Origin of the sequence: Shewanella sp. MBTL60-112-B2 (assembly GCF_019655055.1) — a bacterium.
Taxonomy (GTDB): domain Bacteria; phylum Pseudomonadota; class Gammaproteobacteria; order Enterobacterales; family Shewanellaceae; genus Shewanella.
The window spans coordinates 57672-112894 of record NZ_BPFA01000014.1; the positions used below are offsets into that span (position 1 = coordinate 57672).

The 55223-nt window shown below is 42.9% G+C and carries 47 protein-coding genes, 4 tRNA genes and 1 riboswitch (1 of these 52 only partly in view); of the genes, 20 read left to right on the forward strand and 31 right to left on the reverse strand.

Annotated elements, in window-relative coordinates; all coding sequences use genetic code 11:
• A protein-coding gene (locus tag K5Q73_RS10845) for a diguanylate cyclase domain-containing protein (protein ID WP_259650794.1) crosses the window boundary here: on the reverse strand, positions 1–2462 show its 5' portion. The gene continues 349 nt to the left of window position 1, outside the view; only the first 2462 of its 2811 coding nucleotides appear in the window; its start codon is at positions 2460–2462; the stop codon falls past the left edge of the window.
• Between the two features lie 149 nt (positions 2463–2611).
• On the opposite strand from K5Q73_RS10845, the gene cmoA reads away from it, so the two are divergent.
• From cmoA to K5Q73_RS10880, 7 genes are read left to right on the forward strand one after another with little or no spacing between them, the layout of a single operon-like run.
• Complete coding sequence (cmoA, locus tag K5Q73_RS10850; RefSeq protein ID WP_220763337.1) at positions 2612–3343, forward strand: carboxy-S-adenosyl-L-methionine synthase CmoA; 732 nt, start codon at positions 2612–2614, stop codon at positions 3341–3343.
• Positions 3340–4332: a tRNA 5-methoxyuridine(34)/uridine 5-oxyacetic acid(34) synthase CmoB gene (cmoB, locus tag K5Q73_RS10855; RefSeq protein ID WP_220763335.1), complete on the forward strand. Its 993-nt coding sequence runs from the start codon at positions 3340–3342 to the stop codon at positions 4330–4332. The genes cmoA and cmoB overlap by 4 nt, the downstream gene beginning before the upstream one ends.
• Before the next feature lie 24 nt (positions 4333–4356).
• The gene (locus K5Q73_RS10860) at positions 4357–5112 is read left to right on the forward strand and encodes an ATP-dependent zinc protease (protein ID WP_220763333.1); all 756 of its coding nucleotides are present in this window, start codon (positions 4357–4359) and stop codon (positions 5110–5112) included.
• Positions 5113–5123: 11 nt separating this feature from the next.
• Positions 5124–6632: a UUP1 family membrane protein gene (locus K5Q73_RS10865; RefSeq protein WP_220763331.1), complete on the forward strand. Its 1509-nt coding sequence runs from the start codon at positions 5124–5126 to the stop codon at positions 6630–6632.
• Entirely contained in the window at positions 6632–7582 is a 951-nt protein-coding gene (locus K5Q73_RS10870; protein ID WP_220763329.1) for an alpha-L-glutamate ligase-like protein, read from the forward strand. Before K5Q73_RS10865 ends, K5Q73_RS10870 begins: the two co-directional genes overlap by 1 nt.
• Entirely contained in the window at positions 7551–9293 is a 1743-nt protein-coding gene (locus K5Q73_RS10875) for a M3 family metallopeptidase (protein ID WP_220763327.1), read from the forward strand. The genes K5Q73_RS10870 and K5Q73_RS10875 overlap by 32 nt, the downstream gene beginning before the upstream one ends.
• On the forward strand, positions 9238–10323 hold the full coding sequence (locus K5Q73_RS10880) for a DUF3541 domain-containing protein (protein ID WP_220763325.1): 1086 nt from the start codon (positions 9238–9240) through the stop codon (positions 10321–10323). The genes K5Q73_RS10875 and K5Q73_RS10880 overlap by 56 nt, the downstream gene beginning before the upstream one ends.
• A gap of 919 nt (positions 10324–11242) precedes the next feature.
• Here the strand turns inward: K5Q73_RS10880 and K5Q73_RS10885 are convergent.
• Both K5Q73_RS10885 and K5Q73_RS10890 read right to left on the reverse strand, forming a co-directional pair.
• Complete coding sequence (locus tag K5Q73_RS10885; RefSeq protein ID WP_220763323.1) at positions 11243–12583, reverse strand: diguanylate cyclase; 1341 nt, start codon at positions 12581–12583, stop codon at positions 11243–11245.
• A 246-nt stretch (positions 12584–12829) separates the two neighbouring features.
• Positions 12830–13078 (reverse strand): chemotaxis protein, encoded by a 249-nt coding sequence (locus K5Q73_RS10890; protein WP_220763321.1) that lies wholly within the window; start codon positions 13076–13078, stop codon positions 12830–12832.
• Between the two features lie 222 nt (positions 13079–13300).
• On the opposite strand from K5Q73_RS10890, the gene K5Q73_RS10895 reads away from it, so the two are divergent.
• Positions 13301–13663, forward strand: a complete 363-nt coding sequence (locus K5Q73_RS10895; RefSeq protein WP_220763319.1) for a two-component system response regulator — start codon at positions 13301–13303, stop codon at positions 13661–13663.
• 344 nt (positions 13664–14007) lie between these two features.
• On the opposite strand, the gene K5Q73_RS10900 is transcribed toward K5Q73_RS10895, so the two are convergent.
• The 7 genes from K5Q73_RS10900 to thiC form a co-directional block, all read right to left on the reverse strand.
• Positions 14008–14340, reverse strand: a complete 333-nt coding sequence (locus K5Q73_RS10900) for a hypothetical protein (RefSeq protein ID WP_220763318.1) — start codon at positions 14338–14340, stop codon at positions 14008–14010.
• Between the two features lie 110 nt (positions 14341–14450).
• Positions 14451–15557: a 2-iminoacetate synthase ThiH gene (thiH, locus tag K5Q73_RS10905; protein ID WP_220763316.1), complete on the reverse strand. Its 1107-nt coding sequence runs from the start codon at positions 15555–15557 to the stop codon at positions 14451–14453.
• A gap of 27 nt (positions 15558–15584) precedes the next feature.
• A complete protein-coding gene (locus K5Q73_RS10910) occupies positions 15585–16349 on the reverse strand; it encodes a thiazole synthase (protein WP_220763314.1) in 765 nt (254 codons plus the stop codon).
• A gap of 1 nt (position 16350) precedes the next feature.
• Positions 16351–16584: a sulfur carrier protein ThiS gene (gene thiS / locus K5Q73_RS10915; RefSeq protein ID WP_220763312.1), complete on the reverse strand. Its 234-nt coding sequence runs from the start codon at positions 16582–16584 to the stop codon at positions 16351–16353.
• Positions 16577–17413 carry a HesA/MoeB/ThiF family protein gene (locus tag K5Q73_RS10920; RefSeq protein ID WP_220763311.1) on the reverse strand — a complete coding sequence of 279 codons (837 nt, stop codon included), beginning with the start codon at positions 17411–17413 and terminating at the stop codon, positions 16577–16579. Before K5Q73_RS10920 ends, thiS begins: the two co-directional genes overlap by 8 nt.
• Complete coding sequence (thiE, locus tag K5Q73_RS10925; RefSeq protein ID WP_220763309.1) at positions 17403–18995, reverse strand: thiamine phosphate synthase; 1593 nt, start codon at positions 18993–18995, stop codon at positions 17403–17405. The genes K5Q73_RS10920 and thiE overlap by 11 nt, the downstream gene beginning before the upstream one ends.
• Before the next feature lie 2 nt (positions 18996–18997).
• A complete protein-coding gene (gene thiC, locus K5Q73_RS10930; protein ID WP_259650793.1) occupies positions 18998–21001 on the reverse strand; it encodes a phosphomethylpyrimidine synthase ThiC in 2004 nt (667 codons plus the stop codon).
• Between the two features lie 145 nt (positions 21002–21146).
• Positions 21147–21245, reverse strand: a riboswitch (TPP riboswitch).
• Between the two features lie 806 nt (positions 21246–22051).
• On the opposite strand from thiC, the gene K5Q73_RS10935 reads away from it, so the two are divergent.
• Positions 22052–22747, forward strand: coding sequence for a hemolysin III family protein (locus K5Q73_RS10935; RefSeq protein ID WP_220763307.1), 696 nt, complete (start codon positions 22052–22054; stop codon positions 22745–22747).
• A gap of 116 nt (positions 22748–22863) precedes the next feature.
• Here the strand turns inward: K5Q73_RS10935 and K5Q73_RS10940 are convergent, their stop codons facing one another.
• Together K5Q73_RS10940 and def are read right to left on the reverse strand one after the other, a co-directional pair.
• Complete coding sequence (locus K5Q73_RS10940) at positions 22864–23379, reverse strand: DTW domain-containing protein (RefSeq protein ID WP_220763297.1); 516 nt, start codon at positions 23377–23379, stop codon at positions 22864–22866.
• A 164-nt stretch (positions 23380–23543) separates the two neighbouring features.
• Positions 23544–24035 carry a peptide deformylase gene (def, locus tag K5Q73_RS10945; RefSeq protein WP_220763295.1) on the reverse strand — a complete coding sequence of 164 codons (492 nt, stop codon included), beginning with the start codon at positions 24033–24035 and terminating at the stop codon, positions 23544–23546.
• Between the two features lie 265 nt (positions 24036–24300).
• Between def and K5Q73_RS10950 the strand changes: the two genes are divergently transcribed.
• Positions 24301–26022, forward strand: a complete 1722-nt coding sequence (locus K5Q73_RS10950) for an MFS transporter (protein WP_220763293.1) — start codon at positions 24301–24303, stop codon at positions 26020–26022.
• 229 nt (positions 26023–26251) lie between these two features.
• On the opposite strand, the gene K5Q73_RS10955 is transcribed toward K5Q73_RS10950, so the two are convergent.
• Positions 26252–26923: a hypothetical protein gene (locus K5Q73_RS10955; protein WP_220763291.1), complete on the reverse strand. Its 672-nt coding sequence runs from the start codon at positions 26921–26923 to the stop codon at positions 26252–26254.
• 210 nt (positions 26924–27133) lie between these two features.
• On the opposite strand from K5Q73_RS10955, the gene K5Q73_RS10960 reads away from it, so the two are divergent.
• On the forward strand, positions 27134–27487 hold the full coding sequence (locus K5Q73_RS10960; RefSeq protein ID WP_220763289.1) for an MGMT family protein: 354 nt from the start codon (positions 27134–27136) through the stop codon (positions 27485–27487).
• A gap of 21 nt (positions 27488–27508) precedes the next feature.
• Complete coding sequence (locus K5Q73_RS10965) at positions 27509–28294, forward strand: DUF3108 domain-containing protein (protein WP_220763281.1); 786 nt, start codon at positions 27509–27511, stop codon at positions 28292–28294.
• A gap of 70 nt (positions 28295–28364) precedes the next feature.
• Here the strand turns inward: K5Q73_RS10965 and K5Q73_RS10970 are convergent, their stop codons facing one another.
• Positions 28365–29150, reverse strand: coding sequence for a class II glutamine amidotransferase (locus tag K5Q73_RS10970; RefSeq protein WP_220763279.1), 786 nt, complete (start codon positions 29148–29150; stop codon positions 28365–28367).
• Between the two features lie 244 nt (positions 29151–29394).
• Between K5Q73_RS10970 and fadE the strand changes: the two genes are divergently transcribed.
• Entirely contained in the window at positions 29395–31842 is a 2448-nt protein-coding gene (fadE, locus tag K5Q73_RS10975; RefSeq protein ID WP_220763271.1) for an acyl-CoA dehydrogenase FadE, read from the forward strand.
• A 125-nt stretch (positions 31843–31967) separates the two neighbouring features.
• Here fadE and K5Q73_RS10980 read toward each other — a convergent pair whose 3' ends face one another.
• The 5 genes from K5Q73_RS10980 to K5Q73_RS11000 form a co-directional block, all read right to left on the reverse strand.
• Positions 31968–33254 carry a coproporphyrinogen III oxidase family protein gene (locus tag K5Q73_RS10980; protein ID WP_220763268.1) on the reverse strand — a complete coding sequence of 429 codons (1287 nt, stop codon included), beginning with the start codon at positions 33252–33254 and terminating at the stop codon, positions 31968–31970.
• Positions 33255–33587: 333 nt separating this feature from the next.
• Positions 33588–35744, reverse strand: coding sequence for a catalase/peroxidase HPI (gene katG / locus K5Q73_RS10985; protein WP_220763260.1), 2157 nt, complete (start codon positions 35742–35744; stop codon positions 33588–33590).
• Positions 35745–35972: 228 nt separating this feature from the next.
• Positions 35973–36344, reverse strand: coding sequence for a hypothetical protein (locus K5Q73_RS10990; RefSeq protein ID WP_220763258.1), 372 nt, complete (start codon positions 36342–36344; stop codon positions 35973–35975).
• Entirely contained in the window at positions 36341–36715 is a 375-nt protein-coding gene (locus K5Q73_RS10995) for a hypothetical protein (protein ID WP_220763256.1), read from the reverse strand. The genes K5Q73_RS10990 and K5Q73_RS10995 overlap by 4 nt, the downstream gene beginning before the upstream one ends.
• 740 nt (positions 36716–37455) lie before the next feature.
• Entirely contained in the window at positions 37456–38748 is a 1293-nt protein-coding gene (locus K5Q73_RS11000) for a serine/threonine transporter (RefSeq protein ID WP_220763255.1), read from the reverse strand.
• 605 nt (positions 38749–39353) lie between these two features.
• On the opposite strand from K5Q73_RS11000, the gene K5Q73_RS11005 reads away from it, so the two are divergent.
• Genes K5Q73_RS11005 through K5Q73_RS11015 form a run of 3 tightly spaced genes read left to right on the forward strand, consistent with a single transcriptional unit; the run spans position 39354 to position 41309 of the window.
• A complete protein-coding gene (locus K5Q73_RS11005; RefSeq protein ID WP_220763253.1) occupies positions 39354–39833 on the forward strand; it encodes a CHASE3 domain-containing protein in 480 nt (159 codons plus the stop codon).
• Positions 39821–41113, forward strand: coding sequence for a methyl-accepting chemotaxis protein (locus tag K5Q73_RS11010; protein WP_220763251.1), 1293 nt, complete (start codon positions 39821–39823; stop codon positions 41111–41113). The genes K5Q73_RS11005 and K5Q73_RS11010 overlap by 13 nt, the downstream gene beginning before the upstream one ends.
• A 4-nt stretch (positions 41114–41117) precedes the next feature.
• Complete coding sequence (locus K5Q73_RS11015; protein ID WP_220763249.1) at positions 41118–41309, forward strand: hypothetical protein; 192 nt, start codon at positions 41118–41120, stop codon at positions 41307–41309.
• Positions 41310–41586: 277 nt separating this feature from the next.
• On the opposite strand, the gene K5Q73_RS11020 is transcribed toward K5Q73_RS11015, so the two are convergent.
• From K5Q73_RS11020 to dnaQ, 7 genes are all read right to left on the reverse strand, one after another.
• Positions 41587–43452 (reverse strand): sodium:proton antiporter, encoded by a 1866-nt coding sequence (locus K5Q73_RS11020; RefSeq protein WP_220763247.1) that lies wholly within the window; start codon positions 43450–43452, stop codon positions 41587–41589.
• Positions 43453–43954: 502 nt separating this feature from the next.
• Positions 43955–44031, reverse strand: a tRNA-Asp gene (locus K5Q73_RS11025).
• Between the two features lie 80 nt (positions 44032–44111).
• A tRNA-Asp gene (locus K5Q73_RS11030) sits at positions 44112–44188 on the reverse strand.
• Between the two features lie 79 nt (positions 44189–44267).
• Positions 44268–44344 (reverse strand) — tRNA-Asp (locus K5Q73_RS11035).
• An 83-nt stretch (positions 44345–44427) separates the two neighbouring features.
• Positions 44428–44504, reverse strand: a tRNA-Asp gene (locus tag K5Q73_RS11040).
• 124 nt (positions 44505–44628) lie between these two features.
• Positions 44629–45963 carry a TIGR03503 family protein gene (locus K5Q73_RS11045; protein ID WP_220763245.1) on the reverse strand — a complete coding sequence of 445 codons (1335 nt, stop codon included), beginning with the start codon at positions 45961–45963 and terminating at the stop codon, positions 44629–44631.
• 10 nt (positions 45964–45973) lie between these two features.
• Positions 45974–46702, reverse strand: a complete 729-nt coding sequence (gene dnaQ, locus K5Q73_RS11050) for a DNA polymerase III subunit epsilon (RefSeq protein ID WP_220763244.1) — start codon at positions 46700–46702, stop codon at positions 45974–45976.
• A gap of 72 nt (positions 46703–46774) precedes the next feature.
• On the opposite strand from dnaQ, the gene rnhA reads away from it, so the two are divergent.
• The gene (gene rnhA, locus K5Q73_RS11055) at positions 46775–47260 is read left to right on the forward strand and encodes a ribonuclease HI (RefSeq protein ID WP_220763242.1); all 486 of its coding nucleotides are present in this window, start codon (positions 46775–46777) and stop codon (positions 47258–47260) included.
• A 168-nt stretch (positions 47261–47428) separates the two neighbouring features.
• Here the strand turns inward: rnhA and K5Q73_RS11060 are convergent, their stop codons facing one another.
• Together K5Q73_RS11060 and K5Q73_RS11065 are read right to left on the reverse strand one after the other, a co-directional pair.
• Positions 47429–48325, reverse strand: a complete 897-nt coding sequence (locus tag K5Q73_RS11060) for a LysR substrate-binding domain-containing protein (RefSeq protein WP_220763241.1) — start codon at positions 48323–48325, stop codon at positions 47429–47431.
• 43 nt (positions 48326–48368) lie between these two features.
• A complete protein-coding gene (locus tag K5Q73_RS11065) occupies positions 48369–49100 on the reverse strand; it encodes a class I SAM-dependent methyltransferase (RefSeq protein ID WP_220763239.1) in 732 nt (243 codons plus the stop codon).
• A 139-nt stretch (positions 49101–49239) separates the two neighbouring features.
• On the opposite strand from K5Q73_RS11065, the gene gloB reads away from it, so the two are divergent.
• Together gloB and K5Q73_RS11075 are read left to right on the forward strand one after the other, a co-directional pair.
• Complete coding sequence (gene gloB / locus K5Q73_RS11070; protein ID WP_220763237.1) at positions 49240–50031, forward strand: hydroxyacylglutathione hydrolase; 792 nt, start codon at positions 49240–49242, stop codon at positions 50029–50031.
• 90 nt (positions 50032–50121) lie between these two features.
• Positions 50122–51681: a LysM peptidoglycan-binding domain-containing protein gene (locus K5Q73_RS11075; protein WP_220763235.1), complete on the forward strand. Its 1560-nt coding sequence runs from the start codon at positions 50122–50124 to the stop codon at positions 51679–51681.
• Positions 51682–51741: 60 nt separating this feature from the next.
• Here K5Q73_RS11075 and K5Q73_RS11080 read toward each other — a convergent pair whose 3' ends face one another.
• From K5Q73_RS11080 to K5Q73_RS11090, 3 genes are all read right to left on the reverse strand, one after another.
• Complete coding sequence (locus K5Q73_RS11080; RefSeq protein ID WP_220763233.1) at positions 51742–52302, reverse strand: BsuPI-related putative proteinase inhibitor; 561 nt, start codon at positions 52300–52302, stop codon at positions 51742–51744.
• Positions 52302–54128, reverse strand: coding sequence for an AsmA family protein (locus tag K5Q73_RS11085; RefSeq protein WP_220763232.1), 1827 nt, complete (start codon positions 54126–54128; stop codon positions 52302–52304). The genes K5Q73_RS11080 and K5Q73_RS11085 overlap by 1 nt, the downstream gene beginning before the upstream one ends.
• 74 nt (positions 54129–54202) lie before the next feature.
• A complete protein-coding gene (locus tag K5Q73_RS11090) occupies positions 54203–54700 on the reverse strand; it encodes a putative 4-hydroxy-4-methyl-2-oxoglutarate aldolase (RefSeq protein WP_220763230.1) in 498 nt (165 codons plus the stop codon).
• A gap of 186 nt (positions 54701–54886) precedes the next feature.
• On the opposite strand from K5Q73_RS11090, the gene K5Q73_RS11095 reads away from it, so the two are divergent.
• On the forward strand, positions 54887–55204 hold the full coding sequence (locus K5Q73_RS11095) for a hypothetical protein (protein WP_220766146.1): 318 nt from the start codon (positions 54887–54889) through the stop codon (positions 55202–55204).
• Positions 55205–55223: the final 19 nt, after the last annotated feature.

Here is a 55223-nt window from a genome sequence, read left to right on the forward strand (position 1 = left end):
TTGACCTGTTTAAAGTGGTCTAAGTCAATGAACACTACAGCAAACTGCGCCGTGTCCCTCGCATGTGACAATATAGCTTGTTCAAGACGGTCTTCAATTAGCGCACGATTCGGCAATTGAGTAAGGCTATCGTGTTTAGCTGAGTGTGCCATTTTAGTTTCAGCTTCAATACGCAAAGCGATCTCTTTTCGTAAACGACGATTCGCTATTAATGCAATAATCGCCACCATGCTTAGCGTCGTAAACACCAGAATACCAATCTTCACTTTGTTTTCATATTCCTCACGACCAAGTTCAATGGTCTGAGATCCCCACTTTTGATGGATCTGCTGCTGTAGAGTGGGATCAATATTTGCCAAGACCGCGTTAATTAGCGGTATCAGGGCCCTCTTACTATGGTGTACACCAAAGTGACTGCGCTGCTCAGCAAAGTCTACTAGCATCGACATTTTTAAGTTAGAGTACTGCTCGCTTCGAATACCGCTGTTTAGATTAACGACCTTATCGATGAAAACATCTGCTTGACCTTGACTCACCGCACGTAAGCCTGCATCACTGTCTGGCACCAATATTAATTTCAGATTTGGATACTTTTGCATCAGGTCACCCACAATATGGTAACCCTCAATAACGGCAATTCGCTGCCCACTCAGATCGTCTAAACTATAGGTATTCACGCTATTTAATGTGGTGACTATTCCCCAAGGAGAGGGCCAATATGAATCAGAAAAACTTAATTGAAATTCACGTTCAGTGGTTTTTGCCACACTGCCTGCGATATCAACTTCACCACTGACTAGAGCGTCAAGTAAGTTACTCCATTCATCAAAAACTTGCGTTTCAATATCGAGCCCCAGTTCATTACCTATAATATTGACGATTTCACTATTAATCCCCGCATACTGACCCGCCTTTTGATACTCCATCGGACGCCAATTACGAAGGTAACCTACCTTTACAGTGCCAACCTCATCAATTATTCGCTGCTGAACAGGCGTTAAGTTGATTAGACCTTGCTGGCTCTTATAAATTCTATCTTCAGGATTCAACATCCATTTCCGTTCAATTTGCGCTAATTCACTTTGAGAGATCAGCGTAAAACCTGCAGCTATTCTTTGAGAAAACCCTTGTTGGCTACCACGATTAAGCACGTATAAATCGGTTTTAAATTCAAGCCCCATATACTGATGAAATTGCTCCCAATTGTGATTTAACAGCAAATAATGCTGAGTCCAGGCCGCGGCAGCAACAAATGCACTCACCTCTCCTTTTTTTGCCGCCTCTATCATGCTATCGACAGAATGGTAATAACGGATCTCTGACTCGGGAAGAGCATCAATGAGCTCTGATAGGTAGGGAGATGTAGCCGAAACAGCAATGACTTTCCCCTTTAACTCAGCAACATTTTGTAAGCTTTGCTCAAACGAGAATAACCGACTGGTCACCCGATAAATGGTATGAGCGCGATTCAGCCCCGTCTGCATCGACGCACTCTCAGGGTAGCCTAAATGCACGTCGGCAATTCCCCTCTTTACATTGTCGATGCTCTGTTTCATGCTGCCAGCCACAAAACGGATCGGCAGCCCTGTTTTCTCAGACCATAGCTTCCAAATATCAATTAACAAACCGTGAGGAAAACCATCTGCGCCAATATCAGCAAATGGTTCAACTCCCACTTGCATCGCAATCACGATATCATTTTGATATCTAAGATTGCCCAACCACTTGTGCTGATGCTCTTCAATGATCTCTGGACTGATAGCCTCAAATCCGGATGTTATTTTTAATCTTAATGCTTTATTTTCGACCTTTAATGCAGGATAGAGGTAAAATGAAGAGATGAGTTTACGCTTATCGAGTGGGTATTTAACCGAAATGGTGTTGTTAATCTGGCTTTCTCTTAAAAAGCCTTCAAGCCCCACAAATACAAACACCTCCTCATCCATCACAGCCTTCAGCAATTCGCTACGATTATCAAAATAAGCGAATGTCAGTTTTGGCTCTAAACCCTTTAAAATTTCTATCTGTGCAGCACCTTTAACGACTCCAATTCTGTAAGGAATTATGTCGGAAAACGTTTTTGGAATGGGAAGCTGGTAATTGAGATAAAGAAAACTATTTACACTGGCAACTTTTGATGAAAAAGCATACAACGCATCTCTTGCGTTTGTTTTTGCCATACCGATATGAACATCAGCCCGACCTCTGTCTAAGTCACTAAGGGAAGTAAGCCAATCTACAGGTTTAAAAATGACTGGAGTTTGAGTCTGTTTCGACCACTCTAACCAGATATCAACCAAGAGCCCACTGGGTTGATTGTTTTCATCTACAAACTGGAATGGGTAAGTATCATTACTCATGGTTATGATAAGCGGCGACTTATCAACTGCCGTTGCTGAGATAGCCGGAAATGTGACGAACATTGCTGCTATTGTAAGCAACAAACAAGTGATAGTTTTCAATTACATTTCCCAAGAAGTTAAAAATATGCGTACCTTTTGTTTCAATATTGCTATTAGACAAAATTTTATAAGGAAATTCTAGTGCTAGTCTTGCCGCTTATAGCCATGTTTAGCTAGAATGAGCTGTTGAACTCCCACAATTTGATCACATGAACTCTTCTCAAGACAATCTCTTTGCTAAGCCATACGAACATGTCAGCGATTTTCAATTCGACGACAAGGTAGCAGGTGTATTTAACGATATGATCAGGCGCTCTGTTCCTGGTTATGGTCAAATCATTAATACCATAGGTGATTTAGCACAAAAATATGCGACTCCAAACAGTAAAATTTATGATTTGGGTTGCTCATTAGGTGCTGCGACTCTGAGTATTCGCCGCCGTGTCGAAGGCCGTAATTGCCAAATTATCGCTATCGATAATAGCGAGTCTATGATTGAGCGCTGTAACGAAAACTTATCTGCTTATGTGAGTGAAACGCCTGTCGAGCTAGTGTGTGGTGATATTCGTGATATCAAAATTGAGAATGCTTCATTAGTCGTGCTTAATTTCACGATGCAGTTCCTTGCTCCTAGCGATCGTGAAAACCTGCTTAACACTATCTATCAAGGTCTTTTGCCTGGTGGTTTGCTGGTACTTTCTGAAAAGCTGTACTTTAAAGAAGAAAAAATCCAATCGACATTAGATGATTTACACCTCGATTTCAAAAGAGCAAATGGTTACAGTGAGTTAGAGATCAGTCAAAAACGCAGTTCATTAGAGAATGTGATGAAGCCAGATACGCTCATCGAACACGAAAATAGGATCAGAGCACAGGGATTTAGCCAGTTCAGCGTTTGGTTCCAATGTTTTAACTTTGCATCAATGGTGGCAATCAAGTGATTAGCTTTAGCTCGTTTTACAAACAAATTTCAGACTCTAGCCTACAACACTGGCTAGAGACGCTTCCATCAATTCTTGGTCAGTGGCAGCGTGAACACAAGCATGGCTCCTTACCAAAGTGGGAAAAAGTGCTCAATAAATTGCATTATCCTGATGCCGACGTTATCGACTTTAAAACCAGTGTAAAAATTGGTTCAGGTGAACAGTTAAGTGATGGCGAAAGAGAGAAGCTTGAAAATCTTTTAGGGATTTTTAAACCTTGGCGAAAAGGCCCCTACTCACTGCACGGCATTGAAATTGACACCGAGTGGCGCTCAGACTGGAAGTGGGACCGTGTTGTGCCACATATATCGCCACTCGCCAATCGTACCGTTTTAGATGTGGGTTGTGGTAGTGGTTATCATATGTGGCGAATGTTGGGTGAAGGCGCTAAGCATGTGGTGGGTATCGACCCATCACCTTTATTTATGTGCCAGTTTGAAGCGGTGAAACGCTTAGCGGGTAATGAACATCCAGTTCACTTCTTGCCGCTTGGCATTGAAGAGCTACCACCGTTAGATGCCTTTGATACCGTTTTTTCAATGGGGGTGTTATACCACCGCCGCTCACCTATCGATCATATTTATCAGCTAAGGGATCAGCTTCGTACTGGCGGTGAACTGGTACTTGAAACGCTAGTGATTGATGGAGATGAAAATACCGTACTCGTGCCAAAAGACAGATATGGAAAAATGAATAATGTGTGGTTTTTACCCTCTGTTGATGCACTAATGCTTTGGCTAAAGAAGTGTGATTTCACGGATATACGTTGTGTTGATGTGGATGTGACTTCACTTGCAGAGCAAAGAAGGACTCAATGGATGCCAAATGAATCATTAGTAGATTATTTAGACCCTAATGATGTTAGCCTAACGGTTGAAGGCTATCCGGCGCCTAAAAGGGCAACAATCATTGCCACTAAAAATCAGCCTAATAAAGATTTGATCTAGCCAAAATAGTAAATGGGAAGCACTATGTTCAAGCAGATAATTTGTATCGCCGCAATAACAGCCCTTATGTCAGGTTGCGCAACGACTAAAGAAAACAACGCCCCGATCCCGATTGATGCCGCGGCATTAGAAACCAGTCTAACTAAACAAGAAGCCAATATTCTTGGTGCTATCGATACCTGCAATCAAGCACAGTCGGCAGGCTTTGCTTCGCTAACCACACAAATTGAAGAACTCAATGCCAAGGTTGCCCAGCTTAATGTCAAAGAAAAAGCTGCAGTTGTTCCGGTTGTCGCTCCAGTGCAATGCCCGCCTTCACCTATTGGTGACAAGTTCATGCTAGGCGCTATCGAGAACGTGTATGTTGATGAGGTTAAAGCAAGCTTTGATACTCGAATTGACACTGGCGCCGAATCTTCATCACTGGATGCCCGTAACATCATCCTATTTGAAAGAGATGGCAGTCAATGGGTTAGGTTCGACGTATTCACTCAAGGTGACAAGCAGCCTGCTAAGACATTTGAGTCAAAGGTAGAACGTTTTGTAAGGATCAAACAAGACTCTGATGAGAAAAGTGACCGTAGACCGGTTATCCATGCTCACTTAGAAATTGGCCAATATAAGGCTGAGACAGATCTGAACTTAAGCGATCGTAGCCATTTGGAGTATCCATTGCTACTTGGTCGTAAGTTTATGCAAGACATCGCGGTAGTCGATGTTGGGCAAACTTTTATCCACGGAAAAAAACAAGACGCTAAGCCGTCTAAAACCAATAAATAGGATAATTGCAAATGCATTCTAGAAAACCCTTTTACATTTTAGTTGCCTTGCTGTTCATAACCGGGATCGCGGCAAGCGTTTACCGTGGTATTGAACACAGCGTACCTTTCGTACCAGGCAAGCAAGTACAAAGCTGGGCAGTCGATGCCAAAGTTAGCTTTAGTGGTACTGGAGAACCTGCTGAGGTGTCTTTCTCATTACCAGAAGATCCTGCTTACGAAATTCTTGTGGAAAATGCGACGTCACCAGGTTACGGCTTAACCATTACCAATAATGCTATCGACCGCCGTGCAATATGGTCAATTCGTACAGCGACAGGAACGCAGGATTTATACTATAAAGTCACGCTTATCCCTACAGGGCAAGATAAACTTATAGATCCAAACGAACCTCAAGTACCAACAGCTTACACTTGGCCTGCAACTGAGCAAGCAGCAGCAGAGCAAGCAATTGAAGAAGTTTGGTCACGCAGTGCCACTAACCTTTCTTTCGCCCAGCAGCTAAACAAAGTATTAAATGCTAACGAGCGTAGCCAGAATATCGAGCTACTACTGACAAGCAATACGCCGACTAAATTGTTTATCCGAATGCTTCATAGCAAAGGGATCCCAGCGAAAGAAGTGAGTGGCCTTTATCTAGAAGATCAGCGCCGTAGACAACAGCTATCGAACTTTGTTGAAGTGTATAACGATGGCGAGTGGCACCTATTTAATGCTGCAGATGGCAGCCAAGGTCGTCCAGAAAACCTATTATTATGGGACCGTTCAGGCACATCGGTACTCGATGTTATTGGGGGTGTTAACTCACAAGTTAACTTCTCTATGCTGCAAGATACACGCTCAGCTTTGGCTACCGCAATTGATGTAATGAAAAATGACAATGCGTTAGACTTCTCACTTTATCAATTGCCACTTGAAGAGCAAAGCCTATTTAAGGGGATCCTACTTATCCCTATCGGCGTATTAATGGTGGTTTTTCTTCGCGTAATTATCGGTATTAAAACTTCCGGTACCTTTATGCCAGTATTGATTGCTTTGGCATTCATTCAAACCACCCTTTTAACCGGTTTAATTGGTTTCTTATTGATCGTCGCCTTTGGTTTAATGATCCGTTCGTACTTATCAGAACTAAACCTATTGCTCATATCGAGGATTTCAGCCGTTATCATCGTAGTGATAGGTATTATCGGCTTATTTACCTTACTGTCTTATAAGTTTGGTTTGAGCGAAGGCTTAACGATTACTTTCTTCCCAATGATTATTTTGGCGTGGACTATTGAAAGAATGTCTATCCTGTGGGAAGAAGAAGGTCCAAAAGAAGTGATTGTACAAGGTGGTGGTAGCCTATTTGTAGCGACCTTAGCTTACTTAGCAATGAGCGCAACTTGGGTTCAGCATTGGGTATTTAACTTCCTAGGTATTCACTTAGTGATCTTGGCGTTAGTGCTGTTAATGGGTCAATACACTGGATACCGCTTGCTTGAACTTAAACGCTTCAAGCCTCTAGCTGGAGAAAAGTAATGTTTCTAGCGAGTCCCTCAGCCTTAAAGCGCAACGGCGTGCTGTGTATGAACAAGCGTAATATCGACTATATTGGTCGTTATAACCCGCGTAAGTATTACAAACGAGTTGATGATAAGTTAACCACCAAGCAATTAGCGCTAGCTAACAATATCGCGGTACCCGATTTAATTGGTACCGTGTCTGAGCAGCATGGTATTGCCGATATCCCCGCGATGGTTAATGATAAAGACGGTTTTGTTATTAAGCCATCCAAGGGATCAGGCGGTAAAGGCATTTTGGTTGTCACTAAGGTCGAGCATGGGCGTTACTACAAGCCCAATGGTCAAGAAGTGACACCATCAGAAGTCTACCGCCACGTATCCAACGTTCTCAGTGGGTTATTTTCTCTTGGCGGAAAGCCAGATGTAGCCATTGTCGAAGGCTTAATACAGTTTGACCCTGTATTTGATGGATATTCTTATGAAGGCGTGCCTGATATCCGCCTGATTATCTTTAAAGGCTTCCCTATTATGGGCATGCTTCGATTATCGACTGCGGCATCTGACGGTAAGGCAAATCTACACCAAGGTGCTGTCGGTGTTGGTGTTGATATCGCTACTGGTAAAGGGCTGCATGCGGTGCAATTTGATCAGCCAATCGATCTGCATCCGGATACACAAAAAAAGCTGATCTCAATTGCTGTTCCTCAATGGGACACTCTGCTGCATACAGCATCGAAGGCCTATGAGATGTCAGAGCTTGGTTATCTAGGTACCGATATGGTTCTAGATAAGAATAAAGGCCCACTACTGCTTGAGCTAAATGCGCGTCCTGGTCTGGCAATTCAAATTGCTAATGGTCGTGGTATTTTGCCAAATCTTCGTCACGTTGAAAAAATGGGTAACCACAACATGACTGTAGAAGAACGTGTGGCTTATGCAAAAATACACTTCAGTGCCACCAGCTAAACAATTTACTTGGCTTTTAAGCCCGTTGTTGTTTTTTGTTTGTTGGATTAACACGGCAGCTTATGCTGCCGTGTCTCCTATTCCACTCCTTGTGGAGCAATGTTTATCTTATCGTTTTCCCGATAAGCTCTTTAATGATGCAAGCGATAGCGATACTCTTGCCGTTAAACTTGAGCGTGATTTTCTCGGCTTTTTTAACATTAACGACAGAATTAAATACTACCGCCAATTTCCACTCTCCTATGCCGACCGAGAACGCTTGCTACAATGTCAGCTATTTTTAGCTGATGAGTTAGCCCTATTTTTTAAATCAACTCAGTTTCAATCGATACGATTTAAACTCGCTGAAAGTGACAATCCTGCTGTCCAAGCATTATCGATGCGCATAAATAGAATTGCTAAAAGCAACGAAAGTCCTAAATATAAGGCACAATTACATACAGCCCAAGCCGCATTTAAACAAGGGGTTAGCAGCCAATCCCTTAGCCTTAATTTCACAAATGATAAATGTAAGCTCCCCCAAAACATCGATGCGACAAAGGCTAACGACTTTAATGACACATTAGCCAGTTATCTTATCAAGCAAACAGATCAACAATGCCGAAAACAAGTTTGGCAAGCCTATCAAGCTCGCGCATCGATTAAGAATAAGAGCTCGCTTGATTTAATTAAGGGCTTACGCCAACAACAGGCAAACCTTGATGGCTTTAACGACTTTGTCAGTGAGCAACTAGCTGAACAATGGCTTTCAAAACCCGAAGCTGTTGCACAATTTTTGCGAGGACAGACCCAAGCAATCAGTATTGCCCCTTGGGATCTTGGCTTAGTCCTATCCAAGGCGAAGGCAACTTCAGTTGAGCCTGTTTTAGCTGAGCAATGGATAATGCAGGTCGCAACAGAACTGCAAGCTTTTGGTATTACAGTTACGCAAATTAATCAAAAGCTATATCGGGCCTACTTAGACAGGCGTCTTTTAGGTGATATCTATATCACCTATGCTAACAGAGTAGCTGTAAAGCCGATTCGACAACAGGTTGTTGGTCAGCAGTTTGGTCAAGCTGAATTAATACTAAAACCTGAGCTAAATAGTTACCAACAGCAAAGCGCGGCAATCAATTCTATTGCAAAAGTAATAACTCAATTTGCTTCCGGGCAGCCATTTTATTTGTATAACACCATAGGCGATACTCAAGATACCGCGCAGATAGACACTCTTTGGTTGCAGCAATATCTTAAAAATCAGCTTTTACCAGAGTTAAAATCTGATAGTAGAGAAGCCATTGTTTTGCAATATGCTAAACAACTGCAAGTGTTCAGGGCCAAGGTCGCTCTTAATACCTATTTAGCATCTGATAGCTCATTGAGATTCGATTTAAATCGTGCTTTTACCCAAGCATTCTCTGCCCATTGGGACAATATCAAAGATGCGCCCTACACTTTTAGCGCCATAGTCTATGAAGGGCCGCTCTACTACCAAAAGATATGGCAACAAGCACTTGCAAACTATATTTACCAATCGACAAAAGACTGTCAAAATCAAAAACTTGTTTTCGATTATTTAGTTGTTAATGAATCATCTAATAGCATTGCCAATATACTGCGACTATTACTCGATGAGCCGCTAACCCATGACTCACTCATTAAAAGGACTCAACATGCCTTCAATCATCAAGATCAGCACCCTCGCCGCTGCACTATTTTGCGCAAATAGCTTTGCCGCAGACCTTGCTGTCACAGAGTCAACTAAAAGTCAGGTGTATCAAGGGATCAAAAACAATCTTGAAGAGCACTTATTCGAATTGCCACCTCGTGTACAAGGTCATTATGGTATTCGCCAATACCGCATGACTGGCGATCCGAAATATGCGAATGCCGCACTCGTTGATCTCTATGCCGTTACTGAGGCACAAGCTTTTTACGCCTGTAATTTAGATGAAGAAGGTTTCATTACAGATCAAGCTCAGCAAGCCATATCTGTATTAGGTAAAGGGCCACGCGCTAAGGCCCGCAAAAAGGCTCTTCAGCCCTTCCCTGAGTTTATATTCTATACCGATGTCTTGCTGCGTTATTCAAGTCGTATCGATGAGTTCGGCTTTACAGGCCCTTGTCATGACAAGCTAACCGCGGCATTAAAAAAAGCCGATTTAAAAACAGGTTTAACCGATAAAGCCATGATTGAAACTTGGGCTGCGCAGTTAGTCAACTATGTATACTGGGCAAAACAGATCGGCGTCGGTGACTATCTTGCGGATTATAAACAAGCCTTTATTGAGGTCTATCCTGATAACAAAGACGTAAAGCTCAATAAGAAACAGTATAGAAATAAGCTATACGGCATGACTCATTTTATCTTTGCTGCGAGTGAATATTACCAACACAATGTCGATGCTAAAGAGTTCGCTTGGATTTTGGACCATTTTGAGCACAATATTGATCGTATATTAGAAGACGCTACCGACGATATTATTGCCGAGGTGGGTATAAGCTTCCTACTAGCTGGTAAAGCAGATCACCCCGTAGTAAAGAAAACCCAGCAGCATATTATTAACGCCTTCAACACTAAAGAGCAGATCATTCCTTCACCGCGAGGTAATCCTGATCTGGTTATTGGCGAGCACCGCAATGTATTAGCTATGATGTTATTAGATTGGCCAGAAAAATTAAACAGAGGCCCTTATCTATCTGAGCTAAAGGCAACGAAAAAGTATCTACCGAAACAAGTCACACCACTGAAAAAGTAACCATTACCATTGACTAAGAGGCCTAATATCTAGGCCTCTTAGTTATACCAATTAGTATAAAGATTTGGTCGCTCAGCGAGAGTTTAGCGGCACTGAGACAAGGCAACGAGTGCAGAGCATAGTTATTCTACGTTTAAGCTTGTTAACGCAGTATCAGAATCGCTAAAACTCGCCATTCTGGAGCGTTTTTGGCTGCCTACTTCAGCGTTGAATAACTTCACAAGGGAGCAACCATTCTTTCAGTTATTCGCCTTGAATTAGTTTGCCAAAAACGCTCTGAGTAGATCAACTTCTTATACTGATTGGTATTAGTAATTAACAGGTATTGCTCACAGCCGTAGAATACATAATATTCTGGATAGAAAGTTCAACAACTTACTTTGTCAAAACCCTTACTGACGGGTGATTGTCGCAAGCTTGCTCATGGAAAATGTCATCAAGATAAACAGCGAGTTCATTATGTTTTAGTTCTGATGGGATGACAACGTCATAGCACCGGCAGCGTATGCCACTAACGGCAACATTGAAGAGTAACCATTCATTGTCTTTACGCTCAACAGACATCAGCTTTCCAAAAACATCGAACTTTATTTTCACCGTTTTATTCCCTCATAACCGTGTTCAACTTGCTAGGCTAATCAAAGGTGGCGCCTAACTCAGCTTAAGTAGCGGGCTCTAACGAACATAGACGTTATTGCTCTGACGTAATGGCTCTGACTTAATGCCTCTGAAATAATGCCTCTGAAATAATGTCTATCAGCATAAAGATTTGCTCGCTCAGTTGACGATAGCTATTTTGAAGCAAAGTAAATAACGGGTTCACAACAGCTAAAACACGCCATTCTGGAACATTCGAACTACCTGTTTTCATACTGATTGATGTGGTCTTTCTTAAAGTTATTTACCAACAAAAATAGTCTTAAACATCAGGTTTGCCTTCACTTTCTGAAGCCGTGACTCGATTTCGCCCATTATGTTTAGATTCATATAAAGCCTTATCGGCACGCACAATCAAAGAATCGAGAGTCTGATCATCCTTGCTCAACTCAGCGACACCGAGACTGATCGTCATCGAGTGCTTATCAAGCACAGAAAACTTCATTGCTTCAACTGTTTTCCTTATGTCTTCCGCCATCAACACTGCACTCTTAAGTGAAGTGTAAGGCAAAAGAATCACAAACTCCTCTCCACCATACCTTACGCCTAAGTCCGACGAGCGTATATTCTCTCTGACATAGTGTCCTAAGAGCCGTAATACTTCATCACCAGAAGCGTGTCCATAGCTATCATTAATACGTTTAAAATGGTCAATATCAAACATGATAATACTCAACTCATGCTTGTAACGATGACAGGTTAATATATGGCGCTTCGCTTCTTCAAGCATATAGCGACGGTTTTTTAGACCCGTTAAAGTATCAGTTGTCGCTTCATGAAGAGCATCATCAAGCTTAGTCTGTGTTTTCAGATTATCGTCGACAAGGGCATCTCTCGATTGAATAATTTTCTTCCCCATTAGATTAAATGCTGATGCAAGCTCACCTATCTCATCTTCTCTTGGTATATCAATAGGAATAAAGTCATCGTTAAATCGGTATGCTCTTGCTGACTCTGTTAATTTTGAAAGCGGACGTAGCATGCTTTTATTTACATACCACAAGGTAATAATAAGCGAGGTTATAAAAAGTACGGATTCCAAGATAAATGTATAATGAATAAAAGTTTGCCTATTTGAGTATGTTTTTCTTCGGTTTTTCAGAAGGTTTTCCTCTTCAATCTGAAAGTCACTCATCTCAACTCGGATCTTATCCATGACAATCTTGCCATAGTCACTCGATACCAACTGTATCGATTTATCAATTTCACCAGCCTTATGAAGTTCTATAGTACGATTTAACTCTGTGATCTTGTCTTTAATTAAATTATCTATTCTTATTAGCCGTTGCTGCTGATTTTGATTGTCTATGGTTAGATTCGTAAGTTTTTTTAATTCATTCCCACTCTGTGTAACACCAGAAAAAAATGGTGCTAGGTATTTTGGGTCACCTGTTAACAGATAGCCTCTTTGTCCTGTTTCAGCATCACGCATCTGGCCTAACAATTCTTCAGCATGCCTAATGACTGTGTGTGTATGTAGCACTAACCGGTAATCTTGCTCAGCAATCCCTTCCATTTCTGTCAGTAAGAAGAAATTTAACACTCCAATGCTCATTAGGCTGGCAAACAGCAAATATACTTTAGTCTTGATTTTGACAACCATGAATCACCATCAAATCTTCTTAAGAATTTTCATTTAAAACGGCTAATGTAGCAACGACTCTTATCCAAACATAAACGGTTTTAATAAGAAATCATACCCAAGAACTGAGTATCTAAACCCGGTTCTGAGATAGAAATACCGCAGCTATTGTTGATATTAGGAGTAAAAGTGGTATATGCGTTAATGCATCAGATAATAAAAAGCGCTCTAATAGAGCGCTTTTTACAATAAGAATAAATCTAATTTTTAAACCTTAATGTTAATCAAGGTTCCAATGGTGTCCGAGGAGGCTTGTATTACCTCAGCAGAAGCTTGGGCGTGAAAGTTAGCTTGGTTTGCCTCGACTAATGCTTGTGTCGTGCTACCACTAGAAACCGTAGTGATGCCAGATGCTGATTGACTCGCACCAGCTACATCAATTGTCGCTTGGGTTAAGTCTGACTGAGCAGACTGAAACCCATATTGCCCAGAGATAATGCTTGGTGGTATCTGCACAACACCTCCCCATAATAGGAACTTGATTGGTTGATTATTATCTAAATATTGTACAAAGTACAGCCACACGTAATCTTTATGTCATAATCATAACTACAGTGATCTTTAGGAATATTCAATAATGATTAATAACGTTCGAATTAGCTAATATCCCAGTATAATGATAGGGTTGTTAAGTTAAGTTGTGGTCTGATACTAGATGAATCTAGGAGGGGAATCTGAATGAATAAAGCAAAAATACTGGTTGTGGATGATGATCCTATTTGTTCGAGTCTTTTACTTTCGGTATTAGGTGATGACTACCAAGTCACTACGGTTAACTCTGGAGCAGACGTTATTGAAATTGCAATTATCCAGCAGCCTAATGTGATCTTTTTAGATATCATGATGCCGGGTAAAAATGGTTACCACGTACTTAAAGATCTTAAGCAAGATCCAAAAACGAATCAGCTACCGGTTATTATCGTCAGTGCGCTTGCTGAAGAGTCTGATGAAAACCTTGGATTACGATTAGGTGCCGATGGTTACTTAGCCAAACCTATCAGTCCGACAGAAGTATATGGAATACTAAAAAAACACCTCTAGTACGATTTTCAATTTACTAATCCAAACTTATTTTATGACTCTTGAGAATGACTAGATATACTCTAGCCTCATTCTCGAGTGCATTATCAAATAGCAATACCCGTTGTTTACAGCCAACAACTAAGCTCTCAAACTAGCTCTCAAGCAAGCCTGCGAAGTAAGTTACAGCCCTAGTATATAGATGACAGTCCATTAAGTGATGAAGTCCACCAGCAAAAATTATCACTATTTAGCAAAACTAAGCGTCTATTAATTTCCTAGCTATCAATGCCCCATACAGCGGAGCTCAAATATTCATTCAGAGCGCTTCATATTAAAATGTGGCTATCAAAACATAAGCACTTCTAACTCAAAGCATAGGCGAACACCATTGCGAATCGCTTTATACAGGTAAATGTAAAAGAGATCAGGCTATAGCGCTTTAACTTGGGAAATAAATCCGAGCAAATTGGTTGCTCATTAAGATACACACCAATTTTATTAATCGGGAAAATTAACGCCTTGATTTGATAGCGCTCACCGAAAATATCGATTGGGTATCGCTTATAAGGCAACCATAACGACTTTTCAAATAAGATATTTCCCTCACTAATAAGTTTCAAACGGCCAGATAAGCCGTGGTAATCAAATTTGATCTGATTACCACCTAGTTCGATAACTTTATTGTGTCTAAACATAAACCAATGCGTCCATTTTATTGATTTTTAACTCACTAAACTAAAGCTCTCGAAAAGTTGAGATTAGCCCATCACTCACAGTTCATCCCAAAACCTTTAACACCAACAGCTTACCAACCAGACTCCCAGTCTTTCCAAACCGGGTTTAATCCACGCTCAAGCATAGCGTTAGCCACCACTTGCGGTGGGCGGTCATCGCTGATCTCAAATTGATCCAGTTCAGTATTCGGCTCCACATAGCCACCGGGCTGTGTCGAACTGCCTGCACTGACATGGGTGACCCCTAATGCAAAAAGGTTATCACGCAGCTTAGGTGTTTCTCGTGTAGAGAGACTAATCTCTAGCTGTTGATTAAACAACCTAAAAGCGCAAATCATCTGTACTAGACCTTTATCGCTCAGCTCAACCTTTGGCGATACCCCGCCAGTACAAGGCCTCAATCTTGGCAAGGAAATACTATATCGGCTACGCCAATAAGTTTTCTCCATGTAATCTAAGTGATGCCCCATTAATAGCGCATCTAAGCGCCAGTCATCTAAACCAAGTAACACGCCTAAACCTATTTTATCAACGCCTGCTCGCGCCACTCGTTCGGGAGATTCAAGCCGATAGACAAAGTCACTCTTCTTACCTCGAGTATGATGTTCCGCATACGTCACAGGGTTGTAGGTTTCTTGGTATAGCATCACCGCATCGAGCCCTTCTGCAATCAGCTCTTTATAATCAGGCTCTTCTAACGGCTGCACCTCCATGGCCACATGACTAAACTGCTCAGTAACGAGTGGCAAGATCTGCTTAAAATAAGGCATGCCAACTTTTGACTCATGCTCACCCGACACCAATAAGATTGAATCGTAGCCCATGGTCTTTATCAATCGCATCTCATCTTTGATTTCGCTTTCAGTCAAAGTCTTACGTTTGATTTTATTGCTCATTGTAAAGCCGCAATAATCACATTCATTAGCACAGAGATTCGAAAGGTATAGCGGAATATACATACCGATACTCGCGCCAAATCGCTGCCGAGTTAGCGCAACAGCCTGCTGCGCCATCTGTTCAATATAAGGCTCTGCGGCAGGTGATAGGAGTGAGACTAAACTATCAACATTGCCCTGAGGGCTTTGCAGTGCACGTTCAACATCTGCCGCTGTGCTTGAGTACAATCTCAGTTTAAGTTCTGAGCGAGACAGCTTTTTAAATATATCGACAAAGCTCATAAGCACTCCTTCAAGGCTACGCAAACACTAATCATTTAAGAAGCCCGTTAGCGGGCTGGTATTGTGCGCTTGATGACTCACCGCACCTAAACCCGCAATATAAGCTTGCCGGCCCGTATTGACTGCTTGAGCAAAACAGCGCCCCATAGCAACCGGATCGCAGCTACTGGCGATTGCAGTATTAACCAGCACAGCATCGGCGCCGAGCTCCATCGCATGAGTTGCCTGAGAAGGCGCGCCAATACCCGCATCAACAATCACAGGGACTTTGGCTTGCTCGATGATAATCTTTAAAAAGGTTTCAGTAGCTAAACCTTGATTAGAACCAATTGGGCTGCCAAGTGGCATCACGGCAGCGCAGCCGACTTCCTCAAGTCTGCGGCATAATACCGGGTCAGCATGAACATAGGGCAAGACCACATAACCCTGTTCGCATAAAATACGCGCCGCCTCCAAGGTCTCAATGGGATCAGGCATCAGGTATTTAGGATCTGGGTGGATCTCAAGCTTTATCCAGTTAGTTGCTAACATTTCTCGCGAAAGATGAGCGGCAAACAGCGCTTCTTTAACATTCCGAGCCCCAGCGGTGTTAGGCAGTAGCTTTACCCCGCTATCGAGCAAAGGTTTAAGAATATTGTCACTGCCAGTATTCAGATCCAACCTTTTAACCGCTAGAGTCACTAATTGAGACTCAGAAGCCGCTACCGCATCCAACATGGTTTGGGCCGTTGCGAATTTTCCTGTACCAGTAAATAGTCGCGATTCAAATCGATGATCGGCAATCGTTAACATATTAGCCTCCCGCTACCACAGAGAAAATTTCAAACTTATCACCCGCTAAGCAGCATTGTATTTGCCAGCGACTACGCGGTAAAACTTCACTGTTTATAGCGACTGCAATACCATGAATATCGACTCCCCTCACCTCGGCGTACATTTCAATCACGCTTTGTACCGTAGAGTTAACTGCAACCAGCTTGCTCTCATCATTGATATTGATAGCAATGCTGTCATTACCTTTATACATATTCTTTCTCCGTAGATGTAAACTTGCTACTGCCTAATTCTCGTCCTAAAGGACCTTGCTTTTGCCCACAGATCACACAATCAGAGCTACGCGGTAAACGCGCTTCGCGCCAACTGAAGGATTTGCCATCGAAGCGAAACAGTTTACCCACGCTTTGCCTATCGCCGAGCAAATGCTGCAGTGCCATTAATGCCTGCATTGACGCCATCGCTGCGACCATAGGTCCCAAAATACCGACGGTTTGGCAGGTTTGACTCACAGCCATATCAGCAGGAAACAAACAGTGATAACAACCAGATTGTGGATTATGCTGTTGATCGATATTGAGCAGCTGCCCATGAAAGTGAGCCGCCGATGCCGATATTAAAGGAGTACAGCTCTCAATTGCGACCCGATTTACCCGCTGCCGAGTTTCGAAGTTGTCCGTGCAATCGAGTAGCAGATCATAATGACCATCAACGGTTAGCACCTGACTGATATTGGCTTGGGTTAAATGCTCGCTCACCTCGATAAGCTTAGTTTGAGTGTAGGCACGACTGAGCTTCTCCTTGGCCACCAGCGCTTTATTCTTACCGATATCAGTATCATTAAATAACAATTGCCGAGGTAAATTTGATAGCTCCACCCTATCGCCATCAATAAGGGTGATATGACCCACGCCAGCGGCTGCTAGCTGTTGAGCCACTAGATTACCCAAGCCACCCACACCGATAATAACAACATGAGATTTAGCAATTGTAATTTGACCTTTCTCGCCGACTTCAGGTAATAACACCTGACGCGAGTATCGTAAAAAATCACTATCAGTGAGTGACATACTATTTCTCATCAGCCCATGCCCTATTCAGCTTATTAAACGCCGCAGCGGGATCATCGGCCTCAGTCAAGGCTCGAACCACTGCAATGTCATCTACACCTGTCGCTTTAACGCTCTTAAGCCTAGACTCATCGATACCGCCAATGGCAACAATTGGCAGCTCGCCTTTCATCAAAGAAACATAGCGGCTCAGTTTTTCTAGCCCCTGAGGCAAAGATGGCATCTGCTTGGTGGTAGTCGGAAATATATGGCCAAATGCGATATATGACGGCTGGTGCTGCTTTGCGAGTAATATTTCGAAATAGCTATGACTCGACAACCCTAGTGCAATATTTGCATCACGTAGCTGCTGTAAGTTGCTGTCTATCAAGTCTTCCTGTCCAAGGTGAACGCCGTAGGCTTGGTGCTTAATCGCAAGCTGCCAGTGATCGTTAATGAACACTCGTGATTGATAATCTCGACCGAGAGCTATTGCTTTGATGATCTGATCTTCAAGGCTCGGCGAAGCAGCATCCTTCACTCTAAGCTGAATTGTCTTGGCTCCCGCTTTTAACAAGGTTTGTAGCAATTCAACATCGGCAACAACCGGATATAGACCCAAGCTGCCATCAATCTGCTTGAAATCGGCTTGCTGATGACTTTTCAATTCACCACCAGCAAGTGACATAGGTTCGGTATCGCTTGCTGTAATTGGTTTGATATAGGGAAATTGCTGTAAGTCTTTTGGCCACGCCGCTCTTGCCAAACATCCTGGTCCACCACCCGGCTGATAGCTAGCAATCAGTCCTGCATTGACATAGGCCTTAGCCACAACAACCGCATCATTAAGCACAAAGCCATGGGCCATCACCGATGCAATTGCCGATGATAATGTACAACCTGTTCCATGGTTATTTTGGCTATTAACACGATGACTCGATAGCCAAAAACTCTGCCATTGATGCTTATCGGAGATCCCTGCGACATCTGTACATACCAGCAAATCATTAGCCTGATGCTGACACCAAGCTGGACCCAAATCGCCACCTTTGGCTAGCACCGAAGTGTTTAACTGTTCTGATAGCTGTTTAGCAGCTGTAATACACGCATCAACACTCTCAAGCTCAGTTGCAGCCAGAATGGCTAACTCACTCACATTAGGCGTGATTAATGTGAGTAATCCTTTAAACGGCGTAAAATCAAGCCTTGCGCCATTTGCCAGTGCATCACCGCAGGTAGCCACCATCACTGGGTCTAAAATAACAGGCACTACAATGCCAGATTGACGCCAACTAGCTTGCTGCTCAGCTAACCATTTGGCTAGATAGTCAATTTGAGCCTGTTCGGCCAGCAAGCCAATTTTAATGGCTGCAGGCGGTAGGTCGCTCACTAAGGTGTCTAGCTGAGACTTAAGCATTTGGCTTGATACCGACTCAACCATTGCCACAGTCACAGAACTCTGTGCTGTCACTGCGGTGATAACACTGCAGGCGTGGGCATCAAGATCTGACATGGTTGCCAGATCCGCTTGAATGCCTGCACCACCGCCACTATCAGAGCCCGCAATCGTCCATACAACAGGACGACTCACAGGCAATGTATGTGCGTTTGCCATGATTAATCCTCTAGCGCAACATCAGGCTTTTTATGACTCGCTTCATGATAAAGCTCAGCGCCTTTGGCTTTAAACTCAGCCGACATTTGCGCCATGCCTTGCTCTCTTTGCGACGCAAGATTTGCCACTGTTGTTCCGCTGCCAGTATATGAGTCATACTCAGAGGCTGATTTAATATCAATCGCTTTAGCTTCAGCCTCACGCTCTTGTGCTGCAGCGTAATCTCGCACCTCTTGAGTAATTTTCATTGAGCAGAACTTAGGGCCACACATTGAGCAGAAATGGGCAACTTTGGCAGATTCTTGTGGAAGTGACTCATCGTGGTAAGCACGAGCCGTTTCAGGATCTAAACCTAGGTTGTACTGATCTTCCCAGCGAAACTCGAAACGGGCTTTTGATAATGCATTGTCACGAATTTGCGCGCTTGGATGGCCTTTAGCCACATCACCAGCATGAGCTGCAATCTTATAAGCAATTAGTCCTTGCTTAACATCTTCCTTATTTGGCAAACCTAAATGCTCTTTGGGCGTGACATAGCACAGCATTGCACAGCCATACCAAGCAATCATTGCTGCACCTATACCCGATGTAAAATGGTCATAACCAGGAGCTATATCGGTAGTTTGTGGACCTAAGGTATAAAATGGCGCTTCATCACATGCTTCAAGCTGCTTATCCATGTTCTCTTTAATCAAGTTCATTGGAATATGCCCTGGGCCTTCGATGATAGTCTGTACGTCATATTCCCAAGCAATCTTGACTAATTCACCTAAGGTTTCTAACTCAGAGAATTGAGCTTCATCGTTGGCATCGGCAATCGAGCCTGGACGCATGCCATCACCTAATGAAAGTGAGACATCATAGGCGGCGCAGATCTCACAAATTTCTCTAAAATGTTCATAAAGGAAATTTTCTTTATGGTGCGACAGACACCACTTAGCCATGATAGAGCCACCACGAGAAACAATGCCAGTTAGACGTTTAGCCGTCATCGGCACATAGCGCAGCAATACACCGGCATGAATGGTGAAGTAATCAACGCCCTGCTCGGCTTGTTCGATTAAGGTATCGCGGAACGTTTCCCAGTTAAGATCTTCGGCAACGCCATTTACTTTCTCTAATGCTTGATAGATAGGCACTGTACCGATTGGTACTGGAGAGTTACGAATGATCCATTCACGTGTTTCATGAATATAACGCCCAGTAGACAAGTCCATCACGGTATCGGCGCCCCATCGGGTCGACCAAACCAGTTTCTCAACTTCTTCCTCAATCGATGAGGTCACGGCAGAATTACCAATATTGGCATTCACTTTAACTAAGAAGTTACGACCAATAATCATTGGCTCAGCTTCAGGGTGGTTGATGTTTAGAGGAATAATTGCGCGGCCACGAGCAATTTCTTGTCTGACAAATTCTGCGGTAATTGGCTCGCCAATCACAGCGCCAAAGCTCTCACCTTTATCTTTTTGGGTCAGAATAGGGTCGGTTACCTCAGACTTGGCCATATTCTCGCGTATGGCAATATATTCCATCTCAGGGGTAATAATGCCTTGGCGGGCATAATGCAACTGAGTAACACGTTTGCCTTCTTTTGCACGGCGTGGTGGCAACAACGACTCGAAACGTAGATGATCTAAGCCATCATCTGCGAGGCGCTGCTGGGTAAAACCTGAGCTGGCACTTGTAAGCTGCACAGTATCACCACGCTCTTCAATCCAGTTTTCACGGAATTTTTCAAGACCTTTGCGTACATCAATATTGGCATCAGGATCTGAGTAAGCGCCCGCGCAGTCGTATACTTTTAGCGGCGGGTTAGCTTCAAAAACGGGATTGGCTTCATCACCAGCCACTAAGGTGTCGCTTTGATGGATTTGACGCATGCCCACTTTAAGATCTGGGCGACTGCCTTCAAGATAAACTTTCTCGGAATTTGGGTGCTGTAGCGGTTTTAGGTTATCAATAAACTGCTGTGCTTGAGCACGGGTTTCGCGACGATTTGACATTAGCAAACTCACTTTTTATTAGAAATGAAGTTGCTTGCCAGGAGAAATTGAGAATGTGAAAAGTTGAACATATAACTAGCGGTAAATTCTAGTTACACGTAACCACCGAAATACTGCTTTTAGCGCTTATTTAAAAGTCATTTATGCAGTTATTTCGCTTGTTTCCTTCGCAGGTTCTAGCCTGATCAGGTTCAACGGATCCCGAATTAACGGTCTCAGCCATATGGCACTCCGACAAGATGAGCTGGCAGTATAGACCTATCTACTAGTGAGATACAAGGGCTTAAAAAGTTATTAGACCAGAAGTTTATAACAAACATTTTCATATTCAAGCAACTGAAATTTAATGACTAAAATCAAATCAACCACAAAAAATGTCTACTAATATGAATTTTAATCAGTCAACAATTTCCGATAAACCCAGCTTCTTAGTATTCTAAGATTGGGCTTTAAAAGCTTATCATGCGCTGCTCTAGCCGTTTATCAATTGCCTCTTTAATGGCTATTTTGACTTTGTCTTCACCACAGTTAAACCAATAGCCAAGATTTTCTGCATAGGGGTTAATTTGGTTGCTGTTTTTGACAAGCCGGTAGCAATCATCACCGTGTTTTACAACTCTATTTGGGTCTAACCTGTGCTGAGTGGTGATGATTTAACTGCACTCATCCTCGTCTAAAAATATCAGCTCTTGCATTTCGCCATCCATCTCACTGAATGAGCGTTTTGAGTATATTGAGCAGCGCTGTCTGCCACTAATTCATCTAACTGAACCGTTCTCTGTAGCTGAAGTACGCCCTTGAGTTATCCCTATTGGTGTTTTAAATCCTATTCAATGCCCGTATTTGCTATAGCTGCTAGCTATATACGCTTGATATCTCATTTAACGATAGTTTAGAACAAGCTTATTAACATAAGTTACCTATCGCTAGCAAGCTGCTGTGAGTTTCAATCAAAAACTTAGCGTACACGTGTTCGCTTAAACTCTAGCTTTTCAATTCAAAGCTGTTACACTGCCCTTAATTGTGGTCTAACCAGAAGTCTTTTATACGATGGCAGTAGAACAAGTGACAGTTTCAGACAGTCAAGGATCTCATCCTAAAGGTAAGCAGATAACAGAAGCTAGCTACTGTGCTAGAGAAGAGCTTGCTAACAGCATCAGCCATGGTATGGGCGTCATTGTCGGTATTGTCGGGCTTATTCTGTGTTTGCTAAAGGGCTACGATCACTTAAGTTTTATTCAATTAACAGGTGTAGTTATTTACTGCAGTAGCATTATCTTACTTTTTCTGTGCTCAACCCTATACCACAGCGCCACATCTCCTTTATTGAAACACAGACTTAAAATTGCCGACCACTGCGCCATCTATCTATTGATAGCGGGTACGTACACGCCGCTAATGTTGATTAGCTTAAATAGTAGTGATGCCAATCTTGTATTAATTGCCATCTGGTCGTTAGCTATTGGGGGAGTATTATTTAAAACCCTATTTATTGGACGTTTTAAAGCTTTCAGTCTGGTGTTGTATTTAGTGATGGGTTGGCTATGTGTGACTGTGATGAAAGAGCTTATAGCCAATATGTCTGATCTGGGTTTTAATCTGTTACTCGGTGGCGGGTTATTTTATAGCTTAGGGGTTATTTTTTATGTGGCTAAACGCATCCCTTTTAATCACGCGATTTGGCACTTATTTGTATTAGGTGGAGCAATTTGCCACTTCCTTTGTATCTATCTAACCGTGATTTAGTTAGTCAACAATGAAGGGCAATAGTTAGGATAGGTCAATCATTATATAAAAAGGCACTCAAAGTGCCTTTTTGTTTTAGCCATTATTCTGAGTGTAATATTACAGCTTAAGTCTACTCACTGACAGAATGCTTTAAATGCTGCATTAAGTCGCTCAGCTTCATCTTGTTTATTAGCCAGCTTAAACAGTTCAATAATGCATTCAATCGTGCACAAGCCGCCCTCAATTTGATTACGTCGTAAATTAAACTGCGACTCGGGACTATGGGTTAAAGAAAAGGTTTTCGCCGTTTTCAAGTATGGGCTTTGGCGCAGCATCTTGCGCGCTTCTTGCCAAGTCGCATCCAAAATCACCAAAGTTTTCGGCAGCGACTTAAATTTATGCTCTCGTTGTGACAGCTGCTGAATTTTGTTCATACTCTGTTCAGAGCTAACTTGAGTATCGTCAGTGTCGTCTTCTGGGAACAACAGCGCAGTGTCGGCTTGCTGCAGCTTAGCTAACAACTCAGCTGAAGGCGCGACACGTGACCACATCACTCGCTGGCAATAGTTAGGAAACAGTTTAACAGCGAGGTTACCGGTATTCGTCGGACGCGTAGCTTCACGTTCATGGGTTAATAATATGACTTGCACAGAACTGACTCAAAATTAAATTACGACGAGAGTATAATAGGCTTAAAGCCAAAAAGCGCCCCTCTTATATGGGACGCTTTTATAAGGGACGCTTTATTTGATCTATTATTGACATCAACGGCTTAAAAGCCATATATCAATAACTAGACGCTAAAATTGATAGCCTATTTGTACTTCTTTACTTTCTTTAAAGCAACCTGCTGCTTTAGCATAGAAAGATGGTCAGTAAACACCACACCATTAAGGTGATCCATTTCATGCTGTAAAACGATAGCTAAGAATTCATCTGTATCGATTTCAAATGCTTTACCTTGGCGATCTAAAGCGCTGACCTTAACGCCTTCATGACGATTGACCTTAGCGCGATAACCAGGAATAGATAAACAACCCTCTTCACCTTGATATTCACCACGAGACTCAATGATCTCAGGGTTAATCAATACCATTGGTTGATCTCGCTCGTCAGACAGGTCGATAACCAAAATGGCATGCAAGCTGCCAACTTGAGTTGCAGCTAAACCGATACCATCGTCGGTGTCATACATAGTCTCAATCAAATCATCGATAAAGCTTTGTACAGATTCAATATCTGTTACCGGAACCGCTTTACGCTTTAGGCGCTCATCGGGGATCGTTAAAATGTCTAACACTGCCATATTATAATCACACTAAAAGTAAACTAAAAAATTCGCGCTATTATGACCGAATCAGGCGCAAAGGCAACTCTGGCAGGCATTTAAGTCATTTTTCTTCTTCAATTTAAAGCACTCCTTTAAATACCGCGGGCATGACCTTTTTACTCGCTAAGTCAGTTTGCAGACAATTGAGCAACTTTAACGCTTCCATTTTGCACAATAATCTCCACTTTTTTACAACATGTGATAGCATGATTTAAAATGTATAAAATATACGGATAATAATATGACTCAAGCAGGACGCACTGCGTTGCCCCCTACATTCTTTGTAGCCAATACCATGGAGATCTTTGAACGCCTTGCCTGGTATGGCTTTTTTGCCCTATCTTCGCTTTACATGACCTCGCCACAAAATCAAGGTGGCTTAGGGTTCTCTGAACAAGAGCGTGGCTTATTGCAAGGTATGATCCCCTTCTTTCTCTATCTATTTCCTGTTCTCACTGGCGCCCTTGCCGACCGCTATGGCTACCGAAGAATGTTCCTCGTCGCCTACGCCATCATGTGTCCAAGTTATTACTTATTGGGACAAGTCGATACCTTTATGGGCTTCTTTGTCGCCTTTATGGGCGTCGCGGTGGGTGCCGCCTGCTTTAAACCTGTCGTTACTGGCACTGTGGCGCGAACAACAGATGATACAAACCGCGGCTTAGGCTTCGGGATCTTCTATATGATGGTCAATATCGGCGGCTTCTTGGGGCCTTTTATCGCAGGTTATGTTAGAGCAATAAGTTGGGATTGGGTATTTATCATGTCTGCATTCTGGATTGCGGTTAACTTCATTCCAGCTTACTTCTTCTATAAAGAACCAACGGATCAGAATCAACAAAAAGGAAAGCCTCTTAAAGCGGTATTCCAAGATATCCAGCAAGTGTTAGGTAATGCACGCTTTGCTATTTTATTCTTCGGTACCTTAATCATCTTAATGTCTTACGGCGCGAAATGGATCACAGGTGAAACCACCTTAATCATCTACGCTGTTTGGTTCACAGCCCATATTATTTGGGACAAGTTAGCCTCATCTAGTAAGCAAGCGCCTTGGTACGCACAAAAGATCAGTCTAGGTAATAAACCATTCGTTATTTATCTACTCATCCTCTCTGGTATGTGGATGGTTTATCAACAGATTTTTATAACCTTACCTATCTATATTCGAGACTTTGTCGATACATCAGATTTAGTCATGATGTTGGCTGGCTACCCTGACTTACAGCAGTTCTTTGCTCCTGTCGATGTCAGTCTATTACAATCCGAAATGACACGTCTAAGCCACGAAGTTGCTGCAGGTACACTTAATGTAAAACAAGCATATTTTGAGTTGGTGCATACTAAGGTGATGGTGCCAACGGCTGAAATCAGTCAAGCTTTTGCCGCTATAACCCAAACGCCAACAGCTGCAGCCCAGTACGCTCAAACTTGGGCTAGCGAATATCGCCAAGTTAATCCTGAGTACCTTATCGGACTTAACTTCCTATCGATTGTTGTGATGCAGTTATTTATTAGCCGCTTCGTAGAGCGCTTCCAAGCATTGCCTGTTTTAGTGGGTGGCACGATTATTCTCGCTATCGGTACAGCCATTGGTGGTATTGCTCATGGTGCGATCATGGGCGGAGCCATGGTGCTGACCTCTATTTTAGTATTCTCCATTGGTGAAATGGTTGCTTCACCTAAGAGCCAAGAGTATGTCGCAAGCTTTGCACCTAATGATAAAAAGGCTATGTTTATGGGCTATTACTTCGTCTCTTCGGCAATTGGCTTCTTATTAGCAGGACCTCTGTCTGGTTACCTATATGCAGAAGTAGCTAAAGGCGCGGGTCGTCCAGATATGATGTGGTACATCATTGGTGGCTTTGGCTTATTAACTGCATTTGGTCTGGTGATGTTCCACAAGTTTGGTACTACGCCACAGGCGGATAACGATACCGATGCAACGCTAGCCCAAGCGAGCTAAGTTGAAGGGCTATGTTAAAGGGCTAAGTGACAGAGCTAGCATCACGGACTAGCTTAAAGAGCTAATCAAGATCTGAAAAGATAAGCCTGCTCTTTAGATAATTAAGTCCATACTATATAAACAGTTCATATAAACAGCCCGCGTAAGCATACTTACACGGGCTGTTTTTTTCCCAACTGAGATTGAATCGCGAGTACGCATAACAATCAGTGTAATGGCGAACTAATAACTAAAATTGTGAGCGTATTGCAAATACCCACTGAGTGTCTTCATCCTCAAATTGTTCTAGCTTCTCCCAATCATACTGATAACGAACCGTCCAAGACCACTGCGGATTAATCAAATAACCTAGGGCTAACCAACTTTTAGCCTCATAACGCTCTACGCCATCGATGCCCAAATTACCTTGAGCATAAAACTCACTGTACCAATGCTCCGACAAAGGCTTAAGCACAGTCATATTTACATTCGCTGCAGTACTGTCTGTATAAGACTTAACAGCCAGATGATTCACTGCGACTTCGGTAAACACCTGTGTCGCAAACCATCCTTGATGTTCAGTCATCAAACCGAGCTGAAATTGATAATAACTCGCTTTGCCGTGCGGAGAGTCAGTCTTAGCATGCTGTACTGAAGCTCTTACATTTACTTCTTGCGTCGAATATAAGTAACCCATATGCCACTTATCGCCGCCTAAATTAGTATTGGCTGAAAATTTTTGATGGCTAGTAGCAAAACTACCGCCCAATTTGAATACATCGCCATCGAAGCCCACATACAGAGAGTCGTTAAGATTTAACGGGTCAGCAATATGCCTAAAATCATTAGCATAACTAGGAACTAGGACCGTGGAGAGGAATAACAGGGAGCCTACGAATGGTGTTAACGCCTTTACTGACATTATAGATACCGCTAAAAAAGCGCTATTATTACTTTAGCGCCAAGTCTCAGCAAGGGTTTTTACCATATATTACAAGCAGCTAACCACAAACTGCAGGTAGAAACAATTAGGTAACACTAGTATCCAAAAAAGCCTTAGTGCGAATACAAATGAACCAAAGAGTTGATATTATCAAGGTTAAAAACTACCGTAATAAAAGGAACAGTAATTATGCAAATGAATAGTGAATCTTCACCTATGGCGAGAATATGGCACATTGTGGCCATGATCCCTAAAGGTAAGGTCTATTCTTACGGTAAGGTAGCAGACTTAGCAGGCTTGCCCGGTCGAGCGCGTTTAGTCTCTAAAGCATTACGCGCGGCTCCAGCTGAGATGGATCTACCTTGGCATAGAGTCATCAATAGCCAGGGCAAAATTTCTTTTGCAGAGCATACGCAGCCCTTTATAGAGCAGATGCAAATCTTACGTACAGAAGGTGTTACAGTGAACCGAGGCAGAATTAAGCTGTCAGACTATGAGTGGCAACCCGATATTGCAACGTTAGTGCTTTCCTTGCCGTATTAGAAAGCTATTAAGGAGTTTTATTTGCCTAAAAAGTTACCGACTCTATTCACTATCAGCCTGTTAGTTGCAAGCAGCTCAACGCTTGCTGACGTCACAGTGTTAACTCCACATACTGCCGAGTATCAAGTCAATTACGGCAGTATAGAGCTTGGGCGTGCTCGCTATATTCTCGAGACTCCACAAGACAATTTCTTTCAGTATCGCTTCGATAGTGATGTAGGGCTATTAATGCTGTCAGATAAACGCCACATCCGTAGCGAATTTACCTTAGAGGGAGCTAATCAGCTGGTTCCTATGCGCTACTCGGTCGAACGAACCGGCACAGGCCCAAGTTTTAGAGAGCAAGCCGCCTTTGCTAAAGGGCAAAATGTGGTTCACAGCCGCTATAAAGATGAGCGTGCAACATTACCTTACGACAGTGAACTGTTTGACCCACTGATGGTGCAGCTTCAATTTAGACTCGATATGCAAGCCCATAAGGATGAGCTACATTACACCATGGTAAAAGAGGGAGAAGTCGATGACTATGCCTTTAAAATCGTGGCAAAAGAGCGAGTAAACATCGAAAGTGGTAGCTATCAAACCATCAAGTTTGAGGTCATCCGTGATAGTAAAAAGCGTCAAACCTTCTTTTGGATGGCGCCGGACCTTAGTTACCTGCCAATACGCTTAACTCACTTTGAAAAAGGCAGTAAGCAACTAGATATTAAACTGCTTAATTATCATTTTGATCAGAGTAGTAAAGAGACACCACCAACCACAGAGCAGGCACTGGTTGATGATAAGGTTAATAACGAAGAAGGCTGAGCTTATTAAATGGTGTTAAAAAGCTCGCAAAGTTAACCCTTGCGAGCTTTTAGATTTATTCTGCCAGCATTTAACTCTTTGATGAACTCACCAACTCGCCTTTTTTAAACAGTTTCCACTCACCGGGTGTCAGCACATTCCACTGCTCATTTTTAGTTAACGGTCGAGTGGCAATCACTGTGACCACATCATTGGGTGTCGTCTCTTGATTAAAGTCAATTACCACATCGGTATCAATCAACTTTGCCTTGCCAAAAGGGGCGCGACGAGTGATGTAGCAAAGGTTATTACTGCAATAACTCATTAAATGCTCGCCATCACTTAAGATCATATTGAAAACACCTAAGGCGCGGATCTCATCTGCAAGGGTCGATATATACTGATAAACAGCCAACCTATCATCAGGTGCTTTATCACCAAATTGATTTACAACTTGATCCATAATCCAGCAAAAAGCCATTTCACTGTCTGTATCCCCTACTGCAGCAAAACGTTTAGACACAAACTTGTCTTGGTAATCACTGAGCTGTCCGTTGTGAGCATAGGTCCAATACTGGCCCCAAAGCTCTCTTGTAAACGGATGAGTGTTCTCCAGAGATACACAGCCACGGTTTGCTTGACGAATATGGCTTACTACCACTTCACTCTTAATCGGATAAGATTTAATTAACTGAGCAATATGTGACTCGCTACTAGGGCGAGCATCCTTAAAGGTGCGATTACCCTTACCTTCGTAAAAGGTGATCCCCCAACCATCCACATGAGGTCCTGTGACTCCACCTCTTTGTGCTAAGCCAGTAAAACTAAATACTATATCAGTCGGAACATTGGCACTCATGGCCAGCAACTCGCACATTAATCTTTATCCCGTTCAATCTGCTACATCGTTAATAACGCTATTCTAACCACTTGCCAGCCATTGTGGAATGCTTGACTGCATACAAAAAATTAAACATTTGTTTGAAAACTACTTGTATTAAAATTAACGAACGTATAAATTTTATGAAACACAGGTCTGACCACACGCTATAATTGTGAGGTAGAGCTAAAAATAAGTGCCTTTAGGTAAACTATCGGTCACACATAAAAGGAGAATTACAGTGACTACCCTACTTTGGATCTTGGCGATGATTTTTACGATTGGTGCTTTAGCCTATCTAAGAGTCTCACTTTTAACCGCCACCTTAGGCACCGCGATTGTGTTAGCAATCGGAACCGGCGCCGCCAGCTTAAGCCCATTACTCTGGGTAGTATTTCTTGTCATTGCCTTACCTCTTAACATCAGCTCGTTTAGACAAAATGTTATCACTCGTCCACTCCTTAAGATGTACCGTGGCATTATGCCTGAGATGTCTTCAACAGAAAAAGAAGCCATTGAAGCGGGAACCACTTGGTGGGAGGCTGACCTATTTGCAGGAAAGCCCGACTGGAGCAAGCTTCATAACTATCCAAAAGCTACGTTAAGTGCTGAAGAGCAAGCTTTCCTAGACGGCCCTGTTGAAGAAGTTTGCCGTATGTTAAACCAGCATCAAGTCTCTCATGAGTTAGGCGATTTACCAGAAGAGATCTGGCAATACCTTAAAGATCATGGCTTCTTTGCGATGATCATTAAAAAGAAATATGGCGGCTTAGAGTATTCTGCCTATGCACAATCACGCGTATTACAAAAGCTTGCAGGCCTTAGCAGCGAGTTAGCATCAACTGTTGGTGTTCCTAACTCATTAGGACCTGGTGAGCTACTGCAACATTATGGAACCAAAGCTCAGCAAGACCATTACCTGCCCCGCCTTGCTCAAGGACTTGAAGTTCCATGTTTTGCTTTAACCAGCCCAGAAGCGGGTAGTGATGCTGGCGCCATTCCTGATTTTGGTATTGTGTGTAAAGGAGAATGGCAAGGCGAAGAAGTACTCGGCATGAAACTGACTTGGAACAAGCGTTACATTACTCTTGCACCAGTCGCTACAGTTCTTGGTCTTGCATTTAAGCTTCGCGACCCTGACCAATTACTGGGTAACCAAGAAGATTTAGGCATTACCTGTGCACTTATTCCTACCGACATTGAAGGTGTTGAAACTGGCCGTCGCCACTTTCCATTAAACTGTATGTTCCAAAATGGTCCTACACGCGGTAATGAAGTGTTTGTACCACTTAGCTTCATTATTGGTGGCGCAGAAATGGCTGGCCAAGGTTGGAGAATGCTAGTTGAATGCCTATCGGTTGGACGTGGTATCACACTACCGTCAAATTCGGCTGGCGGCATTAAGACAGCAGCAGTTGCAACCGGCGCTTACGCTCGCATTCGTCGCCAGTTCAAGCTACCTATCGGCAAGCTAGAAGGCATCGAAGAGCCGATGGCTAGAATAGGTGGTAACGCCTATCTAATGGATGCAGTAACTACACTGACCACAACCGGTATCGATCTGGGTGAAAAGCCATCAGTTATCTCTGCCATTGTGAAATACCATCTTACTGACAGAATGCAAAGATGTGTTATTGATGCCATGGACATTCATGGTGGTAAAGGGGTGTGTCTGGGCCCAAATAACTATCTTGGTCGTGGTTATCAGGCTGCACCTATCGCTATTACCGTTGAGGGAGCCAATATTCTTACTCGCTCGATGATCATCTATGGTCAAGGTGCCATTCGTTGTCACCCATATGTACTAGCCGAAATGGAATCGGCGTTTGATCCAGATGTGAACAAGGGACTACGTGACTTTGATGCGGCTATCTTTGGCCATATCGGATTTACCACCAGCAACTTAGTGCGTAGCTTATGGATGGGTTTAACCTCTAGCCGCTTCTCTAACGCGCCTTATTCGGATAAAACTAAGCGTTACTATCAACAAATGAACCGCTTCAGTGCTAACTTAGCGCTATTATCGGATCTTGCTATGGCAACTCTTGGTGGCAACCTTAAACGTAAAGAGCGCATATCTGCCCGTCTTGGCGATCTACTCAGCCAGCTGTATTTAGCATCGGCGACCCTTAAACGCTACGAAGATGAAGGTCGACTCACAGAGGATCTACCATTAGTACAGTGGGCAGTCGAAGACTCGCTCTACAAGTTACAGTCTTCACTCGATGAACTTTTAGATAACTTCCCAATGGGGCTTGGTATTGTTCTTCGTGGAGTCATCTTCCCATTTGGTCGCCCACTTAAACGCCCAAGTGATGTGCTAGACCATAAGGTTGCTAAGATCATGCAAACTCCTTGTGCCAGCCGTGACCGCCTGGGTAAAGGGCAATACTGGACGCCAACCGAGCATAACGCTGTAGGTATTCAGGAAGAAACCTTTAAAGATATCTTGGCATCAGAGCCAATCTACGACAAAGTCTGTAAGGCCGCAGGTAAACGCCTACCCTTTATGTGGTTAGATAAAATAGCCGCAGAAGGTAAAGCGCTTGGCGTGTTAAGTGAAGAAGAAGTCGCACTACTTCAGCGAGCTGAAATTGGCCGTATGAAGTCAATCAATGTCGATGATTTTGACCCTGAAGAGTTAAAAGCTCGCACGCTTGATTACACTAAAGAGGTGCAAGCAGCTTAATTAACAAGCAGAAGTGCGTAATAAAAGGCTTAAGTATTCACTTAAGCCTTTTTCATTTAATACCAATCAGTATAAGAATTTGATCTACTCAGAGCCAAAACAGAAGGTTAAACCACTAGTAAACATTACGCGGCTAACTCAATTGCTTGCTCACGTAAATAATCCATTCCAGCTAAAAAACCACTAAACATTTTTAACGCAATAAATTGCCCTGCCTCGGTAGTCAAATAACTATCCCCTTGCTTAATTAGCGCGCCAGCAGCTAAAAGATAAGTGAGCTCAACAGGAAAAGCTTGCCACAAGCTCTTACCTGTATGTGCTTTAAACAGCGCGTTATCTAAGTGACCCTTGCCCATCATTATCATTAAATGATGCTGATTTATCGATTTTAAGCTAAGTATTTTATGATGGCTTGTCCCTACACCACCTTGATTAATCAAGTGAATATATTTATCTATACTAAAGCTTGATATCTGGAATTGCTCGCCAAAGCGACCAAATGCACCCGAGCCTACGCCAAAGCAGTTTTCACCGTCTAACACATACTTGTTCTCAACGGCTTGACCAAAATTACGGCTGTAAGTCCACGGAAAATCCATCATATAGCGTTCTGACATCACCTGCTTAACAGCCAAAAACTGTGATAAAAGATCTTTAGGCTCACCCGCTAAACATTGGGACTTTTTGCGGCTTTTACCTATTCCTATCGTCAACGGATAGGTAGTGATTTGGTCAGGTTCCAATTGGATCATCCTCTTAATATCTGTTATGACACTATCGGGAGTTTGGCCTTTAAATCCGTACATCAAGTCCACATTAACCGTGGGAAACAGCTCTATACCGCGTCTAATATCTATTTCTTGTTCATCGCCTGAACCAAACTTTTCAAATCGGCCACTGGCTTTTAATATGTTATCGTCAAAGCTCTGTAATCCAATAGACATTCGATCTACTAAGCCCTTTAGTACTTCAGGATGACCCGTTCTAAAATAGCTAGGGTCAGTCTCACAAGAGACTTCACGGACAGTGGTTAAGCTTTTAATTAACTCTATGGTCTTAACTAATTCATCTTCCAATATCGTCGTTGTACCACCACCAATATATACCCGATTAAAACGAAGACCGCCCTCAATCACCCGGCGTATTTCTTTTCGTAAAGCCTGGAAATATTCTAAGGCTTTTTCTTGGTTATATTTAATCTTATGGAATGAGCAGAAACGACAAAGTGTATGGCAAAAAGGAATATGAATATAAAGGGTTTCGATATGCTGCTCTTGAGGAATACCTACTGATGACTGTACGCTAGGGAGCGCAGTTGCACCTGCAAGGCTAAGTGAATGCGTAATGGTATGCTGAATAACAAAATCAAGACTTTGTGATGCGAAACTTAAACGTAGATCGGCAAATGACATAGCTCACCTTGTAATGCTGAATTTACCTGAGCTTCAGGTTAGTAATTAACTAATACCTTACTCCTTGATTACATTAAAAAGTGTGTTATAAAGCCTATGTTTATCCATAAATATCATTACAGATACTATGTCTGTCACAGAACGTAGTATTGAATCATATCACTAACACTAATCTCAGCTAACAAAACATGTTCACAGAAAAGCATGTGCGTAGTAACAGGTATTGGCTAACTCTGCGGGCGTTATATCAATCAAAATAACATTTGGCCGCTAAACTCTCGCTTAGCGGCCAAATATTTACCCTGCTCGGTATTAAGTAAGCAAATAGAAGCTCTAATTCAAATCGAAGCGATCTGCATTCATCACCTTAGTCCACACTGCAACAAAATCCTCCACCAACTTTTGCTGATTATCATCTTGAGCATAGACCTCGGCATAGGCCCGAAGAATTGAGTTAGAACCAAACACAAGGTCTACCCGAGTGGCTGTCCACTTAACCTGCCCTGTTTCACGTTCGCAGATCTCATACAGATTATGACCTGCTGGTTGCCACGTATTGTTCATGTCAGTCAGATTAACAAAGAAGTCATTTGTCAGTGTTCCTTCACGCTCAGTGAGAAGCCCGTGGATGGTACCAGCATAATTGGTCCCCATTACTCGCATCCCTCCAAGGAGCACTGTCATCTCTTGTGCTGTGAGCCCAAGTAGCTGTGTTTGATCAAGCATCAACTCTTCAGCACTAACGGCATACTCTTTCTTTAGCCAATTACGATAACCATCATGAAGCGGCTCTAATACATTGAAAGATTCTACATCGGTCATATCTTCGCTAGCGTCGCCACGGCCTGGGCAAAACGGCACCTTGGTAACATATCCAGCCGCTTTAGCAGCTTGTTCAACGCCCAAGTTACCTGCAAGCACAATCACATCTGCCACACTAACGCCACTTTTCGCAGCAATAGGTTCAAGCACGTCCAGTACTCTATTGAGCCTTTCTGGCTCGTTACCTTGCCAGTCTCTTTGTGGCGCAAGACGGATCCTTGCGCCATTCGCCCCACCGCGAAGATCTGAGCCCCTAAATGTTCTCGCGCTATCCCAAGCAGTAGTAACCATATCGCTGACACTCAGTCCACTTGCTGCAATTTGTGCCTTAATCGCCTCAACATCGTAATCGCTCCTCCCTTGTGGGACAGGATCTTGCCATAGTAAGTCTTCAGTCGGCACATCTGGGCCGATATACCTTGTTTTAGGGCCCATATCACGGTGGGTTAGCTTAAACCATGCTTTCGCAAAGACAGCAGAAAAGTATGCTGGGTCCTTATAAAAATGTGCAGAAATTTTTTGGTAATCGGGATCCAACTTCATGGCCATATCTGCATCGGTCATAATCGGGTTATAACGGCGAGTTAAATCCTCAACATCAACAGGCTTGTCTTCTTCTTTAATGTTTATCGGCTCCCACTGCCAAGCTCCTGCAGGACTTTTATTCAGCTGCCACTCATGATTAAGTAGCAAGGTAAAGTAGCCGTTATCCCATTGAGTAGGATGCGTAGTCCACGCCCCCTCAAGTCCGCTCGATACGGTGTCACGGCCGATGCCACGTTTGCTGTTATTTATCCAACCTAGGCCTTGCTCTTTAATATCAGCTCCCTCAGGCACTGACCCTAACAACTCTGCATCTCCATTACCGTGGCATTTTCCTACTGTATGGCCACCAGCCGTTAACGCTACAGTTTCTTCATCGTTCATCGCCATACGACTAAAGGTCACGCGAACATCTTTAGCCGTTTGAAGTGGGTCGGGATGACCATCTACGCCCTCTGGATTAACGTAGATAAGTCCCATCATTACTGAAGCTAATGGGTTTTCAAGATCGCGCTCACCGGAGTATCGACTCCCTTCGCTGCCGCTAGGCGCTAGCCACTCCTTTTCTGCTCCCCAGTAGATATCTTTTTCAGGATGCCAAATATCTTCACGGCCAAAGGCAAAACCATAGGTTTTAAGGCCCATAGATTCATAAGCAATTGTGCCCGCATAAGCAATCAAGTCAGCCCAACTCAGCTTGTTGCCATACTTCTTTTTTATTGGCCATAGTAAACGACGCGCTTTGTCCAAATTAACATTGTCAGGCCAGGAATTAAGCGGCGCAAAACGTTGGTTTCCTCGCCCCGCCCCCCCTCGTCCATCAGCGGTACGGTATGTCCCTGCGGCATGCCAAGACAAGCGGATCATCAGTCCGCCATAATGCCCCCAATCTGCAGGCCACCAAGGCTGACTGTCTGTCATCAATGCGTGTAGGTCTTTCTTAAGTGTTTGGACATCAAGTAACTTAACCTGCTCTCGATAGTTAAAGCCTGCTCCCATAGGATTAGTCTTACTATCGTGCTGATGTAAAATATCGAGATTGAGCGCCTTAGGCCACCACTCCATATTCGACATACTGATTTCAGTTGCGCCGCCATGCATCACAGGGCATTTTTTGCCAGCCATAAACCTTCTCCATTGTCTAATGAACCCCTTCAAAAGGATTAAACACAATATGTTGGACCCTTGGGTTAATTAGTGTAGTTGCTTATGGTGACTTTTCGACATCCGGTGTGATTTCACTCTAGCTTTGGGTGACTGGTGTTCTTATAACAACATCAACTAACCTTGTTGATGGCAAGATGGCATCCCCGCTAATAAACCGGGGTCAACTGGTATTTGGCGGCTATAAACTCAGTCGTTATCGTTAGCTATTGCAGTTGCTGCTCCAATAATAGCCCCACCCACCAATACGCCTGTCAGGAAATTATTTTTGTTATTTTTCCATCGGTCATGGCGGTTATCATGCAGTGCATGACGGATTTCACGGCGTGCTTCGCGTTTTTCTCTAGCGACCTCTCGGTAACCTTCCCGAATTTCACGCTTGGCACATTTGCGGGTTTTACAACGTAAAACTTCACGGGCAGCTTCACGCTTTTCACGGTTGACTTCGCGGATCCCTTCACGGATCTCTTTGCGCACTTCATAGCGACCAGCATTGGCATCAAAGCTCCCAAGACCTGCAACCATCAATACTGTCAGGGCGAGTGTCAGACCTTGTTTCATTTCTCACCTCTCGTATCTTGTTGAAATGCAGCGGCACGTTTTTCAAAATTTATCAGCGCTTCTGTGCACTCCTGCTCATTGAGTTCAATATTGCTACCGTAACCAAAGCTAGCAGCATAGAGAAAAGCTCTGTTGCCGCCTAAAGTACGGCTGATTTCGCTATTAATATTCATAGCCTCAGCTTCTAATTGCGCACTTTGCTCTGCGGCCACACAACCAAGTGCTAAACCGGTCAAATAGCCGAAGTTCTTCAGCCCTATATCGACTTGCTCCTCTGTAGGCATAACATCAGACTTAGGTGCATTGGCCAAGGCAGGTGTTGACAATCCAGTTATCGCGACAAGTAACAATATTTTTGAGGGGCAATGCATAAATATCTCCTAGCTCCAACCTTTAGTTAATTCCACTTATTGAAGTTTTGCACTTCCCCATAAGTGAGTAAGTTTCAGTGATTATTCGCTGATGGCGCTAGTAGGCCTGTGTGGAGATGAACGGAAGCTGAACGCAAACTACAGCTCAAGCAAAGCTGCAACGACAAGAGTTTTATTTAATTGGTTGTTATAGAAGCGTTTGGCTGATTACTTACTGAAAAAGAGAACTAAGTGCCCATCTAGAAAAGGACCGGCTGATAGCCAGCACATTAGTTTTAACGTTCAGAGACAACCTATTAAGTCATTATAGATCAGCTAGATAATAAAAGACTACAGCACCAAATATTCGCTCAACGATCAAGCTGACGCTTACTATCAATAAGGAAGCTTCCTCTGCGATGGCAAAGGAAAAAATATGACTAACTCTAATAATAAGTTGAGTTACTTATAAATCTAAACCTGTCTAACTGACCATTTAATAGCCTGCAAAGACTGTCCCATTCATTCAACAAAAAGGCACAGCACTATCGTTTTTATTAAAGCTGAACTTAAAACCAACAAACCAGGCCGATAAGCAGTACGCAAAGAATTAGTAAATGATAAAGGTTTGGTTAAACCCAACTTTATAGGGAGCGGTATCTTAGGAGGTAAGCACCAATACTATTGGTAAGGAGCGATATCGATAAAGAGAACTACCAATTAAGAGAGCAAAAACATCAGTTCTTGCTCTCTTTGTCGTTTTACTGCACCAATGAATAAAAGATGGCAGATATAGATACCAGTCCGATTATCACCACAAAAACATTGCTTATGGCGCCGGAATATTGCTTCATCGCCGGTACTTTCATGATGGCGTACATAGGCATGATAAACAGTAACAACGCGATGATTGGTCCGCCTAGGCTTTCAATCATTCCTAAAATATTAGGGTTAATCGTTGCTACGGCCCAAGTGGTCACAAGCATAAAACCTGCGGTAAAGCGGTTTAGAATAACAGGATTGACCTCTTTTCCCTTGCCGCGTGCTGCCTTGATAATCAGACCATTAAAACCTTCACTGGCACCGATATAGTGACCAAAGAAAGACTTAGTGATTGCGATAATCGCAACGATTGGCGCAACGTAAGCAATAATAGGTGTATCAAAATGGTTTGCTAGATATGTCAATATCGACACATTTTGTGCTTTCGCCTCAGCTAAGTTTGCTGGCGATAGGCTAAACACGCAACTAAACACGAAAAACATCACGGTCACAACCATAAGAATATGGCTAAAAGCTAAGATCCGTGAACACTGTTTTTCAGCATTATCGCCGTGAAACTTTCGACGATCGACAGCGAATGAGGAAATAACAGGTGAGTGGTTAAATGAAAATACCATCACTGGCAATATCAACCACAAGGCCATTAAGATAGTGCTGATCCCACCTTCAGCTGGCATCACATTGCTAAATATTGACGTGTTCCAGTATGGAATTAGGTAAACAGAAAGCAGCAAAAGCACGGCTACGAATGGGAAAACCAACACACTCATCGCTTTGATAATTAACTGCTCACCTAAACGAACCACGGCAATCAGGCCAATAATCAAGATTAAGGCTAATGTTGCGCGGTTAGGCGGAGTAATACTCAACTGATGCTGCATAAAGCTTTCAACAGTATTGGTAAGTGCAACACTGTAAACAAGTAAAATCGGATAAATGGCAAAGAAATAAAGTAAGGTAATAACCTTACCCATACCTACGCCAAAATGCTCCTCTACCACTTCTGTGATCCCAGCGTCTGGATTTGAACCCGATAGCACGAATCGAGTTAAACCACGATGAGCAAAGAAGGTCATTGGCAGTGCCAATAGTGCCATAAGAATAAGAGGGATCAATCCGCCTTGAGCCGCATTAATCGGTAGAAAAAGCGTGCCTGCCCCTACAGCTGTGCCATATAGCCCTAATACCCATAGAGTATCGCTTTTGTTCCAGCTTGACTTTACCTTGAGTTGTGCCGAGGTATTTTCAGTTTTGTTAATTACAGAGTCCATTATGGACATCTCCTTAGACGGTTCTTATATGACCTTTTAAGAGTTCTGTTTACATAGCTAAAATCACATCGCCTCATCATATAGCCGCACCGTATTGCCATCGAAAATATCGACTCAAGCAAAATAGGCAACATAAGATAGGGAGTTTATCTCCAAAGGATGGATGAAAAACTAGCAGAACCCAGTAAAGGCCGCGCAGTATAGGGAAGTGAACTGTACAGAAATGTGATTTCGGACAAACTTATTTAGGTTTTACAAATAAAAGAGCCTGTATGTTGTTTTTTCAATCAATGAAGAGAGTATCAAGTACGAGTCATGCCCATCGAGACTAGAAAAAAATGACTTAGCCTTCGCTGCATAAGCTTGTCTGAATGACGACTCTTTACCAATTTAAATATTAGCCCCCCATATGAGATCATCACTTTCATCAAATTAATAATCTGCAATTAACACAGCATCGAGTTAAAGGAACTAAAGTTTATGCAAGCACAGCATCAACCTAATAACGAGGAAACGTCATTAGAGTACTCTCTCATTAACAAAATATGCACACAGTCGCCCGATACCCTACACTTGCTTTATTACGGACAATGATGGTGAATTACATGGATTTAAGCGATATTTCGATAAAGGCAAGATTACTCGGTAGTAATATTATCATTTGCACCATTCTGATTGTATTCAATATTGTTGTATACAAATCAATATCAACCATGGAAACAACCGCACATTGGGTAGACCACACTGAAGAGGTAATAGCTCAAACCAATGGCCTCGTCAATTCAATGGTCAACCAAGAAACTGGGATTAGAGGGTATGCCATAACTGGAGAAACTGAGTACCTAGAGCCCTATTTCTCAGGTAGGGAAGACTTTCAAACATTTTTTAAAGCTGCAAAGTTGTTAACTTCAGACAATCCTTCTCAGCAAGAACGCTATGATGGAGTTGCACAACAATCAATGTTATGGGGGAAATATGCCGAATCGATTATTTCACTGCGTAAAAATATCCGAAGTGGTGAACAAATTAATACACAGCTTAAGCAATTAATTCTGGTATCGGCAAGCAACAAATGGATTCCATAAGGACTGAATTAGACAAGCTAGGCTCGTCTAAATCAAATATCACATTACTAAATGCCATTGTCAATATGGAAACAGGTTTACGCGGTTTTTTACTCAACCGACAAGAAGCTTATCTGGAACCATATCAAGCTGGTAAAAACGTAATAGACCAACAAAACTCCAATATAAAGGAAACTAGGCTCGCTGAGTCTATTGATTCATGGATAAATGACTACGCCAAACAAGCTATTGTATTAACGCGTCAATCAACACAATTCAAATCAATGTCAGATCTCTATGCTGTGCTAGACAAAAAGCAGGGAAAAGTATACATGGATGAATTGCGCTCTAAAGTGACTGCAATCATTGATGTTGAGCTTAGTTTAATGGAGCAAAGAAAAGCCGAATCGGCGAGTGCTGCTACCATGGCAACAAGGGTCATCATATGGGGGTGCATCATAGTCATCCTACTTGTATTTATATTTGCTCATATCACATCAGTAAGTATTATTAACCCTATCCAACAAGCCGTATCCTATGCAAAACAATTAGCTGCAGGTAATTTAAATATTAATGTAGGACAACAAGGTAAGAATGAATCAGGCGTACTCCTATTAGCAATCCAAACGGTTTCAAATAATCTAAAGGACATTATCGGACACATTGCGCAAACCAGCAGTAAACTCAATGATGCTTCTACCTACTTAAACTCCGTGCTAGATAAAACGGGCTCCGGCGCAAAAGATCAACTAGATAAAACAGAGCAGATAACAGATGCCATGCAACAGTTATCGCTTGCCGTACAAGAAGTGTCGCAAAATACCGTTAATGCTTCCCATGTCGCGACAAATGCTGTTGATGAAGCTGAGGCTGGCTATGGAGTTATCCAGAATACCATCGGGCATATTGGTGATTTGAATGATGAAATCAAACGAACGTCCTTAAAAATTACCAGTCTTGCAGAAGAGACAAACAATATCGGTAAGATCCTCGACGTGATTGGTGGTGTTGCTGAACAAACTAACTTACTGGCACTAAACGCAGCGATAGAAGCGGCTCGGGCCGGTGAGCAGGGCCGAGGTTTTGCAGTGGTTGCAGACGAAGTGCGTGTTCTAGCTCAAAGGACACAAGAATCGACCACTGAAATACATTCTTTAATTGAAAGTATTCAAACAGGTACAAAAGATGTCGTTAATAGTATGCAGCAAAGTACTAGCTTATTAACTGCAAGCATCGACTCTGCCAGTCAGTCAGTCAGGCGGGACTTTTTCAGAAATTACGAGATCCATTACCAAGATTAATGACATGAACACCCAAAGTGCTAGTGCTACCGAGCAGCAAAGCGTTGCAACAGAGCAAGTCAATACAAGTATGTTGGCAGTTAATAGCATCTCTCAAGAAAATTACACGTTAATGTTGGATACCGTTAAGTCGTGTGAAGAGTTAACAAACTTGTCAAATTCATTAAATGATACTGTTAAGCAGTTCAAGATGTAATCAATAATGCTAATAGTTTAAGTGAATAAATTTAATTAAATAAATTACAGCTATGTTCATACGTTCACCCATTTTAGCGATGAACATAGCTATACAGGCAGAATTTATTTAACGCATCATTTTTCAAATCGGTTAACTCTCACCTAATCAAGTTACTATGTCTGATCTAAACTGACCAATATAGCCAGAAAGCAACACTTGCTCGGTCTTTAAAGGAAGGACGAGCAAGATTGATGGCTCTAATCTACATAACCGATTTTTGACTAAAACGAATACGCTAAATATTCACTCCATTACTCTCCTCAACGATAGAAGTCGAGCTCGTTATTTCTGCGTTGTCATTGCTACTGTCTGACTTTAGCGCATCAGCGGGAATTAAGCTAATAAGCTCAACCCCTATCGGGATCTCAAGTTCACCTTCACCACTAATAAGCCTCACCTTGTTATCTTGCAGATAAATCAATGGAATAGCCGTTTGGCTGTATTGCTCCATAAACATAGCGTAATTAAAGTTCTCAGTTAGACGAGTACCTTTAATGCTTGCACCTTTGGCCATTAAACTCGCAAGCTTAGAGTAAGAGACACCATCACCAAATAGACTTAATCGCTCCAAGTAAGATTCAGATAATTGATGTCTTGCACTTGCGATTTCACCATTATTGAGTCCAAAAACCTTTTTACTACCAAATACATCTTGAAAATAGAAAGTGACAAGTGGGTTAAGCTGCCTATATGGTGACATCACCAGTACTCGACCAATACCTGCCATATTCATATGGTTTTCGGCATGCTCTGACGCAGGATTACCAAAATATACCGGAATGTTATCCATACGGGCTAAGCGAACATTATCCCAGTTATTATCAGCAAGCAGCACTGTGACCCCCTTAGACTGCAAGGTTTTAGCCAATGCACGTGGAAACCTAGATGCACCGAAAATTAATAAGCCTTGAGAAGAGTCTGCAGTAACTCCTAGCATTTTTGCCCATCGTCCCGCCGTTAAACTCTGAATAACAACTGTGCCGATAATAATCAAAAACACCAAAGGCACAATCATCTCAGCGCCTTTAATACCAATTGCTTCGAGCTTGATAGCAAACAAAGACGAGATAGCAGCGGCTACAATACCCCGTGGTGCTACCCAACTTAAGAACCATTTATCACCGTTAGATAAAGACGTCCCCACACCGCAGCACCAAATACTCAACGGCCTTGCAATCAACATCACCACAGCGAGTAGCGCTAAGCCCTCCCAGCCTAGGCTTAGCAGCGCATCAGCATTCAGTCTTGCAGCAAGCAATATAAATAGCGCAGAAATAAGTAATACGGTCAGGGTCTCTTTAAACTCAAGAATATCTGCGATATCAACCCCTTTCATATTCGCTAACCAAATTCCCATTACTGTCACCGACAGCAAACCCGCCTCTTCCTGTAACAGATTAGAACCAACAAAAACCGCTAGCATCAAGGTCAGCACGGCTGTATTACGTAAGTAATGTGGCATTAAGTTGTTACGCAGTATTAGACCAACTAAATAACCACTTAAAACACCAAAGCCAAGCCCTACGGCTAACATGGCACTCAAAGCGTGCAATACATGGGTGGTGGGATCTGCCGCTACAGCTATATATTCAAACACTAATACAGCAAGTAGCGCGCCGATGGGGTCGATAACTATGCCTTCCCAGCGCAAAATACTAGCAAGCTCAGTTTTTGGCCTCACGCTTCGGAGCATAGGAACAATAACCGTCGGTCCGGTAACAACGACTAATGCGCCAAATAGCAAAGCCATTGACCATTCAAAATCGAGTAAATAGAAGGTGCCAACAGCAATACAGGCCCAAGTGATCACCGTACCTAAGGTAACAAGCCGCGTCACCATAACACCATGCTCTTTAATCTCTTTGAAATTAAGGGTTAATGCGCCCTCAAATAAGATAATTGCAACACCAAGGGAGATAATCGGAAACAACAGATCGCCAAAAAGGACATCAGGCTGTAAAAAGCCAAGGCCAGGCCCAAGCAAGAGGCCGCACAATAATAGCGGTAAAATAGCAGGTAGCCTTAATTTCCACCCTATCCACTGACAAAACAACGATAACACACCTAGCAAAGCAAGCATCGCAGTGATCTGCTCCAGCATAGCCTATTTCCTTATTTGATCGTTTAACTTGAAACGATGTTTGTTAAAACATGCCGTTGAGTGTAAAAACTATAGTCAAGCCTGAGTAAAATACGATAACACCAAGAAAAGTAAATCAATATTATCGTTAAATAATCTAGGTGAGTAAGAATGCATCAAGGTAAGGTAAGGTAAGGTAAGGTAAGGTGCTAGGTGCTAGGTGCTAGGTGCTAGGTGCTAGGTGCTAGGTGCTAGGTGCTAGGTAAATAGCAAAGCAGACAAGCAATAGAGTTCAAGCCGATAAACTGTTTAAATTTTTAATCCAAGTACGAAAAATGCCTCCACATTCTTTATTATGTAAAGTGTAGAGGCTTTTATCTTTGTGTTGGCAGAGCGGATTGGCTGGTAATACTGACGAAGCCGCGACCTCAGCGTGATAGGCATAGCCCACTTGTGAATAAAATTACTGAGCGTTATAACGAAAAAAGCCTCCACATTTCTGTAGAGGCTTTTATCTTTGTGTTGGCGGAGCGGACGGGACTCGAACCCGCGACCCCCGGCGTGACAGGCCGGTATTCTAACCAACTGAACTACCGCTCCTAAACTTTTCTAGAAATCTTTACGGCGATTTCTGTAACTATTGCTATGTCACTAACAGTAATTAACCTTTACAACTAAATTGGCGGAGCGGACGGGACTCGAACCCGCGACCCCCGGCGTGACAGGCCGGTATTCTAACCAACTGAACTACCGCTCCAAAACTTTTATAGAAATCTTTACGGCGATTTCTGTAGTTATTGCTATGTCACTAACAATAATTAACCTTACAACTAAATTGGCGGAGCGGACGGGACTCGAACCCGCGACCCCCGGCGTGACAGGCCGGTATTCTAACCAACTGAACTACCGCTCCAAAACTTTTCTAGAAATCATTAATGTTGATTTCTGATGTTACTCGTTATGTCACTAACAAATAACTAAAATTTAGTACTTGATTGGCGGAGCGGACGGGACTCGAACCCGCGACCCCCGGCGTGACAGGCCGGTATTCTAACCAACTGAACTACCGCTCCACATCAAGTGCGGTGAATAATACGTAGAGTGACGTTGTCCGTCAATAAGTTTTTTATAAGATCTTAACTGACTAATCGAAAAACGAACAACCCGTATTTTCCTTATACAATTTAGCAAGGAATACTAACGCTTAGAGTCATTCGTATCTGTGTCTTCTGGCATAGTGAGATCGATTTGATCCAGTTCAAGTAATACTTTCTCTCTACGGATCTCTTTTTCCAGTCGCGCCTCTGTCGCCGCTAATGCTCTGTTAAGGTTACTTCGCTTACGAATAAACAATAAAACCAATACACCCACTACGATAAGCACAGCATTGATTGAAACTATCAGTAAAATCGCTTCTTCTTTGGCTTTCTGCTCCTGTACCTTAGCAATCGCTTCGGCTCTGGCGGCAAGCTCTTCTTCACTAGGTGGCGGCTCTGGCGGTTCGATAAGATTAAAAAACAGTTCAGGCAGAGTTAAATAGATCTCTCTTCCATCGAGAGTTGTACTCATGGCGCTAATTTTGAGATCATAACTGCCAAAATCTATGACTTGCGGTAAATTGAACTGACTGTGCTTTTCGGTGAGATTAGTGATGGAAACAGCAATAACCTTCCCTGTAGGCCCCATAATTTCGGCCTCTAGATGAGTCTGCTGCAATAACAGTAATTCATCGTCTATATTAATGTCCAATGTCCAAAGCCCAGCATTAGGAGTTTCTGGGGTGAGCAGTTTCACGTCAATTGGCCGTTGAGACAACCTAAAATCTTGAGTGAACTCTCGCTCTAATACCGTATTTTTAGCCTGAACTTGCAGGGCATAATCTCCCCAAGGCTGCTCCAGGTCTAAATCACTGGTAAATATGCCGTCATCAGGTTTCTCATCTAGGGCCTCACCGTTATCTCTATAAGCCCCGACAATTACGATTCCCGCGGCGTAATTTTCATCTGCGGTATTATTCTTGCTCGCAAAACGAGCGGTCCAATTCATCATAAAATCTAGACCAGGTAGACGTACTTTTTGCTCATCTCCCAATAATCTGGCCGTTAACTTAAGACGCTCCCCTTGGAACAAAGGTTGAGGAATGGCATCGACTTCAATAGTCAGTGTCGAAACCTTTTCAATAACCGAGCCCTCCACCACTTGTCCAAGCAGCTGCCATGGGCCCGGCATTGGCTTTTTAATGGTGATCATGTCACCCGTTAGACCTTCCATCCAGGTGACTTTATCTTCAGGGTGACGATTGACGTACCATTTACTACCATCAGGACGCACCAACACCACAGGTCCACTGCCGTATTCTCTGTGGATAAGCAAAGTCATAGAATCAACCATATGGTCGATTCTAAAGCGGTTTTTTAATTCCGAAGCATGGTTAGAAAGCACTACATTAGCGAGAACAGTAGTGCTCAACGAGCAATAGCAGAGTATGAAAGCCGTGAAAAGTTTAACTCTTCTAACCATATTAAGACTCATAAAATGACATTTATCCGCGCCAGAGGCATTGTCCTGATTTTGCGACTAGATCTAATCGCTCTTCGTGTCTAATCAGTTCATCGGCCGATGCGGCGATCACTTTAAGTTTTGTTCTATCAGCAGTTAAACGATTGATCCCACCACCTTCTTGTCCGGCTTTTTCGCTTGAAAGGTTAAATTTAGTCTGCCCACCTGTCATCAACAGATATACGTCAGCCAAAATCTCGGCATCGAGTAATGCGCCGTGGAGATCACGGGCAGAGTTATCGATACCGTAACGCTTACATAGTGCATCCAAGTTATTCTTCTGGCCTGGATGCAAATGTTTGGCAATGGCTAACGAATCGAGGATTTGACAAATGTCAGCCGTTTTTGGCCCCAGTGGCTGCAACATTGAAAATTCATGATCCATAAAGCTAACGTCGAAGTTAGCGTTATGTGCCACAATTTCTGCGCCATCGATAAACTCGATAAAGCTTTGGGCTACTTCATGGAACTTTGGCTTGTCTGCAACAAACTCATTGGTAATACCGTGAACCGCGATAGCCTCTTCATCAATCGGCTGTTGCGGATTGATGTATTCATGATAATGACGGCCCGTTAAACGACGGTTTACCACTTCGACACAACCAATTTCAATAATTCGATGGCCTAAATAAATTGGACCACTCGATTGGTTCATACCAGTGGTTTCGGTATCAAGAATAATTTGCCGCTTGGCGCTTGAAACAATATTCATATGAATTTATACATTTCTCAGTTAAATTTTTTGGGTATACTCGCCCGCAATTATAGCTATGGTAGCAACTTGATGACTGGACTGAAACAGATCTCTATCTATACCGACGGTTCTTGCCTAGGAAATCCTGGCCCTGGCGGCTATGGCATCGTTTTAAAGTACAAAAAATGCACCAAAGAACTGGCTGATGGTTTTGCCCTCACCACCAATAACCGTATGGAGATGCTTGCGCCGATTATAGCCCTTGAAGCACTAAAGGTGCCATGCGAGGTAATTTTAACCAGCGATAGCCAGTATATGCGCCAAGGGATCACCCAATGGATCCATGGTTGGAAACGAAAAGGCTGGATCACTTCTACAAATCAGCCCGTTAAAAATGTCGATCTTTGGAAACGTTTAGATGCCGTATCACAACGTCATCAGGTTGAATGGCGCTGGGTTAAAGGCCACGCAGGCCATAGCGAAAACGAACGCTGTGACGACCTTGCCCGCCAAGCAGCGGAGGCCAAACCTACACAAGAAGATATCGGCTATCTAACCCAGCAAAAGCCAGAGTAATGTTTACACGGGTTAGAAGCTGTCACAATGACAGTTTCTAGCCTTGATATTCAATACTTGTAGCTTAAGTTTTTCTGCTCTAGTTCTAAGCTCCAGTGATTAAGATCCAGTTCTAAGCAATAGTACTTAAGCTCTAGCATTTAAACTCAAGCACTGGCTTTCACAATATTAATGTTCGGTATTAAGAAAGCTTCGACAAAAATCGATAAAGGCTAAGCCCACGGCTGTAAAGTGGCGGCTTTTATGGTGAATACGATAAAACTTTCGCTCTAATGCTAACCCTTCAACTTCAATGACCGACAACTCTTTACGGATCAGGTCTTTCTCAAGAGTCAGCTCAGATAACACGCCTAAGCCAGCGCCTTGCTTTACCGCTTGTTTAATTGCATCGGGGGTCGAAAAGCGAAACTTCTCTTGCGGTTGCATATCCAAAGCGTTGGCGGCACTGACAAAGCAATCTCGCGTGCCGGAGCCCTCTTCTCGCATCACCCAAGGCATGCCATTAAGCTCACTCGGCTTGACGGTTTTACCCGCGAGTGGATGTGCTGGATGACAAAACACTAATAACTTGTCTCTGTGCCAGGCTTCGACTGCAATGCGACTATCGAGACATTGACCTTCGATAAAGCCCATCTCACTTCTAAATTCTAATACCGAATTAATCACCTTTTGGCTATTTTCAATATCAACATTGACTAAGGTATTGGTGTGCTGTTGACAAAATGCCACCGCCGACTTTGCTAATAGATAGTTGCCTATCGTTGAGCTAGCACTAACGTTGAGATTACCGCCTAGCTCAGCACCAGCTGGCGAAAAAGCATGTTCAATTTGATCAATTTTTTGCAGTGCTTCAGTTGCTAAAGGTAACAGTAGACTCCCCTGTGAATTTAAACGTAGACGATTACCAATACGTTCAAATAATCGTGCATCCAGTTGTTTCTCTAATTCTGACAATGCCATCGAAGTAGCTGGAGACGATAAACTAAGCATCTCTGCAGCCTTTGCAACTTGCCCACTGCGGGCTACCGCTTCAAAAACGGCTAGCTGTTTTAATGTAATACGCATTAAGTCTCTTACTTATTAATCTAAAGTTATTAATCTAAAGTTATTAATCTGAAGATTTTGGCGCGTGGCCTGCACGACTCGCGCTTGCCGTTGACCAACTAGGGCGCTTAACTTTTCGTTTTGCCTGTATTGGTGTTAACGGCGTTTCTAATTTTTTTGCCACCAGCACATAGACGCTCCCCGTACTAGGCAACCAGGATTTAAGCGCATGCGACCATATACTGTCAGTTTTCACATCTCTAAGCATATGGTGATGCAATAAACGTTCATCAGCGACCACTTGATAGCCCAATAGGCCTAACCAGTCTTTTACCCTTGAGGGCATAAAGAAACGACCGCACCAAGGGATCTCTTGTTGATAGTTAGGTAATACTTTCCCCATAAACATAGGACTAAGGGGATTGAATCCGGTTATCACAAGATGGCCACCAGCAATGAGAACTCTATCAACTTCACGCAGCACCCGATAAGGATCGGCTTCAAACTCAAGTAAGAAGTTCATCACTACCGCATCAATACTGGTGTTTTGGATCGGTAACTGGCAGTAATCCCCCTCAATATTTGCCTGAGCCTCATCGAATAAAGAATACTGTCGGCTAATGCCTACGCCTTTTTTTGCCATTTTATGACTTAAAGGACCTAAATTAAGCATGAAATAACCAAAAATTCTTGGCCACCATGGAGATAAAGCCTGCTCTACGCTTTGGCGTATAACCGGCCCATTAGGGAGTTCAGACCAATGATAAGGCTTTAAGGGTAATTCAGACTGTGACAAATCAATCTCCAAAATCACTAATGCTCTACTTTAATAACGAAAGCGGTATACAAGCAATAGCTTTGCTCAGTAAACTGAGTTTAGTGCTCAAATTAATTTTGCGGCAGCGCTTAATTACATTAAATGAGAGAGTTTAGACATGTTGCATATCACCCCATTATCCGCGTTCAATGATAATTATATCTGGGCGTTCCAATCTCAGCAAAATAGTGGCGCCCATAACAGTGGCGTCTATGTCGTCGATCCCGGCGATGCTCAAGTCGTCATCGACTATCTGCACCAAACAGAACAGACACTGCTAGGCATACTTATTACCCATCATCATCACGACCACACTGGCGGGATCGAGCAATTAATCCGTCAATTTGGTGATCACATCGCAGTTTATGGTCCGCAATGCGAAAACATTATCGGTGTAAACCACCCTATTGCGACCAGCGGTAATATCACCCTCGCAAATACAGATGTTAATGCAAAGGTTATTCAATTGCCTGGGCATACTTTAGGTCATATCGCTTATTTAATTGAAGACGTATTGTTTTGTGGTGATACCTTGTTTAGTGCAGGCTGTGGCCGCCTGTTTGAAGGTAGTGCCGAACAGATGTACCAGTCACTGAGTCAATTAAGTCAGCTACCCGACGATACTAAAGTTTGCTGCGCTCACGAATACACCTTAGCGAACCTGGCATTTGCCAACAAAGTTGAGCCCAATAACGCTGCGCTCATAGATTACACAAAAAAGGCCCATGCCCTTCGAGGTCAAAATAATCCGACCTTGCCTTCATCAATTGGCCAAGAAAAGGCAATTAACCCCTTTTTAAGAAGCGATAGCGAGGAAATTTGGCAATCTTTATCCATTCAATTCCAACAACCTATCGATAATCCATTGCAAAGCTTCTCACTTCTACGCCAATGGAAAGACAATTTCTAAAAAATAATCTACAATAGCTCGCTATTCCAGCGCCACTAAGCCAGATTTTTTCTGGCTTTTTTGAGCCTAAGTTAAGGATACAGATTTTAGATGCGCGTACCATTTTTATTTGTCGCAGGGGGCATTGCCCTGTTGACAGGTTGTCAAACTTTAGACAACCAACAGACTTCGGAAGGGATCCCTGCCAAGCCAGTTGCAGTTGAGAAAGTCGCCCCAAAACCTATTGAACCTGAAGTTGTTAAGGTTGTTGAAGTTACCGATATTTGGCAACGGATCCGTCTTAATATGCAGATGGAAGTACCTGATGAAAAACTGGTTCGCCAATATCGCGACTGGTACATCAAACACCCTCAACATTTAGAGCGCGTATCTGAGCGAGCGACGCCATTTATGTATTTGATAGTCGATGAGATTGAGAAACGTAATCTTCCTATCGAGTTGGCTCTGCTACCTATTGTTGAAAGTGCTTTCGATCCTTTTGCTTATTCACATGGCGCAGCATCAGGCCTTTGGCAATTCACTTCGCCAATGGCGCGTCACTTCGGCCTACAGATGAACTGGTGGTATGACGGTCGCAGAGATGTCCCCGCAGCCACGATAGCCGCTTTAGATATGCTTGAGTACCTTCATGGTAAAACAGGCCAAAACTGGCTATACGCCATTGCCGCCTATAATACCGGCGAAGGTCGCGTGATCAACGCCGCTAAGCGAAATAAGAAAAAAGGCATATCGACTGACTTTTTTAGCCTTAATCTACCAACAGAAACCGAGCGCTATGTTCCTCAGTTACTTGCATTAGCCGATGTGATCAAAAATGCCGATAAGTATGGCATTAAACTGACACCAATCAGCAACAAGCCTCAAATTGAAGTCATCGATATTGGTAGTCAAATTGATTTAGCGCTAGCCGCTGATCTTGCCAATATGACTACATCTGAGCTACACAAGTTAAACCCTGGATTTAACCGCTGGGCGACGGCTCCTGAAGGCCCCCATAAACTGGTACTGCCTGTTGCTAAAGCCGATGCTTTTAAACTCGCGTTAAATGATACTAGCACAACGGTTCGCCTAAACTGGGAACGCTATAAGATTAAGTCAGGAGACAGCTTAGGCTTAATTGCAAAACGTTATCGCACTACGATTTCGGCATTAAAAGCGGTCAACGATATCAATGGCAACACCATTATTGTAGGTAAGTATCTGTTGATCCCGGTTTCAGCTAAGAACCTTGATGAATATCTGTTATCAACCGATCAACGTCTAGTACGTAAGCAAAATAAAGCCCGTGGTGCCAGTAAAATTACTTACAAGGTCCGTTCGGGTGATTCACTGTGGAAAATTGCGAAACAGCACAAGGTTAAAACTGCTCAGTTAGCCAGCTGGAACAGTATGGCGCCTAAAGATCCGCTACAGATAGGCCAGAAGCTAGTGATTTGGTCTGGTACCGTATCTAAAAAGAGTGGCTTAAGTGAAGTCATGCGTACCGTTAACTATAAGGTTCGCAATGGTGACTCTTTAGCTCGTATCGCTAGCAAGTTCAATGTCAGCGTTAATGATCTCGTGCGTTGGAACGAACTTGAAAAGAGCAAGTATATCCAACCGGGTCAAATGCTTAAGCTCTATGTTGATATGACAAAAGTCAGAACATAAATTATCCCCATTAAAAAGGCGACCTAAGGTCGCCTTTTTTGTCACTCGCAATAAGTTAACTTAGTAGCTATATATTACCGGAAGCATTGCTGGCACTTGAGATTCAGTCGCACGCCCGCCAAAGGTAGCTTTAAGGCTATAACCTTCACCTATGTTTACCGCGATATCAGCAGGTATTTTAAACTCGACTCGCTGAGTCTTACCCGCTGGCATCACCAGCTCCCGAATGGCCTGAGTAAACATCATTTCATTGGACCAAGCCCAGACTCGCTTGCCTTGAGGATCGAGCAACCAAAGGTCTGCCGTCATTCCAGATGAAAACATCAAGGGCACGCCATAAGACTGATTATTCGTATACTCCAGCGTAATATCAGCCTTGTTTTTCACTATTAGTTGAGCATCTAATAGTCCTTGACTCACAGCTTTACCCTCCTTAACGTAACGCTGTTCACCGTTAGCACCACCAACAATAGTTGGGTTACTTGCAGCTGGAGACGGCTCAAGTTGAGCACTCGGAGCGCTTGGCGCTGCGCTCTTATTCAAATTGTTGCCTTCTGTTTGCTGACCAGAACAGCCCAGTAAACTTATTGCTATTAAAGGGAGTAGAAGTGTCTTAGCCATTAAAAACCTCCAAATTTCTTAAATAAGCTGTCTTTTAGCTTATTCGTTTCATCTTTAAGTTTTGAGTCCAGTAAGGCTTTAGTGTCTAACGCAAATTTAGGCTCTGACATAGTACCGCTAATCGCAAATGGGATCTCGACACCATACAGTGAGTCGCGAGTATCGCCGCCTTGCCCTTCAAGTGAACCAACTACAGACGTGGTTAATTTATAATCTAATGCCTCACTGATAATGTTTGCCGTACCAGCCCCTTGCAGACGAATAAGCGGTGAAGCCATATCCAGATCAGGATTTGTAACTACACCCTTGGCGACATTAAATGAGCCTGTCATGCTAGTAAAATCAGTCTTCTTTTCAGTAGAGCCTGCAGTTGCCGACAGATCGCCACCCAACTTAGCTTTTGCTTCGCGGATCATCTGTGGAATATTAACGCCATGGATTGCACCATCGGCAATTTCAAACTGGCCGTTTGCCACAAGATTTCGCTTCAAGTTATCAGGAAGCAAGCTACGTCCCTTACCCGCTACGTTAAAGTTTGCCTTACCGTCGAGCAGATCGACGTCGGCCATATCGATTAGCAAGGCACGAATGTCCACACCCGATAGACGCTTATCAAACTGATAGCTAGCCACCTTTTCTCGGCCATCAAGTTTTGCCGTCACATTGATTTTTCCGCCATAAAGATCGGCTGATAGTTGCTTAATATCGGCTACGCCGCCTTTCATCAGCAGCTTCATCACCCAGTTTTCAGTCTTTAAGTTTGCCACTTTAACCGACTTAATCCGTACATCGACGTCAAGATTAACTGACTTCATCGCGGTTAAATCTGGCTCAACTGCCTTAGATGGATTTGCTGTTGGCTTATCTTGATTAGCCGGCTCGCCCTCTTGCTTTGGCAATAGCGCATCAAGGTCGACATCGCCTACTTCAAGCTTGGCGACTACCTGAGGTACTTTACTTCCGTATGCAATATCGAGCTTACCAGTCGCATTGATATTAGCGGCATTAAAGCTTGAGAGCACTAGGCTCAATGTTTGCTTATCTAACGCCACGACTAAAGAGGTGGCTAAGTCGGCCTTTAGGCTGCCATTTGGTATGCCTTCACCAGTGACTTGGTTGTTAACCACGAAATCATTGATGGTAATTGTCTGTAGATCTTGCGCGACCTTTATCTGCCCTTGACCTTGGCTAGTTACGGCCATATCAGGCAAGGTGGCAGAAAACTCATAATTTAGCGGTGCAAACTCGCCCAATTGGAATCTACCTAGCGTTAACTCTTTTAAGGCAAAAACTTGTTCGGTTTGGCTTAAATGATCAATGTTAGTTATTTGGGTATTGGTGATTGCAATGCCGCCGATATCGAGCCGTGCTAGCGTAGCATTACTCGAAGCTGTACTTTGCGTAGCACCTTCTGAGGTAGCCTTGTTATCTGCGTTACCCGCCAAACCATCAAAACTGGTTCGACCATCCTTTTGCGTTTCCAGCTTCAAGGTTAAACCATCAAGATTGAGTTGAGAGATCTCAACCTCTTTCTTTAATAGCGGCATTAATGCAACTTCAGCCACCACCTCATTGACAGACACCATGGAGGCATTTTTAAAGCCTTGAGGATTTGACAGGGTAATTTTGCCTAACTTTATTCCCAAACTAGGGAAAAAAGTCCACGATAAGTCACTACCAATTGCCAACTCGCGCCCTGTCTGCAGCTTCACTAGGTCAACGATTTGAGGCTTAAAATCATTAGGGTCAAAAATCACTGTGATATATAGCACCAAAGCGAGGACTAATCCTAAGAGTGTTATAAAAAACCATTTTAAAAATTTCATAGCAGATCCCATCTGTTATCACTAAAAGACTCAGAAAAGTGCACCTTTTTAAAGAGTCTAATTTGAAGAAATAATTATAAATTGAGTACCGAAATGTCTAGCGCCTCATTCGATAAAGCGACTCCATTACCATCGGCATAGATGAATGAATGGGGTGAAATAATAACGCCGTAAATTTCAACAGCAATGTTAACTTCACCAATACCTTTTTTCACTGTTTTTATTGGGTTAGCACCAATAGCTTGAATTCCGAGATCAATTGTTTTCAATGCACCTACATCACGAACACAGCCCAAAATAACCACTCCATTCCAACCATTATCAGCAGCACTTTGAGCAATCATGTCGCCTAATAGGGCACAATCCATTCCTCCTTGCCCATCGACAACTAAGACTTTACCTCGACCATCTTGCGCAAGTAACTCTTTGACTTTTGAGTTGTCTCGATAGCATTTTACTGTGACAACTTCCCCCCAAAAGCACTCTTGTTTACCATAAGAAATAAACATAGGCGGGAGTAGTGTGAGTTTGTCGCCATAAGCGTCGAATAAATCGGGTAACAGATCTAGCATCAAGCCTCCATGCGTGGGTAGAAGTAAACTCCTTCTTAGACTGACAGGTAAGGAGTCGAAACCCAAGTATTAACGCAGAAATTTATCATAATTTATGTCATCGAGACTTTTCCAAGAACAAAATACAAACTATAATATTACTCAATGTCTTAAACAGACTCCTCTGTAAGTTAGCCGTAGGTAAAAATGAACACTAATATCGAATTAGAAAGTGCTATCGCTGCACTTGATCAGTATGGTTATGATAAAAAGAATTCAAGTGATTTAGAGCAAGCTCGCAATAAAACCCAGATGTTGAAATATATCGACTCACTAGACTTTAGTCTTCGTCGATTATTAATCTTACAAGAAGCGGTTAATGAGCAAGTCGAAAAAGAAAAAAAGTTAATCGCTCAGAAAGAAAGCATTCAGACTTATAAAACAAAAATCATTAATCTTTCACGCCAATATAACCTTTCTTACGATGAAGTTGTGCAGATTATGAAGAAGCAAGAAAACGGTTAAAACCCTAGTTTCATATCCG

Coding starts and splice junctions, on each gene's coding strand:
- cmoA (WP_220763337.1), top strand. CDS start 2,612: ATGAACTCTTCTCAAGACAATCTCTTTGCTAAGCCATACGAACATGTC.
- K5Q73_RS10860 (WP_220763333.1), top strand. CDS start 4,357: ATGTTCAAGCAGATAATTTGTATCGCCGCAATAACAGCCCTTATGTCA.
- K5Q73_RS10865 (WP_220763331.1), top strand. CDS start 5,124: ATGCATTCTAGAAAACCCTTTTACATTTTAGTTGCCTTGCTGTTCATA.
- K5Q73_RS10870 (WP_220763329.1), top strand. CDS start 6,632: ATGTTTCTAGCGAGTCCCTCAGCCTTAAAGCGCAACGGCGTGCTGTGT.
- K5Q73_RS10875 (WP_220763327.1), top strand. CDS start 7,551: ATGCAAAAATACACTTCAGTGCCACCAGCTAAACAATTTACTTGGCTT.
- K5Q73_RS10880 (WP_220763325.1), top strand. CDS start 9,238: ATGCCTTCAATCATCAAGATCAGCACCCTCGCCGCTGCACTATTTTGC.
- K5Q73_RS10885 (WP_220763323.1), bottom strand. CDS start 12,583: ATGGTTGTCAAAATCAAGACTAAAGTATATTTGCTGTTTGCCAGCCTA.
- K5Q73_RS10895 (WP_220763319.1), top strand. CDS start 13,301: ATGAATAAAGCAAAAATACTGGTTGTGGATGATGATCCTATTTGTTCG.
- K5Q73_RS10900 (WP_220763318.1), bottom strand. CDS start 14,340: ATGTTTAGACACAATAAAGTTATCGAACTAGGTGGTAATCAGATCAAA.
- thiH (WP_220763316.1), bottom strand. CDS start 15,557: ATGAGCTTTGTCGATATATTTAAAAAGCTGTCTCGCTCAGAACTTAAA.
- K5Q73_RS10910 (WP_220763314.1), bottom strand. CDS start 16,349: ATGTTAACGATTGCCGATCATCGATTTGAATCGCGACTATTTACTGGT.
- thiS (WP_220763312.1), bottom strand. CDS start 16,584: ATGTATAAAGGTAATGACAGCATTGCTATCAATATCAATGATGAGAGC.
- K5Q73_RS10920 (WP_220763311.1), bottom strand. CDS start 17,413: ATGAGAAATAGTATGTCACTCACTGATAGTGATTTTTTACGATACTCG.
- thiE (WP_220763309.1), bottom strand. CDS start 18,995: ATGGCAAACGCACATACATTGCCTGTGAGTCGTCCTGTTGTATGGACG.
- thiC (WP_259650793.1), bottom strand. CDS start 21,001: ATGTCAAATCGTCGCGAAACCCGTGCTCAAGCACAGCAGTTTATTGAT.
- K5Q73_RS10935 (WP_220763307.1), top strand. CDS start 22,052: ATGGCAGTAGAACAAGTGACAGTTTCAGACAGTCAAGGATCTCATCCT.
- def (WP_220763295.1), bottom strand. CDS start 24,035: ATGGCAGTGTTAGACATTTTAACGATCCCCGATGAGCGCCTAAAGCGT.
- K5Q73_RS10950 (WP_220763293.1), top strand. CDS start 24,301: ATGACTCAAGCAGGACGCACTGCGTTGCCCCCTACATTCTTTGTAGCC.
- K5Q73_RS10955 (WP_220763291.1), bottom strand. CDS start 26,923: ATGTCAGTAAAGGCGTTAACACCATTCGTAGGCTCCCTGTTATTCCTC.
- K5Q73_RS10960 (WP_220763289.1), top strand. CDS start 27,134: ATGCAAATGAATAGTGAATCTTCACCTATGGCGAGAATATGGCACATT.
- K5Q73_RS10970 (WP_220763279.1), bottom strand. CDS start 29,150: ATGTGCGAGTTGCTGGCCATGAGTGCCAATGTTCCGACTGATATAGTA.
- K5Q73_RS10980 (WP_220763268.1), bottom strand. CDS start 33,254: ATGTCATTTGCCGATCTACGTTTAAGTTTCGCATCACAAAGTCTTGAT.
- katG (WP_220763260.1), bottom strand. CDS start 35,744: ATGGCTGGCAAAAAATGCCCTGTGATGCATGGCGGCGCAACTGAAATC.
- K5Q73_RS10990 (WP_220763258.1), bottom strand. CDS start 36,344: ATGAAACAAGGTCTGACACTCGCCCTGACAGTATTGATGGTTGCAGGT.
- K5Q73_RS10995 (WP_220763256.1), bottom strand. CDS start 36,715: ATGCATTGCCCCTCAAAAATATTGTTACTTGTCGCGATAACTGGATTG.
- K5Q73_RS11000 (WP_220763255.1), bottom strand. CDS start 38,748: ATGGACTCTGTAATTAACAAAACTGAAAATACCTCGGCACAACTCAAG.
- K5Q73_RS11005 (WP_220763253.1), top strand. CDS start 39,354: ATGGATTTAAGCGATATTTCGATAAAGGCAAGATTACTCGGTAGTAAT.
- K5Q73_RS11010 (WP_220763251.1), top strand. CDS start 39,821: ATGGATTCCATAAGGACTGAATTAGACAAGCTAGGCTCGTCTAAATCA.
- K5Q73_RS11015 (WP_220763249.1), top strand. CDS start 41,118: ATGAACACCCAAAGTGCTAGTGCTACCGAGCAGCAAAGCGTTGCAACA.
- K5Q73_RS11020 (WP_220763247.1), bottom strand. CDS start 43,452: ATGCTGGAGCAGATCACTGCGATGCTTGCTTTGCTAGGTGTGTTATCG.
- K5Q73_RS11045 (WP_220763245.1), bottom strand. CDS start 45,963: ATGAGTCTTAATATGGTTAGAAGAGTTAAACTTTTCACGGCTTTCATA.
- dnaQ (WP_220763244.1), bottom strand. CDS start 46,702: ATGAATATTGTTTCAAGCGCCAAGCGGCAAATTATTCTTGATACCGAA.
- rnhA (WP_220763242.1), top strand. CDS start 46,775: ATGACTGGACTGAAACAGATCTCTATCTATACCGACGGTTCTTGCCTA.
- K5Q73_RS11060 (WP_220763241.1), bottom strand. CDS start 48,325: ATGCGTATTACATTAAAACAGCTAGCCGTTTTTGAAGCGGTAGCCCGC.
- gloB (WP_220763237.1), top strand. CDS start 49,240: ATGTTGCATATCACCCCATTATCCGCGTTCAATGATAATTATATCTGG.
- K5Q73_RS11075 (WP_220763235.1), top strand. CDS start 50,122: ATGCGCGTACCATTTTTATTTGTCGCAGGGGGCATTGCCCTGTTGACA.
- K5Q73_RS11080 (WP_220763233.1), bottom strand. CDS start 52,302: ATGGCTAAGACACTTCTACTCCCTTTAATAGCAATAAGTTTACTGGGC.
- K5Q73_RS11085 (WP_220763232.1), bottom strand. CDS start 54,128: ATGAAATTTTTAAAATGGTTTTTTATAACACTCTTAGGATTAGTCCTC.
- K5Q73_RS11090 (WP_220763230.1), bottom strand. CDS start 54,700: ATGCTAGATCTGTTACCCGATTTATTCGACGCTTATGGCGACAAACTC.
- K5Q73_RS11095 (WP_220766146.1), top strand. CDS start 54,887: ATGAACACTAATATCGAATTAGAAAGTGCTATCGCTGCACTTGATCAG.